Consider the following 52,513-nt stretch of genomic DNA (forward strand, 5'->3'; position numbering starts at 1 on the left):
GGGAGTGGCCCGGTGGCAGGACGTGGAGCCGACCGTAAGACCCGCCCCGGCGGGCCGGTGGCCGTGAAGCGTCAACCCGGCCCCGCTCAGGCGGATAAGACCGGGACCGTCCCACCGCAAGGCGGGACATACCGATCAGTCGCTACAGCGCACTGACAGGTAACGGCAGGATGCCTCCATGGGACAACAACATGTCGTGCTGTTTCACTCCGTCTACGGGCTGCGGCCGGCCGTGCTGACCGCCGCCGACCGGCTGCGCGCCGCCGGGCACACGGTCGTCACCCCCGACCTCTACGGCGCGCCGGCCGCGGCGACGGTGGAGGACGGCTTCGCCCTGCTTCGCAAGATCGGCCAGGAGGCCGTGCTGGACCGGGCCCGGGAGGCCCTGCGCGAGGCGCCGGCCGACGCGGTGCTGGCTGGCTTCTCGATGGGCGCGGGGGTGGCCGGCGCGATGCTCGCCGAGCGCCCCGACGCGGCGGCGTTGCTGCTGCTCTCCGGCGTCGGCGGCGAGCCGGAGTCGGTCCGGCCGGGCCTGCCGGTGCAGCTGCACCTGGGCGACCCGGACGACTACGACGCGGAGCCGGAGGTCGCGCAGTGGCGGCGGGCGATGACCGACGCCGGCGCGGAGCTGTCCGTCCACCGCTATCCCGGCGTCGGGCACCTCTACACCGACCCGCACCTGCCCGACCACGACGCGACGGCCGCCGAGCAGACCTGGGAGCGGGCCATCGCCTTCCTCGCCGACCGCTGACCGGACTCCGGCGGGGTGGGCCGCCGGCCCGCTGAGCCGCCCCGGGCCGGGCCGGAGCGGCCCGCCCAGCCGAGGCGGCCGGGCCGACGGGGCCGCTCAGCCGGGACGGCCGACGGGGTCGCCCAGCCGAGGTGGGCCGGGCCGCTCAGCCGGGCCGGGCCCTCAGCCGAGGCGGGCCAGGTCGTCGGCGGAGAGCCGGACCGCGCCGGCCGCCACGTTCTGCGCCAGGTGCTCCGGGTCGCCGGTGCCGGGGATGGCCAGCACGTGCCGCCCCCGGTGCAGCGTCCAGGCCAGGCGGACCTGGTGCGGGGTCACCCCGTGGGAGCGGGCCACCGCGCGCACCGTGTCGTCGTGCTCGCCGGTCGCGCCCGCCTCCCGCCCGGCGCCGGCGATCGCGAAGAACGGCACGAAGGCCACCCCGCGCTCGCCGCAGACCCGCAGCAGGTCGTCGGCCCACCGGTTCACGTCGAGGGCGTACGCGTTCTGCACGCAGACCACCGGCGCGACGGCCTGCGCCTCGTCCAGGTGGTCCACCCGCACGTTGGACAGGCCGAGGTGCCGGATCAGCCCGGCGTCACGCAGCTCGGCGAGGGCGGCGAAGCGCTCCGCCACCGAGTCCCGCCCCTCGCGCCGGACGATCCGCAGGTTGACCACGTCCAGGTGGTCCCGGCCGAGGCGGCGCAGGTTCTCCTCCACCTCCCGGCGCAGCTCGGCCGGGGTCAGCTCCCGGTGCCGGTTCGCCGCGTCGAACGACGGCCCGACCTTCGTGGTGATGACCAGGTCGTCCGGGTACGGCGCGAGCGCCTCCCGGATGAGTTCGGTGGCGTACCGGCGCGGGCCGGTGCCGACGCCGAGCGGCCCGCCCGGCGAGACGTAGAAGGCGGCGGTGTCGATGTGGTTGACGCCGAGCTCGACCGCCCGGCGCAGGACGCGGAGGGCGCGCGCCCGGTCCGGGTCGACGGTCAGCCGCATCGACCCGAAGCCCATCCGGTGCACGGTGCGGTCGCCGAGGGTCCAGGTGCCGGCGGCGGAGGCGGTGATCTCTTCGACAGGCATCAGGCGAAGCTAGCCAGGGGGACCCGGCCCGCGCACTCGGTCAGTCGCCCGATACCGCCCGGGGCCGGCATGGGCTTAATGTGGATCGTGGGGGAGAGAAGGCCCCTCCGTCACGCCGCCGCCGGCGCCCCGCCAGGCAGCCCCCACGCCGACCTCCCTTCGCGACGCTTCCGGAAGTCCGACCGTGCCGCCCCGGCCGACGGGGCGCGGTCGCGTTCGACGGGCGCGCCCGGGTCGGCCGTCCACCCGGAGAGGTTCACCACCCGTCCGGCCCCGGAACGTCCCGCCCGGTCCGTACCCGCGCGTGCGGGAGCCGGGCCCGACCCGGTCGGCCAGGGGGCGCCGGAGGTGGTGGCGGGGCCGGCGAGCGGCTGCCGGCCGACGGCGCGCGCACCAACCGGGCCGACGGGCACGGCGGAGGACGGGGCGGCCCCCGACGCGGTTACGGCCGCCGCGGCGAGCCGGCGGGCCGGTGCCACCGGATCCGAGGGCTGCCCGGCCCACCCGGCGATCGCGGCCCGCACCGCCCTCGGCAGCCGGGCGTACGCGACCTCGCGCAGCACCGGGTCGGCGACCGCGTACCTGCCGCTGGCGCGGCCGACCAGCAGGCCCGCGGCGGCGAGGGCGCGTAGCTCCGGCACCGCCCGGGCGGGCGACCAGCCGAGCAGGCGCCTCACCGCCGACGCGGTGACCCCCGCGCCGAGGGCCGCGACGCCGAGGGCCGCCACCGCCGTCAACGCCGCCCGCCGGACGTCGTCGAGGCGGTCCAGCCGGGCGTCCACCTCCCGGCGCACCGATTCGGGCACGGGCGGCAACGCGGTCGGCGCCATGTCGGTCGGCGCCACGTCGAGCGACGCCACGTACGCGGCGGCCCGGCCGGGGTTGCCCCCGACCAGCGGCAGCAGGCGCGCGGCCTCCGCCGCCGGCCGGTCGGCCCGGCGCAGCAGGTGACGCAGCAGCCGGCCGGTCTCCACCGGGCGCAGCGGCGGCACGTCCAGCCGGTGCCGGCGGTCCCGGGCCCCGGGCAGCACGTCCGCCCATTCGGGACGGTGCAGCACCACGACCGCCAGCGGCAGGGACCGGGCGGTGGCCGCCGCGAAGAGCCGGTGCAGGAAGCGGTTCAGCTCCCCGGTTGCCCGGTCGAGGTCGTCCACCGCCACCACCAGCGGCTCCCGGGCGGCGACCGACAGCAGCACCTCCCGCGCCACCTCGGCGCCCCGCGCGGCCTTGCGGGCGGCGTCCGGGCCCGCCAGGAGTCCTTCCAGCGCGGACACCGCCTCGGTCAGGCCGGCGGGCGGCACCAGGCCCGCGAGGGCGGCGGCGAGCCGACGGCGTACGACCGGAGGTGGGTCGTTCGCGCGGAGGCCGGCGGCCCCGCGCACCAGGTCGGCGACGGGCGCCAGGGCCTCCGGACAGGGCGGGCAGTGCGCGACGCACCAGCGCACCGGCACGTCGTCCACGGTCGGGACGGCGCGCCGCAGCTCGTGCAGCAGCCGGCTGCGCCCGCTGCCGGCGGGACCGACCAGCGACAGCCAGCGCGGGCTGCGGTCCCGCACGGCGCGGACGATCAGGTCCCGGGCGGTGGCCAGTTCCCGCCGTCGCCCGACCAGCGGGCCCTCGTGCGGGGCCGGGGCCGGCCGGGTGGCGCCGGTGGCGTGCCACACGTCCACCGGCAGCGCCTTGCCGGCGAGGGCCACCGGCGGCACGCGGCGCTGGTCGATCAGCCCCACGGTGGCCCGGTGGGTGGCCGCGCAGAGCGCCACGCCGCCCGGCGGTGCGTACTCCTGCAACCGGGCGGCGGTGCTGGTCACCGCGCCGCTGGCCGCGCCGTGCCCGCCGTCGTGTGTCGCGGCGAGGTCCACCAGCGCCTCGCCGGTGGCCACCCCGACCCGGACCCGCAGCCGCGGCGCGCCGGGCACGGGACGCCGGTCGAGGGCCCGCTGGATGTCCAGCGCCGCCCGCACCGCCCGGTACGCGTCGAACCCGTCGGACTCGCGCGCCCCGAACAGCGCCATGACCGCGTCGCCGACGTACTTCTCGACCACCCCGTGCCACCGGCGCAGCACCCCGGCGACGGTGGCGAAGTAGGCGCGCTGCAGGGCCCGTACGTCCTCGGGGTCGAGCCGGTCGACGAGCGCGGTCGACCCGACGATGTCGGCGAACAGCACGGTGACCGTGCGTCTCTCCTCCGGCACCGGCCAGCCTGCCGACGCGACACCTTGCGGACCGGCGACGATGGTGAGCATGGGCATCGCACCTGCCTTTCCCCCCGTTGCCTGCCGACGCCTCGGACACTGTCACCTGTGGGCCGACGGGGGATCTGCAGAACGACGTATGTCGGCCAGCCGCAACCTCTGGTCGCAATGTCGACGCGAGGAGTACCACAGGGGCAAAAGACCCGTAGAACGGTGCGTGGACGTGTGACTAGGCTGCGTGCCATGGCCAGCGATGTGGACGCCGCACCGCTCGTCGGCCGGGCCGACCTGGTGACGACGGTACGGTCCGCGCTGCTCGACGAGGTCGCGCAGGGGCACACCGCCGCCGTCTTCCTCACCGGCGAGAGCGGCGTGGGCAAGACCCGGCTGCTGCGCGAGGTGGGCGCCCGGCTGCGCGACGCGGGCGCCCTGGTGCTCACCGGCTCCTGTCTGGACATCGGCGACGCGTCGCCGCTGCACCCGCTGCTGCAGGCGTTGCGCCGCTTCGACGCCGAGCTGACCGGCTCCCACGCCCGGACGTCCTCGGCCGTCCGCGGCCTCCTGCAGATGTTCGCCGACGAGACCGCCGGCCCGGACGGCGCCGGGGCGCTGCTGGAGCGGGTCTCCCGGGGGCTGCACCTGATCGCCGAGGGGCGTCCGCTGGTGCTCGTGCTGGACGACCTCCAGTGGGTCGACCGCAGCACCCGCCAGTTGCTGCTCTATCTGCTCGCCGGCCTCGGCGACCTCCAGTTGTCCGTGCTCGCCGCGGTGCGGGCCGAGTCGTTGCAGGGCGCGCACCCGCTGCGCCGGGTGCTCACCGAGCTGCGTCGGCTGCGCTCGGTGCGGGTGCTCGACCTGGTCCCGTTGGACCGGGCCGGCACCGACCAGCTCGCCGCCGCCGTGGTCGGTCGACCGCTCGCCCCTGAGGCGGCGGAGCTGGTGTGGCGGCGCAGCGGCGGCAACCCGTTCGTGGTGGAGGAGCTGGCCCGCGACCTGCGCGACGGCCGGGACGGCCTCTCCGACACGCTGCGCGAGATCTTCCTGGCCCGGGTCGACGCGCTGCCCCAGCACGCGCACGCCGTGGTGCACGCGGTCGCGGCCGGCGTCGAGCCGGTGGAGCACTGGCTGCTGGCGCGGGTGACGCGGCTGCCCGAGGACGAGCTGATCGAGGCGGTCCGCGCGGCCGTCGCGCACCGGCTGCTGGTGGGCGCGGACGACGGCTACCGGCTGCGGCACCGGCTGGTCGCCGAGGTACTGGAGCACGAGCTGCTGCCCGCCGAGCGGGCCGCCCTGCACCGCCGCTACGCCGAGGCGCTCACCTCGGCTCCGGCGGAGCTGCACCAGGCCCGCCTGGCGTACCACTGGCGGCTGGCCGGTGAGCCGGCGCGGGCGCTGCCGGCGGCGACGGCGGCGGCCCGGGAGGCCGAGCGGCTGCACGGCTGGGCCGAGGCGCACCGGCACTGGTCGGTCGCGTTGCAGCTGGCCGGCTCGCCCGGCGTGGGTCCGCTGGACGTGGACCGGGTGACCCTGCTGGAGCGCGCCGCCGAGGCCGCCCACCACTGCGGCGAGCACGCCCGCGCGCTGACCCTGCTCGAGGAGTTGGCCGGCTCCGGCGCCGACCGGTCGACCTGTGCGCTGCACATCCGGCGGGCCCGCTACCTGGCCGCCGCCGGCCGGTCGGCGCTCGCCGAGGCGGAATACCGGCGGGCCCTGGAGGCCGCCGACTGCACGCCCCGGGAACGCGCCACCGCTGCCGCCCACCTGGCCGAGCTGCTGCTGCACCTCGGCCGGTACGCCGACGCCGGCCGGCGGGCCCGGGAGGCGCTGAAGCTGTCCGCCGCGGTCGAGGGCTCCACGTCGGAGGTCGTGCTGGCCAGCGCGGCCCTCGGGTTCTCCGAGGCGTACCTGGAGGACCCGGACGCCGGGCTGGCGGTGATGCGCCGGGCGCTGGAGACCGCCGAGCGCTCCGGCCGCCCCGAGGACGTGGCCTGCGCTTACCTGCACCTGGCCGAGCTGTTGACCGGGCCGCTGAACGTGCTGGAGGAGGGCGTCGTCGTCGCCCGCCGGGGTGCCGAGCGGGTGGCCGAGCTGGGCCTCGGCCGCACCTGGGAGACCCGGCTGCTGGCCATCGCCACCAACGGGCTGTTCCGCGTGGGCCAGTGGGCGGAGGCGGAGAAGGTCGTCGCGGCGGCGCTGCGGCACCGCCCCTCCGGCGCGGACGCGGTCGAGCTGCTGCTGGCCCGCTGCCGGCTGTCGGTGGGCTACGGCGACATCGCGGCCGCCGACCGCGACCTGGACGCCGTGTCCACGGTGCTCGCCGGCGGCGGGGCGCGGCACGTGATCCCGCTGCTCACGCTGCGGGCGGGGCTGGCCATGTGGCAGGGCCGGCACGACCTCGCCCGGCAGGCGGTGCAGCGCGGCCTGACCGAGAGCCGCTCCGACGACGTGGGCATCCTCGCCGCGCTGGTGTGGCACGGCCTGCGGGCCGAGGCGGAGGCGCACGCCAGCCGGACGATCGCGGTGGACGAGACCGCGGTGCGGCGGCTGCGGGAGGTGGCCGACCGGGTGGCCCGCAAGAGCGAGCACGCGGCCCGCCCGGTGCGCGACGTGGTCGACGGGTTCCTGGCGCTGTGCGCCGCCGAGGTGAGCCGCCTCGACGGCAGCGACCCGGAGCTGTGGGCCCGGTCCGTGGCGCAGTGGGACCGGCGCCACCACCCCTACCCGGCGGCCTACTCGCGGCTGCGTCAGGCCGAGGCGCTGCTGGCCCGGCGCAGCCGCAGCGCCACCGCGGGCAAGCTGCTGCGGCAGGCGTACCAGGTGGCGCAGGGGCTCGGCGCGGTGCCGCTGACCTCGGAGATCCGGACCCTCGCGGGCCGGGCCCGGGTGGCGCTGGAGGACCGGCCGGTCGCGGGCGAGCCGACCGCCGGCCCGGACGGCGACGAGTTGGCGGTGCTGACCGCGCGGGAGCGGGAGGTGCTCGCCGCCGTCGCCGAGGGGCTGACGAACCGGGAGATCGGCCAGCGGCTGTTCATCAGCGAGCGGACCATCGGCGTGCACGTCTCGCACATCTTCGACAAGCTCCAGGTCCGCACCCGGGTGCAGGCCAGCGCCATCTTCCTGCGTAACCGACCCGCCTGACGCGCGTACGGATACGTCGTTCTACTGATCCGGCCGACGGTTGTCGGCTGGCAGGCTGTGCAGCGTCGCCGACGGCACGGGGTGCCGGGAACCACTGTGGAGGAGAGATGACGGAACCGGTGTGGGGACCCGTGCATCGGGACGTCGTCGACCTGCTCGCCGACCACCCCGCCGACGTGCCGGCGGTGGTCGACCACCTCACCAAGCTCCAGGACCTGCTGGTCCGGCTGCCTCCGCTGGAGGCGAGCTGCCCGCTGGCCGACTTCAACAAGCTCTATCTGACGATCACCGAGAGCGTGCTGAACGGGCTCTACGACGACCGGTTCTCCGACCCCGTGTTCCTGTCGCGGCTCGACGTGGAGTTCGCCGCGCGCTACTTCGACGCGATGCGGCTGTGGACCGACTCCAGCCCGGGCACGCCGAAGGCCTGGACGTGCCTGTTCGAACGGATGCGCGGGCCGGACGCCCGCCCGCTGCCGTCGGCGGCCGCCGGGGTGAACGCGCACATCAACTTCGACCTGCCGTTCGCGCTGGTGACCACGTTCGACAGCCTGGAGTCGGAGCCGGTCGACGGCACCGAGCAGCATCGCGACTACCTCGAGATCAACAACATCTTCGCGGACAAGATCCCCGGCCTGCGGCGCGGCTACCTGGAGCGGTGGCAGCTGCTCATCGACATGCTCAACGGCGACATCGACGACTTGTACCAGGGGGAACTGGTCGAGTACACCCGCGACGTCGCCTGGCGCAACGCGCAGAAGATCTGGCGGTGCCGGCACGACCCGGCCGCCCACGAGTGTGAGCGCGCGCGGCTGGACGACACCGCCGCGGCGCTCGGCCGGCTGCTGCTCTCGCCCCTCGGGGCGTTCCTGCAGTAGCCGGGACGGGGGGTCCCCGCGCTCCGCACCGGCACACGGCGGAGCGCGGGGACGCGTCCGCGTCCGCGCCGCCGGTCGCCCCGCCCCGCGCGCACGGCCGGTCCGTCCCTGCCGCCCGCCCCTCACCAAAGCTGGTCGGGCCGGCAGCCCGGGGCGGCGTGCCGAACCGGGACGTCGAGATCGCGGTGCCCCGGCAGTGGCCCGTCCGGGCGTACGTGATCCGGCCGGCCCGGCCCGCCCGGGGGTGCCGGCCGGCCCGCCCGGGGTACGCCCGCTGGCCGGTGACCGACGGCCGGGGCCGGGTCCCCGGTCGGTCGGTGCGGAACGCCGTCCCACCCGCGGCGGAAGGGCGTTCCGGGTTCGCCGTTCCGGCGGGTGGCCGGCGGGGGACCGCCTACGGTCGGGTCAGGACGACCGAGGGGCGGGGACGGGGGATGGCTGACGAGCACGGGGCGGGGTCGCGGCGCACGCGCGGCCGCCACCCGCCGCGCGGCGGAACGGACGGGGAGTTGCGCGCCGCGCGCGATCCCACCCGCCCCGGCCGCCGCGCGGGTCGCCCGGTCGCCGTCCCGGAGGTCGTGGCCAGCCCCAGCCGGCCGGTGGCGCCGCCCAGTCCGCTGCGACGGTGGCTGTTGGTGCACCGGGTGCAGCCGGTGGGCCCCGAGTCGGCGGAGGGGCAGGCGCGCTCGCACGCCTGGTGGCAGGTCATGTGCCTGACCGGGGTGGACTACTTCTCCACCCTGTCGTACCTGCCGGGGATCGCGGCGGTCGCGGCCGGGGCGCTCTCCCCGCTGGCCACCCTGCTGATCGTCGCGCTGACGCTGCTCGGCATGCTGCCGATGTACCGGCGGGTGGCCCGGGAGAGCCCGCACGGGCAGGGCTCGGTGGCGATGCTGGAACGGCTGCTGCCGTTCTGGCGGGGCAAGGTCTTCGTGCTGGTCCTGCTCGGCTTCGTGGCCACCTCCTGGATCATCACGATCACCCTCTCGTCGGCCGACGCCACGGTGCACCTGCTGGAGAACCCGCTGCTGCCCGAGGGCGTCGGCGGAACGGCGGTCGCCGTCGGCGTCACCGTCGTGCTGCTGCTGGTCCTCGGCGGCGTCTTCCTGCTCGGCTTCCGGGAGGCGGTGGCGGTGGCCATCCCGCTGGTCGCCGTCTTCCTGGCGCTGAACGCGGTGGTGGTCGCGGTCTCGGTGGCCGAGATCGCGGCGGACCGGGGGACGATCGCGGGCTGGACCTCGGCGCTGAGCGCGGGCCGGGGCCCCGGCGAGGTGGCGGCCACAGCCGTGCTGGCCTTCCCGCTGCTGGTGCTCGGGCTCTCCGGTTTCGAGACCGGGGTCAGCATGATGCCGCTGGTGGCCGGGGACGGGCCGGACGGCGCGGCCCGGTTGGCCGCGCGGATCCGCAACACCCGCAGGATGCTCGCCACCGCCGCCCTCGTCATGTCGGTCTACCTGGTCTCGACCTCGCTCGTGACCACGGTCCTGATCCCTCCCGGCGAGTTCGGGCCGGGTGGGGCCGCCAACGGCCGGGCGCTGGCGTACCTCGCCCACGAGCACGTCGGCGAGGTCTTCGGCACCGTCTACGACGTCAGCAGCGCGCTCATCCTCTGGTTCGCCGGCGCCTCCGCGATGGCCGGCCTGATCAACATCGTGCCCCGTTACCTGCCCACCTACGGCATGGCGCCGGAGTGGGCCCGCGCGGTGCGGCCGGTCGTGATCGTCTACACGCTGGTCAGCATCGCGATCACCGTGGTGTTCCGGGCCGACGTCAACGACCAGGCCGGGGCGTACGCCACCGGGATCCTCGCCATGATGGTCTCCGCCGCCGTGGCGGTCACCATCTCCGCGGCCCGCCGCCGGGAGCGCGTCGCCGCCGTCGGCTTCGCCGTGCTCACCCTGGTCCTGCTGTACGCCCTGGCCGAGAACGCCATCGCCAAGCCGGACGGCATCACCATCTCGGTCCTGTTCATCGTCGGCATCGTCGCGGTCTCGCTGGTCTCGCGGGTGAGCCGGACCACCGAACTGCGTACGGAGCGGATCGAGTTCGACGAGCCGGCCCGCCGGTTCGTCGCCGACTCGCTGTCGCACGACGGCCGGCTGCACCTCATCGCCCACAAGCGGGCCCGGGGCGCGGTGAAGGAGTACACGATCAAGGAGCGGGCGCAGCGGGCGATGAACCCGGTCCCCGGCGAGGGCGACATCCTGTTCCTGGAGATCGACGTGGTCGACCCGTCCGAGTTCAGCCAGGTGCTGCGGGTCCACGGCGTGGAGGTCGGGGGCTTCCGGGTGCTGCGGGCCAGCAGCCCGGCGGCGCCGAACGCCATCGCGGCGATCCTCCTGGCGCTGCGCGACGCCACCGGCGTCCGCCCGCACGCCCACTTCGAGTGGTCCGAGGGGAACCCCCTGGCTCACCTGCTGCGCTACCTCATCCTCGGTCGAGGCGACACCCCGCCGGTGGTCCGGGAGATCCTCCGCAAGTCCGAGCCGGACCCGGCCCGTCGGCCGGGCATCCACGTCGGCGGCTGACCCCGGTACCCCGCGCCGGCCTCGGGCCGAACGGCCGTTCTCGGCCCCTTCAAGATGAACGGTACGTTTATTCATCTTCGACTGACTTGCCCGAGTTTCGCTCGTATCGTGGCCTTCGGTGGCTGTCGGGATGTCGGTCACCCCGCGCCCGGTTCGGGCCGGTCGTTGTCATGCAGCGAGAGGCAGGGGAAGCCTGATGTCGACGTATCAAGGGAACCGGCGAGCGGCGCCAACCAGGCGGCGGTCCCGGTGGTTCTTAGCCGGTGGGCTCGTGGCGGGCACCCTGGTGGCCGGGGTGGCGGGCGGCGTCGCGGTGGCCGCGGGAGCCCTGCCCGTCGCGCCGGACACGCCGTCCCTGGTGCTGCGCGGCGACGACTCCGGCGCGGAGCACCGCGACGACCGCCGCGAGCAGGGCCGCGCCGCCCTCGGCGGGCAGCCCTCCGGCGACCCCGCCGGGCAGCCCTCCGGGGGTGCCGCCGGGGAGCCCTCCGGCGACCGGTCGGGCGACTCCGCCGGGGAGCACCGGGGCGGGGAGGAGGGCCGGGACGGACACCCGGACCCGGGGCCCGGGGCCGGGCGCCGCGCGGAGGTCGCGGTGCCGTGCGACTCGACGAAGCTCATCGCCGCGCTGGTCCGGGCCAACGCCGAGGGCGGCGCCCACCTGCGGCTCGCGCCGAAGTGCACGTACGAGCTGACGCACGCCTTCCAGCAGCCCGACGACTACGACGGCGGGATCCGGGACGCCCGGGAGACGGCCGACAGCGCGGAGAACCCGGGTGACGCCGAGGCCCCGCCGCGCAACCCGCAGCACGACAGGGCGGGGCTGCCGGTCATCTACCACCCGATCACGATCCGGGGCGAGGGCGCCACGATCGAGCGGGACGTGCACGCCGAGGCGTTCCGGTTCTTCACCGTCCGCGACGGCGGGGAACTGACCCTGTCCGACGTCGTGCTGCGCAACGGCCTCTCCGCCGCCGAGGGCGGCAGCATCCACGTCGTGCACGGCGCGTCGGCCGTGGTCGAGCGCACCGCCGTCGTCGGCAGCACCTCCCTCTCCGCCGAGGGCGGCGGTGGCGGGATCTTCAACGACGGCAACATGGTGGTCGTCGACAGCACGTTCGTCGACAACCACGCCGCCGGCAAGGCGGGCAAGGGCGGGGGCCTGCTCAACGGCGGCGTGCTGACCCTGCGCACGTCGGACTTCCGGAACAACACCGCCGTGGCGTACGGCGGCGGCCTCGGCAACTACCGCGGGGCCGCCGAGGTGCAGAAGAGCACCTTCGCGCACAACAACGCGGCGCAGGGCGGCGGCATCGCCAGCTTCTCGGCCCGCACCAGGGTGGCCGACAGCAAGGTGCTCGGCAACACCGCCCAGACCGGTGGGGGCATCGCCAACTCGGACGCCCTGATCTTCCTGCGCGGCCTGGAGGTGCGCGACAACACCGCCACCGGCAACGGCGGCGGCATCTCGACCTCCCAGGGCCTGCTTCCGCTCGACGACAGCGTCGTCGCCGGCAACACCGCCCGGGGTGCCGGCGGCGGGATCTACGCCGCGAAGTCCAACCTGCTGATCCGGCACAGCGAGGTCGACCGGAACCACGCCGTCGGCGCCGCGTCGACGGGCGGCGGGGTGTTCGCGACCCAGGGTCAGGTCTCCCTCTACCGCAGCCGGGTGAGCGACAACACCGCCACGGGGAAGCCGGGCGGTCTCTTCGCCGACAAGGCCCGGGTCAGGGTCGACGACGAGACCGACATCGTCGACAACGAGCCCACCAACTGCGAGGGCAGCCGGGTGCCGGTGGCCAACTGCTTCCGCTGACCGGCCGCCCCGAGGGGCGCAGCCGGCCCCGCTCCCGACGATCGTGACGATCCTCGGCGGCGCGGGCCGGGTGCGCCCCTCGTCGCGTGCCCGCCGTCCGGACGGCGCCCCTCCGTCCGCCGCCCCGGCCGAGCCCGCCTGCGCGAACTCGGCCGCTGGCGGCCCTCCGGCGCGGGTTCGGTCCCGTCAACCTGACAGCCCATCCTCCTAGGACGCCTTAGGGGATGTGCGGCGGACGGGCGGCGTGGCTGCCCCTCGGAGTCCCGCCCGTCGCCCACCCCGGTGACGTTCCTCGGCTGGTCCGCGCACGTCGTCGCTGCCGCGCCCGCGCCGCCGGCGGTTATCACGTTGACGAGTGCTCCGCGCCGTCACTAGGGTCTGCGTCGTGTCCAGCCCCGAGGCGTCCAGACGCCAGCCACCGGTGTCCGGTGGCTGGCCTTCGTTGACGTCGCACTAGGCGCTGTCGGAACCGGACAGCGTCCCTCGGGCGTCCCCGCCACCGATCGCCGTCGTATCGGCTCTCCCAGGTGCCACCTGCGCGCGTCACCACCGTCGTGCCGCGTCCGCGCAGCCGGGAGACCCTCGCGCGGTGGTCTCCGTGCGCCCGGCTGGACGGTTGTCCCGTGCGCCGCCCGGCCGTGGTCCGCCGTGACCCACCCGCGTCCTCTTCATCCATCCACGACGCGGAATGTGGTGTGTCATGCCGTTCGCCATCTACCTGCTCGGACTGGCGGTCTTCGCCCAGGGAACGTCTGAGTTCATGCTGTCCGGCCTGGTGCCGGACATCGCCCGGGACCTGCACGTGCCCGTCCCGGCCGCCGGGGCGCTGACGTCGGCCTTCGCGGTAGGAATGATCATCGGAGCGCCGCTGACGGCGGTCCTCAGCCTGCGGTGGCCCAGACGTCGGGCGCTGCTGGTCTTCCTGGCCGCCGTCGTCGTCGTACACGTCGTCGGGGCGGTCACCGACAGCTTCGGCGTGCTGCTGGCCACCCGGGTCGTCGGAGCGCTGGCATACGCCGGGTTCCTCGCGGTGGGCCTGGCCACGGCGGCCGACCTGGCCGGACCCGGGGCCAAGGGCCGGGCCGCCTCCGTGCTGCTCGGGGGTCTCACCCTCTCCTGCGTCGCGGGGGTGCCGGCCGGGGCGTTCCTCGGCCAGCTGTGGGGATGGCGCTCGGCGTTCTGGGCGGTGGCCGTCGTCTCGCTGCCCGCCGTCGTGGCCATCCGGCGCGCGGTCCCGGCCATGCCACCGGACGCGGCCGTACCGAGCGCCCGGCACGAGCTTCGGGCGCTGCGCCGTCCCCGCCTGCTCGTGAGCCTGCTCCTGGGCGCCCTGGTGAACGGGGCGACCTTCTGCACCTTCACCTACCTGGCGCCGCTGATCACCGACGTCAGCGGTTACGACCGGAGGTGGGTGCCGGTCCTGCTGGCCCTCTTCGGCCTGGGGTCGTTCGTCGGTGTGACGGTCGGCGGTCGCGTGTCGGACTCACAGCCCATGCGGGTCCTGGTGCCCGGTGGGGTGGCCCTGCTCGTCGGCTGGCTGCTGTTCGCGGCCACCGCAGCCAGCGCGCCCGCCGCGTTCCTGCTCGTCTTCGTCCAGGGGGCGCTCTCGTTCGCGGTCGGATCCACGCTGATCACCCGGGCGTTGTACGCGGCCGTCGACGCGCCGTCCCTCGGCGGCTCCTTCGCGACCGCTGCCCTGAACGTGGGCGCGGCCGTCGGCCCCCTGCTGGGCGGGGCAGCCATCGGCGCGGGGCTCGGCTACCGGTCCCCGCTGTGGGTCAGCGCGCTGCTGGTGGCACTGGCGTTCGTCGCCGCCGTACTCACCTGGACGGTGTGGCGGGATGCCGGGACGGAGTTGCCCACGCGGATGGTCGCTTCCTAGCCCGCGTCGCGGTCTCCCGGCACCGCACGAGGCCGTCCACGGCTCCCGGCTCGCGCCACCCGCCAGGCGCGGGCCGGGAGCCGTCCTACTCGGAGGGCTGGGGCAGCTCGCAGTCGACCTTCGGGTTGGCGCCGATGTAGTTTAGCGGCCCGGCCACGATGGTCACCAGGATGGTGCCCGCCTCGGCGCAGTTGGTGTCGTCGCCGTTGTAGTAGCCGCGCTGGCCGGCGGCGACCGCGCCGATGATCAGCCAGATGACGACGATGACTCCGAGTATCGACGTGCCGCGCATCGCTGCCTCCAGAAAGGGGTGTGGTGGTTCGAGGTGTCGAACGTTGTACCCAGTCGCGTGGAACGGCTAACGACGCCGCCTGCCGCCCGGCAGGCTCCGCCGGCCTGGCGGCCCGCCCCGGCCGACCGCCAGGACCGGGGCGCGCCGGTGCGCTATCGGATCGGCGACCGACGGCCGCGCGCGGCAGCCCGGCGGGCGTACAACTGCGTCAGTAGCACCGCACAGGAGGACACCATGGACGCCCCGACCCCGCACCTGTACGTCGACCGCCCCGAGGACGTCGCCGTCGCGGCCCGCGCACTGGCCGGGGGCGCGGTGGTGGCGGTGGCGTTCGGGAACTTCTACGCGCTGGTGACCCGCCCGGACGCCGCCACCGTGCGCCGGGTCAACATCGCCAAGGGTCGGCCGGCCGACCAGGTCGGCAGCATCACCACCGTCTTCGGGCGGATCCCCGCGATGTTCGACTGGGCACGGCTGCCGCACCGGCTGCCCGCGCACCGGGTGCGGCAGCTGATGGGCGTCCTCTACGGCGCGGGCCCGTTCGGCTTCCGTGGCCCGGCCGTCGACCGGCTGCCCGCCCACCTCACCCGGCACGACCGGGGCGTACGCACCACGCAGGTGATCGCGCCGGGGCTGGCCTGCCCGTCGAACGTGTTCTTCGCGCGCGCGGTCGCCGAGACCGGGGTGGACCACCTCCACATCACCTCGGCGAACCGCTCCCGGCACCTGACCGGGGTCGCGGAGGAGCCGGCGCACTGGAAGGCCGAGGGCATCGCTGAGGACTTCGCCCACCTCGACGACCTGGTGGTGCTCGCGCACCGGGACGAGGCGGCGGCCCGGGCGGCGCACCCCGGGCACCTGCCGGCCTCGGCGACGCTGCTGTCGTTCCACGCCCCGGCAGGGGAGCCGGAGGAACCCCCGGTGCTCACCGTCGACCGGCACGGCTCGCTGCACGTCGACGACGTGCGCCGGGCCGCCGCGCCGCTCGGCCTCCAGGTGCGGCTCGGCCCCACCGCCGGTCGGCGCCTGCAGGTCCGGGGGTACGCGGAGGCGCTGGTCTGACCGGGCACCGGATCGGCCGGTGGTGTCCGGCTCCCACGAATGCCGCCCGGTGGCTGGTCGGCCTCCGCCCGAAATGCCCGACGTCGCGGCGTCCGGGTGAGCGGACGCCGCGACGTCGGTGGCATCAGGTGGATCGTGTCGTGGCGCCGTCCCGGCTCGCGGGGAAGCGCCGTCCGGCGCCGCGGTCGGTGCGGCGGCCGGGGGTCAGGCGTCGTCGCCGCCGGTCGGCAGGGCGGCGGCCGCCTCCTGCGAGGCGCCCGCGAGCACCTTCGCCTGCTGGGGCCAGGTCGCCAGGCTCGGCGCGGCCCGCAGCCCGGCTCCCCGGATCGTCTCCCGCAGCGCGGCCTCGTCCAACTCCGCGAGCTGCCCGTACGTGCGGATGCCGGCGGCCTGCAGCGCCGCCGCCATCTTCGGGCCGACACCCTGGATGCGGCGGAAGTCGTCGGCGGCGTTCGCGTCGGCCGCGGACCGCACCGGCGGGGTCGCCACCGCGCCGCGCGCGGCGGGCACGACCGCCGGCTCGGCCGCCGGCTCGGCCGGCTCGCTCGGCTCGGCCGCCGGCTCGGCCGGCTCGTCCGCCGGCTTGTTCGGCTCGGTCGGCACGTCCGCTGGCGTGGTCGCCGCCGGCGTCGCGTCCGGCCCGGCCGGGGCGGCGGGGGTCGGCTCCGCCGGGCTGGCGGCTGCGGGGACCGGCTCGGCCTCGGGCTGCGCCTGGGCGGGGACGGCGACGGCCCGGACGGGTTCCGGCTCGGCGGCCGGGACGGGCTCCGCCCCGCCGGTGCGCGCGGGCTCCGGCTCGGCGGCGGGGGCGTCGATCGGGGCGGCGGCCGGCACCGGCTCCGGTTCGCTCGCGGCGACGGGCTCCGGCTCGGTGGCGGTGGTCGGCTCCTCGGCCGGCTCGCGGTCGACGGGGCCGGTCACCCCGGCGGCGGCTGGCAACACGACCTCGGCGTCCGGCAGGTGGCCCGGGGCGGTGTCGCGCGGCGCGGCCGCCGCCACGGGGTCGGTGTCGGGCGCCGGCACCGGGTCGCCGGTGAGCGCCATGTCGGCCGGGTCGACCTCGTCGGCCCGCCCGGTGTCGGTGGCGACGACGGTGACCGGGGCGGCGCCGGCGTCGGCCGGGGCGTCGGGGGCGGGCACGGGGTCGGCGACGGCGTCCGGGGCCCGGTCGAGGGTCACCTCGGGGCGTACCTCGTCGGTGGTGGCGGCGGGCGGCGGGTCGACCACCACGGCGGTCATGCCGGCGACCGGGTCACCCTCCACCGTGGGCGAGCCGTACCCGGCTGCCGCGCCCTGCCGGCCGCGCCAGAACCAACCGGCCGCCACACCCACCAGCAGGGCCACGATCAGTATCAGCCAGTGCCCGAAAGACCACGCCACGGCAGACCTCCTATTCGTTCGCGTCGAAACTTCGAGAAAAACTCGCCGCAGCTTCGCACACGCGCCGTCCGGGCGGCAGGCAGGATCGGCCGGTCACGGCGCATGTGGGACGGGTTGCACCCGCGGTGTCCGCCGGGCGACGGACCGTTGTCGCCCGGCGCCGTCCACGCGCGGGGCGGGGTGGGCACGCGGGGACCCCGGCGCCGGGCGGGCGCCGGGGTCCGGGTCGGACGCTCAGTCCTCCTCTCCTCGGTAGGTGTAGAAGTCGTCGACGAACTTGCGCGCCAGTCGGGGCACCCGGCTGGTGACGCCGAAGTAGCCGCGTGCGCCGAGCAGCGCGAGCCGGCCGACGACGGGCTTGTACATCCGGTCGTCGCCGTTGGTGCCGCTGCGGTTGAGCGAGTCGGCGACCCGGGCGAAGCCGTACGGCACCATCGCGGCCTCGTAGTCGGCCACCGCCTGGAGCAGTGTCTTGTCGCCGGCCGCGGCCAGCCGGAGCTGCCGGCAGAGCAGGGCGGCGTCGCGCAGCGCGGTGTTGGCGCCCACGCCGCGCCCGGGGGTCATGGTGTGGATGGCGTCGCCGAGCAGGGTGACGGTGCTGCTTTTCCACGGCGGCACCGGCTCGCTGGTGGACACCCGGATCGGCAGGGCGCTGCCCGGGTCGCTGCGGGCGAGCAGTTCGCGCAGGTGGGGGTGCCAGTTGCGGGTGAGTTGGAGGGCGAGCAGGACGAGTTCCTCGCCGCGGCGCTGCATGACGTCGGGCGGGAACCGGCGGGCGGTGCTCCAGATGACCAGGTTGATGTTGTCGCGGGTGGTGTCGTAGCGCAGCCCGGGCCAGTCGCGCAGCAGCGCGGCGTCGGCGGGGTCGACACCGGGTTTCAGCGTGCCGTCGCCGTTCCACTTGAACTCCATCACGTGCAGCACGCCCATCATCCCGCCGGTGCCGAAGATCAGCGAGATGCCCTGCTCGATCCGTTGCGGCAGCAGCTGGCGGGTGTGCGGGGTCAGGGGGATGCGGGTGGCGATGTTGATCGTGCCGGCGTCGCGGGTGACGGCGTGCGGCAGGTACTGGCGGCGCACGGCGGAGTGCGTGCCGTCCGCGGCGACGAGCAGGTCGCCGGTGGCGGTGCTGCCGTCGGCGAAGTGGGCGGTGACGGTGCCGTCGTCGCCTTGCTCGTACCGGGTGAAGGTCTTGTCGAAGTGGACCGCGTCCTCCATGCCGGTGAGCAGGACCTGGCGCAGGGTCATCCGGGCCACGGACCGTTCGGTGTCCACCGGGTCGGTGTCGGGGCGCAGGGTGAACGAGGCCGTCTGGCGCATCCGCTCAGTGATGACGTTGAAGTAGCGGGGGGATCGGGCGCAGGTGGCCAGGTAGGTGTCGAACAGCCGTGGCGGCAGGCACTCCCGCAGGGCGCGGCTACCGGTGGGGCCGATGCCGACGCGGTAGCCGAGCAGTCCCTCGCCGCGGGTGCGGTACTTCTCGTAGACGGCGACGCTGATCCCGGCGCGACGCAGGCCGTGGGCCAGGCACAGCCCGCCGGTGCCGGCGCCGATGACCAGGACGTGGGGTGGTCTCGGTGACATGGGGCCGCCTCCGCTCAGCCGGCCGCGTGCGGGGACGGCGCGTCGGCGGCGTCCCAGCGGTAGAAGCAGCCGGCGATCGCGTCGCGTGGCGAGCGCCAGGTCGGCAGGTACGGCGAGGTGTGCGCGGACAGGCGCTCGTTGACCTGGCGGTACAGCGGGTGGTTGCGGGCGCCGGCCAGGGCGTCCGGGTCGACGTCCGCGGTCTCCATCAGGTGGACGCACAGGTCGTGCAGGCAGTACAGGGACCGGTGCCGGACCCCGGTCAGGGCGGGCAGTTCGGTCGCGTCGGACTCGGCGAAGATCTGCGCGACCCGACCCTCCGCGCCCGGGATGATCCTGCTGACGATCAGTAGACGGCTCATGGGACCCCTCTCGCCGGTGGCGCTCCGCGAGCACGTCGGAGACCACGGACTGTTGTGCGGCCCACCCTGCCCGGGCGGCTGTCACCTGCCCGTCACGCGCACGGCCGCGCCGGTGACGCCGGTTCAGCGGGCGCGGGGCGCGACCCGGGTGGACGGCGTGCGGCGTGGCGGCGTCGGGGTGTCCCGGGTGGCCTCGCGGATGGGCGCGAGGGTGTCGTCGAGCAGCGCGGTCATGGCTGCGGAGGGTTCGAGTCGAAGTTCCCGCAGCAGCAGGTCGCGGTAGACGTAGAAGGCGTGCACGGCCTCGAAGGCGTTGCCCTCGGCGAGGTGGATGCGCACCACCAGCCGGTGCGGGGTCTCGCGCAGCGGCTCGGCGGACATCGCCTCGAGCGCGGCCTCCAGGGCCTGCCCGTGCTGGCCCGCCGCCAGGTGTTGGCCGGCCAGTTCCTCCAGCATGTGCAGGCGCAGCTGGCGCAGCCGCTCCCGGTCGGCGAGGACCCAGTCGTCGTACCAGCCGGGGAGCAGGTCGTGCCGGCCGGCGGCGAGGGCGGCGGCGCACGGGTCGTCGCCTTCGCGTACCCGCGCGGCCGTGCCGATGAGGGCGTCGACGTCGACCCGGACGGTGGGGCCGAGGCGTACGGTGTCGCCGGCGGTGGTGAGCGGGCAGCAGGGGTCCTGGCGCAGCCGCCACAGCGCGGTCCGCAGGGACGACAGCGCGCGGTCCTCGGGGGCGTCGGGCCAGAGCAGCCCGGCGAGGTGGCTGCGGGTGGCGCCGGGGCGCAGGCCGATCAGTGCGATGACCCGTTGCAGGCCGCGCGGCACCACGACGGGGGTGTCGCCGTGCAGCAGCCGGAAGCCGCCGAGCAGGTGCAGCGATATCTGCGTGCCGGGGCGGCGCCCGGTGGTCGGCATCGACGGATCAGCGGCCACGGCGGCACCCCCTGCGGAACGCTCGTCCCGACTCCTCTGCTGTCCCGGCGCGGCTGCCCTTGACCCCACTGTCGGGTCGCTCCGCCGCGGCGCGGCGTCGCGCGCCGCGGTCGCCGGGCTGACCGTGACGAAGATTATCAATCGAGGTCACTCTCGGTCAATATCTCAGGCGAGATCCGACTGTTGGCGACGCGTCCACGAAAACGGTTCTGAACTGCGGATAGTCCACCGTGGTGGGCGGTTGTTGTACAGCGGATACACAGCCTGCGTCAACGCAGCGTCACGAAGTGGCGTCGCCGGGCGGCGGGCTGCGGTGACGCCGCCGTGACGCCCGTGGCCGCATCGTGTCGCCAGTCGTCCGGCTCGGCCGGCGCCGTCGTCACCGACGTCGGACGCCGTGGAGGGAGGTCCACCCATGGACCGTTCGCTGATCGTCGCGAAGGTGGTGCCGAGCGCCGAGGCGCGCGTCGCCGAGATCTTCGCCGAGTCCGACGCGACGGAGCTGCCGCACCTGGTCGGGGTGCGGCACCGGTCGTTGTACCGGCTGGGTGACCTCTACGTGCACCTGCTGGAGACGGACGCGCCGGCCGGGGCGGCGGTCGAGGCGGCCCGGGGGCACCCCGAGTTCGTGCGGGTGAGCGCCCGACTGCGCCCGTACGTCTCGCCGTACCTGCCGACGTGGCGGGAGCCGCGCGACGCCATGGCCCGGTGCTTCTACCGCTTCGACGCCGCGCCCGCCGGGCGGCCGTCGTGACCGCCACCGCGCCCCGGGAGGGGCAGCTCTGGTCCCGCTGTGGCGGCTGCGCCACCCTGCTGTACCGCAAGCGGCTGCGCCGCAACCTCGACGTCTGCCCCGAGTGCGGCACGCACGCCCGCCTGGACGCGCCGGAGCGGCTGCTCCAGCTCGTCGACCCGGGGTCGTTCACCGCCCTGCCGGACCGGCCGGCGGAGGTCGACCCGATCGGCTTCGTCGACCTGCTGCCGTACCCGCACCGGCTCACCGCCGCCCGGGCCGGCACCGGGCTGGCCGAGGCGGTCGTCTGCGGCACCGCCACCATCGGCCGGCATCCCTGCGCGCTCGCGGTGATGGACTTCCGCTTCCTCGGCGGCAGCCTCGGCTGCGCCGTCGGGGAGCTGATCACCCGGGCCGCCGAGCGGGCGCTGGAGGACGGCACACCGCTGATCCTGGTCACCGCCTCCGGCGGCGCGCGGATGCAGGAGGGCGTCCTGTCGCTGATGCAGATGGCCACGGTCAGCCAGGCGATCGCCGCGCTGCGGGAGGCGGGGCTGCTCACCGTCAGCGTGCTCACGGACCCGACGTACGGGGGAGTGGCGGCCTCGTTCGCCACCAACACCGACGTGGTGCTCGCCGAGAACGGGGCCCGGATGGGCTTCGCCGGTCCCCGGGTGATCCGGCAGGTCACCGGCCGGCCGCTGCCGGAGGGCTTCCAGACGGCCGACTTCCTGCTGCGGCACGGGCAGGTCGACATGGTGGTGCCCCGGCACGCCCTGCGGGGCCGGCTGGCGGCGCTGCTCGCCGCGGCCCGGGCGGGACGTCGGCCGGCGGCGCGTCCCGCCGTACCGCGGCAGGAGCCGTCGCCGGTCGTGGCGCGGCCGGCCGGCGAGGCGGGTGCCGCGACGGCGCCGGGCCCGGCCGACCCGCCGGGCGGCGACGCCTGGGAGACGGTGCGGCTGGCCCGGCACCCGGGCCGGCCGACCACACTGGACTACCTGGAGTCGGCGTTCGACGGCTTCGTCGAGCTGCACGGCGACCGGCTCGGCGCGGACTGCCCGGCGGTGGTCGGCGGACTGGCCCGGCTGGACGGCCGGCCCGTCATGGTGATCGGGCACCAGAAGGGCCACACCACCGCCGAGCTGGTCGCCCGCAACTTCGGCATGGCCAGCCCGGCCGGGCACCGCAAGGCGCTGCGGCTGATGCGGCTGGCCGCCCGCCTCGGCCTGCCGGTGGTCACCCTGGTCGACACGCCCGGGGCGGATCCCGGCGTGGGCGCCGAGGAGCAGGGGCAGGCGGCGGCCATCGCGGAGAACATCCTCGCGCTCGCCGTGCTGCCCACCCCGGTCGTCGCGGTGATCACGGGGGAGGGCGGCAGCGGCGGCGCGTTGGCCCTCGCGGTGGCCGACCGGGTGCTGATGCTCCAGCACGCCGTCTACTCGGTGATCAGCCCCGAGGGCTGCGCCGCCATCCTCTGGCCGGACCGGGGGGCCGCCCCGCAGGCGGCGCGCGCGTTGCGGTTGACCGCGCCCGACCTGTGCCGCCTGGGGGTGGTCGACGACCTCGTGCCCGAGCCGGCCCCGGCCGCGCACCACGACCCGGAGGCGACCGGGCGGGCGCTGCGGGCGGCGGTGTCGGCCGCTCTGCTGCCGCTGCTGGACGTGCCGCCCGCCACGCTGGTCCGGCGCCGGCGGCAGCGGTTCCGGCGCTTCGGCGCGGCCCGCCTCGGCGTCCGGGCGGGTGTCCGGTGAGCGCGGGCGGTGCCCCGGTCGACACCGCGCCGGCCGGCGCGGAGTCGGCGGCCGGGGTGGACGCGGTGCTGGCCGGGCTGCGGCGGCACGCCCGGGACCTGGTCGCCGAGCTGGCCGGCCCGGTCCGCCGGGTGCGGCTGCGCAGCGGCGACACGGTGCTGGAGGTGGAGTGGCACGGCGGGCCGCCCGCGGAGGCGCCGGAGGCGGTGCCCGCCGCGGCCCGGCCGGCGCCGCCGCCCGTGACCGACGGCGAGCCGGGCCGGTACGCGGTGCGCTCGCCCATCGTCGGCACGTTCTACCGGGCGCCGGAGCCGGGCGCCGCGCCCTTCGTCGCCGTCGGCGACCTGGTCCGCCCCGGCCAGGTCATCGGCATCGTCGAGGCGATGAAGCTGATGAACGAGGTGACCGCCGACCGGGGCGGCCGGGTCGCCGAGGTCCTCGCCGCCGACGGCCAGCCGGTCGAGTACGACCAGCCGCTCGTCGCGCTGGACCCGGTCTGAGGCGGCGCGTGATGTTCGAGAAGGTGCTGATCGCCAACCGGGGTGAGATCGCCCTGCGGGTGCTGCGCGCCTGCCGGGAGCTGGGGGTGCGTACCGCCGTGGTCTACTCCACGGCGGACGCCGACTCCGCCGCCGTGCGCCTCGCCGACCAGGCCGTCTGCATCGGGCCGCCGGCCAGCCGGCGCAGCTACCTCAACGCCGCCGCGATCGTGGAGGCGGCCCGGCAGGTCGGCGCGCAGGCGGTGCACCCCGGCTACGGGTTCCTCTCCGAGGACGCCGACTTCGCCGAGATCTGCGCCGACAACGGGCTGACGTTCATCGGTCCGCCGCCGGAGGTGATGGCCGCGCTGGCGGACAAGTCCTCGGCGCGGGCGCTGATGCGCCGGGCCGGGCTGCCGCTGCCGCCGGGCAGCGTCGCGCCGGTGCCCACCGCGGCCGTGGCGGCGGAGGTGGCCGCCGAAGCGGGCTACCCGGTGATCGTCAAGGCGGCGGCCGGCGGCGGCGGTCGGGGCATGACGGTGGTCGCCACCCCGGCCGAGCTGCCCCGGGCGTACGCGCGGACCAGGGCCGCCGCGCAGGCCGCGTTCGGCGACGACCGGGTGTACGTGGAGCGGTTCCTGACCGGCGCCCGGCACGTCGAGGTGCAGCTGCTGTGCGACTCCCACGGCAACGGGGTGCACCTGGGCACCCGGGACTGCTCGGTGCAGCGCCGGCACCAGAAGCTGGTGGAGGAGGCGCCCGCCCCGGCGCTGTCCGCCGGCACCCTGGAGGCCATCGCGGAGTGCGCCCTGCGCGGTGCCCTGTCCGCCGGCTTCACCGGGGCCGGCACGGTGGAGTTCCTCGTCGACCCCGACGAGCGGTTCCACTTCCTGGAGATCAACTGCCGGATCCAGGTCGAGCACCCCGTGACCGAGATGGTGACCGGGATCGACCTGGTGCACGAGCAGCTGCACATCGCCGCCGGGGTGCCGCTGCGCTGGCGGCAGGAGGACGTCCGCCCGCACGGGGTCGCCATCGAGTGCCGGGTCAACGTGGAGGACCCGGACCGCGGGTTCGCGCCGACCCCCGGCCGGCTGGACCGCTTCGTCCCGCCCGGCGGCCCGTTCACCCGGGTCGACACGCACGGCCACGCCGGCTACCTGTTCGGCCCGTACTACGACTCGCTGCTGGCCAAGGTGGCGGTGTGGGCGCCGGACCGGGAGCTGGCGCTCAACCGGCTGGAACGCGCCCTCGACGAGTTCGACATCGCCGGGCCCGGGGTCCGCACCACCATCCCGTTCGTCCGGCGGGTGCTCGACGACGCCGGGTTCCGCAAGGGCCGCTACTCCACCGGCCTGGTCGACCAGTTGCTCGCCGGCCCGTCCGACGCACACAGGAGGCTTTGATGACCGTCACCCATGGCCGTCCGCTGACCGCCGAGATCACCGACATCCTGGTAACCAACTGCGGGCTGGACGCCGACGCGGCCGCCCGCGCCCCGGCGGCGTCCCTGGAGGAACTCGGCATGGACTCGCTGGCGCTGCTCGAACTCTCCGCCGTGGTCGCCGACCGGTGGCAGGTGCGGATCCCCGAGGAGGCCGGGCAGCTCAGCATCGCGGGCGTCGCCGAGCTGGTGGCCCGCCGCGCCGACCCGCCGGGACACACCGAGAACAGCGTGCTCATCGGCGCGCCGCTGCCGCTGGTCTGGGACGTCACCAACGACGTCGCCGGCTGGCCCGAGCTGTTCACCGAGTACGCCCGGGCGGAGATCCTGGACCGCGACGGCGACACCGTGCGGTTCCGGCTCACCATGCACCCCGACGAAAACGGGGTGGCGTGGAGCTGGGTCAGCGAACGCACCGCCGACCCGGCCACCCGGCAGGTCCGCGCCCGGCGGGTGGAGACCGGGCCGTTCGAGTACATGCGCATCCACTGGAGCTACGCGGAGGAGCCCGGCGGCACCCGGATGACCTGGGTGCAGGACTTCGCGATGAAACCGACCGCGCCGGTGGACAACGCCGGCATGACCGACCGGATCAACACCAACAGCGCCGTGCAGCTCGCCGTCATCAAGGAGAAGATCGAACGCCTGGCCGCCGACGGCGGTCGGGTCCCGGCCGGCGCCGACGGGGCGACGGGAGCCGGCGATGAGTGAGGACACCCTGCGGCTGGTCGCCGCCGCCGACGTCGCGCCGGACGGCCGCCGCGGCGGCGAGCTGCGGGTGCTGCTCGGCCCGAAGACCGTCGGCAGCACCTCCGGCTTCATGGGGGTGGCGACGCTGCGCCCGGGGGAGCGGATCGCCGAGCACTACCACCCCTACAGCGAGGAGTTCCTGTACGTCGTCCGGGGCACGATCACCGCCGACCTGGACGACGAGGCGGTGCCGCTGGCCGCCGGGGAGGCGCTGTTCGTGCCGCGCAACGTCCGGCACCGGCTGCGCAACACCGGCGACGAGCCGGCCGAGGTCGTCTTCCACCTGGGACCCCTCGCCCCCCGGCCGGAACTGGGCCACGTCGACACCGAACTCGTCGAGCAGCGGGGCGGGTCGTGAGCGCGAGGAGTGAGCCGGGGTTGCGAGCCCCGCAGTCGCGAACCGAGGTGGCGTCGTGACCGGGCGCCGCACGGTCGTCACCGGCGTCGGGGTGGTCGCGCCGGGCGGCGCCACCCGGGACAGCTTCTGGAAGACCGTGACCGAGGGGCGTACGGCCACCCGACGGATCAGCTTCTTCGACCCGTCGCCGTTCCGCTCCCAGATCGCCGCCGAGTGCGAGTTCGACCCCGACGCGGCCGGCATCGCCCTCGCCGAACGGCAGCGCGCCGACCGGTACGTGCAGTTCGCGCTGGCCTGCTCCATCGAGGCGCTCGCCGACAGCGGCCTGGAACTCACCGACGCCGAGCGGGAGGTCACCGGCGTGGTGCTGGGCACCGCCGTCGGCGGCACCATGGCGCTGGAGCAGGAGTACGTGCGGGTCAGCGACTCCGGCCGGCGGTGGCTGGTCGACCACGCCCGCGGCGGGCCGTACCTGTACCCGGCGCTGGTGCCGAGCAGCCTCGCCGCCGACGTGGCCGTCCGGCACGGGCTGCACGGCCCCGCCCAGGTCGTGTCCACCGGCTGCACCTCCGGCATCGACGCCATCGGCTACGCCCACCAGCTGATCGTCGACGGGGAGGCCGACATCGTGCTGGCCGGGGCGTCGGACTCGCCGATCTCCCCGGTCACCGTCGCCTCCTTCGACGCGATCAAGGCGACCAGCCCGGACAACGACGACCCGGCGCACGCCTCCCGCCCCTTCGACGCCGACCGGCACGGCTTCGTCCTCGCCGAGGGCGCGGCGGTGCTGGTGCTGGAGGAGTGGGAGCACGCCCGCCGCCGGGGCGCGCACGTCTACTGCGAGCTGGCCGGGTACGCCAGCCGCGCCAACGGCTTCCACATGACCGGGTTGCGTCCGGACGGGGTGGAGATGGGTCTGGCGATCACCGACGCGCTGCGCCAGGGCCGGCTGTCCCCGCAGGACGTCTCCTACATCAGCGCGCACGGCTCCGGCACCCGGCAGAACGACCGGCACGAGACGGCGGCGTTCAAGCGGGCGCTCGGCGAGGCCGCGTACGGGGTGCCGATCAGTTCGATCAAGTCGATGGTCGGGCACTCGCTCGGCGCGATCGGCTCGATCGAGATGGCCGCCTGCGCCCTGGCCATCGAGTACGGCGTGGTGCCGCCCACCGCCAACTGGGCCACCCGGGACCCGGAGTGCGACCTGGACTACGTGCCCAACGTGGCCCGGGAGACCCCGGTGGACGTGGCCCTGTCGGTGGGCAGCGGCTTCGGCGGCTTCCAGTCCGCGATGGTGTTCCGGCGGCTGGCGGCGGCGGCGTGAGCGCCCGGGCCGTGGTCACCGGCATCGGGGTGGTGGCCCCCAGCGGCGTCGGCGCCGACGCCCACTGGCGCACGGTCGCGGCGGGGACCCGGTGCACCGGCCCGATCACCCTGTTCGACCCGGCGGACTACCCGACCCGGGTCGCGGGTGAGGTGCCCGGCTTCGACGCGGCGGCGTACGCCGACACCCGGCAGCTCGTGCAGACCGACCGCTGGACGCATCTGGGCTTCGCCGCGACCAGGCTGGCGTTGGCCGACGCCGGGCTGCCCGAGCGGGCCCCCGAGCCCTACGGCTGGGCGGTGACGCTGGCCAGCTCGTCCGGGGGGAACCTGTTCGGGCAGCGGGAACTGCAACGGCTGTGGGGCGGCGCCACCCGCACGGTGGGGGCGTACCAGTCGATCGCCTGGTTCTACGCCGCCAGCGTCGGGCAGCTCTCCATCCACCACCAGTTCAAGGGGCCGTGCGGGGTGCTGGTCGCCGAGTCCGCCGGTGGGCTGGACAGCCTCGCCCACGCGGTGCGCACGGTGCGCCGGGGCACGCCGGTGGTGATCGCCGGGGCGACCGAGTGCCCGCTGAGCCCGTACGCGCTGACCTGTCAGCTCCGCTCCGGGCTGCTCAGCGACGTCGCCGACCCGGAGGTGGCGTACCGGCCGTTCGACCGGTCGGCCGGCGGCTACGTGCCGGCGGAGGGTGGGGCGGTCTTCGTGGTGGAGGAGTTGGGGCATGCGCTGGCCCGGGGCGCCCGGGTCTACGGCGAGGTGACCGGTTGGGGCGCCACCCACGACGCCGCGCACACCGGCCCGGACACCGGCGGCGACTCCGCCCGGTACGCCCGGGCGATGCGGCTGGCCCTGGACCGCTCCGGGGTCACCGCGGACGAGGTGGACGTGGTGGTCCCCGACGCCCTCGGGGTGCCCCGCTTCGACCGCGCCGAGGCCGAGGCGCTGCGCGCGGTCTTCGGCGACCGGCCCCCGCCGGTGAGCACGCACAAGGCGCTGACCGGCCGCGCCCACCAGGGCGGCTCCGCGTTGGACGTGGCCACCGCGCTGCTCGCGTTCCGTCACGACACGCTGCCCGCCTCCGCCGGCCCCCGCGAGCCGGCGCCGGGCTGCGAACTGGACTTCCTGCGGGCGCCCCGGCAGCCGCACAGCCGGCTGGCGCTGGTCTGCGCCCGGGGTTTCGACGGTTTCAACAGCGCGTTGGTGCTGCGCGGAGCGCCACCGGCACCGAGGGGAGCAGCGGAATGAGCGGGGCACGGGCTCGGGTCGTCTTTCTCGTGCGGGTGGCCGAGGAGCGGACGGCGGACTTCCTGCGGGCGTACGAGGCGGTGCGGCACCTGGTCGCCGACGGTGTGCCGGGGCACCTGGTCGACCAGGTGTGCCGGTCGGCGGCGGACCCGGAGCAGTGGCTGATCACCAGTGAGTGGGAGTCCCTGGCCGACTTCGAGGCGTGGGAACGCAGTCCCGGGCACCGGGATCTGGTGCGGCCGATGCGGGAGTGTTTCACCGACGCCCGCTCGCTGCGTTTCGTCGTCCACGCGCAGACTCCCGAGGTGGCGCGCGTCTGACCGCCCGGCGGCACGCCGTGCCCGGCACGGCGTGCCGTGGCGCACCTGGCCGCCTCCGGGATGCTCTCCCTCGCGGTGCGGGACATCCCGGTCGGCGTCGCGTACCGCCCTGTGGTCCGGGCTCGGCACGGCTGCGGTCGTGGCGATCGACGCGGTGTCCCTCGGCGACCCGTTGAGCGTGACCAGGATGGTCGGCGTCGGCCTGGTCGTCGCCGGGGTGGTCGTGCTCAACCTCGGCGGCGCGCACCACGGCGACGCGCGACGGAACCGGAGGGAGCGCGCCGCGCACGCCTGCCGGCCGGACGGGTCCTCGGCCGCCTGCGCGTAGGCGGGCACCCCGGCCGTCACCCGGGTGCCGTCGCCAGGTGAGGCCCCACTCGACCTGTGGGCCTGCATGCCGCGGGGACGGGCCGGTGTGCCGGCGCCGACCTGCGGACGCAGCTCACCCATAGTGAGCGGCGCGCTGCCGTACGCGCCCGATACTGCCTGTCCGATCGAGGGTCTGCAATCCGGCCAGCCGCTTTTTTTGATCTAGCCATTTGCATCTAGTAATGGTTCTCGCGGCTGTCGTAGTGTTCCGGCAGCACCCCGAAAGATGCACCCTATGGGCGTACTCGCCCTATTTCAGGCTGGGCGGTGGACGGCGGTGAGCATGGATCGTCCGACGGAAAATCCTGCGGCAGGGACCCCGGAATGGGTCGACGACGTGTTGCTCGCAGGGCCTGCGAACGACATTTGTCTACGACTTCCGGAACCGGTCGAGCGGGGCACGTTGCGGCGATTGGTCGGCGATGCGCAGACCCGTCTCGCCGCCGCCGGACTGCGCCCCGGCGGGGCCGCCGCGCTCCGCCTGCCGCCGTCACTGGCGTACGTGGTGAACCTGCTGGCCACCTGGCGCACCGGGGCGCAGGCCGTCCTGCTCGACCACCGCCTCACCGACCACGAGGTGGACCGGGCGCTGGAGCGGCTCACCCCGCAGGTGGTCGTGGCCCCGGTGCGCGGCGGCGGCGGGGCGCTGCGCATCTTCGTCGACGTCACCGAGGGCGTCACCCCGTACGCCGACCGCCCCGCGGTCAGCGGGCACGCGGTGATCCAGCTCAGCTCAGGCTCCACCGGACCGTCCAAGGTGATCGGTCGCACCGCCGAGGACCTCGTCGCCGAGGTGCACCGCTACATCCGCATCGACGGGGTGGCGCTGCCCGGCGAACGGATCATCCTGCTGCCCTCGATGGTGCACGTGCTCGGCCTGGTCGGTGGCCTGCTCTACGGCCTGCACGCCGGCGTCGAGCTGGTGCCGCCGGAGCGGCTCAGCGGCGACGCCGTGCTGGCCGCGATCGCCGCCGGCGACTCACCGGCCACCGTGCTCGGCGTGCCGTTCCACATCGGACTGCTCGCCTCCACCCGGCCCGCCGGGCCGCTGCCGCAGTTCAAGCGGATGACCACCGGCGGCGAGCTGGTCCCGGCCGCCGTCGCCCGCGCCTTCACCGACCGCCACGGCGTGCCGCTGGGCAACATGTACGGGATGACCGAGGTCGGCGTCATCGGCACCGACCTGTACGGGCGGCACCGCCCGTCGATCGCCCCCGCCCCCGGCATCGAGGTCCGCGAGGTCGACGGGGAGCTCCAGGTCAGCTGCCCCGCGTCGCCGTACGTCGGGCTGAGCGACCCGACCCGCTGGGCCGACGGCTGGCTGCACACCCGCGACGCCGGCACGGTCGACCCCGACACCGGGCTGGTCACCGTGCGCGGGCGGCTCGACTCGCAGGTCTCCGTCGGCGGCCTGAAGGTCGACCTCACCGAGGTGGAGACGACCGTCGCCGGGCTGCCCGGCGTCGCCGCCGTCGTGGTCGTCTGGGACAACGGCGTCACCGCGTACGTGCAGCCGGACGGGCCGCTGTCGGAGGAGGTGCTGGACAAGCTGCTCGCCGAGCGGCTGGCCGGCTACAAGCGGCCGCGCACCCTGCACCTGCTGGATCAGCTGCCCCGCACCACGACCGGCAAGCTGGTCCGCTCGGTCGACGCGCTCCGGGCGGCGGCGACGTGACCGGTCCGCCGCGCCGCCCCGACCGTCCCGTCCCCGTCCATCCGGACCTCCAGCACCTCGACCGGCGGCGCGTCGGCGCCGACCACCGCGACCGCCACGACGAGGCCCCCGCCGACCGGCGGGTGCCCGACGCGCAGGCCCGCCCCACCGGGCACCGGCCGCAGCTCGCCGCCGCCCACCGGCCGTGCGGTGCCCGCGCGCCGGGGTACGCCGGCAGCGGCGGGCACCGGCATCCGCCGGCGCAGGCCACCGTCGCGCAGCCCCACCCCGAGCGCCTTGCCCACCGCCTCCTTCGCGGTCCACAGCCGCAGGAAGTCCGCCGCCCGGCCGCCGGCGGGCCGCCCGGCCAGCCAGGCCGCCTCGGCCGGGGCGTACCACCGCCGGCCCAGCGCCAGGGCGGGCAGCGGCCGGGACCGCTCCACGTCGACCCCGACCGGGCCGGCCAGGCGGGCGGCGACCACCACCACCCGGTCGGCGCGGCTCACGCTGACCCACACCTCGGAGTCCACATCGGACGTGCCGACGAGCGGTCGCCCGCCCGGACCGTGACCCACCACGATCTGCGCCTCCGCGCGGCCGAGCAGCGTGGCACCCGCCCGCCGCAGCAGCCGCCCGGCCGGGATCGGCCGACCGCCGTCCCCTCGGCCGACCCACACGTACACGGTGTCCCGACCGGGCACCGGTAACTGGCTCACGGAGAGAGGTTAACCATGCGAGCCGAGATCCGCGCCTTCGTCGTCGAGCAGCTCGAGGACATGAACTACGACGTCGAGGGCATCGACGACGAGACCACCCTCGGACCGTCCGGGGTGGACCTGGAGTCGTTGGCCCTCGCCGACCTGGCCGTGCGGGTGGAGGACCGCTACGGCCTGAAGTTCGCCGACGACGAGTCGGAGAAGCTGGCCCTGATGACGGTCGGCGAGTTCACCACGATGGTCGCCGACCGGGTCGCCGGGGCGACGAGCGACAACTCCTGATGGCCGGTCAGCCCGACCTGGGGCGAGCCGACCTGGTGACCATGCTCGCCGAACTCACCGAGAAGCCGGCCGCCGAGGTCGGCGACCGGATCGGCTCGATGGAACTGGCCTGGCTGGTGCACCTCGTCGAGCAGCGCTACGACCGGCGGCTCGACCTCACCGACGACCAGCTCGCCGGCATCCGTACCGTCGACGACGCCCTGGCGGTCTTCCGGACCTCCCTGACCGCCCCCGCCGATGGCTGAGCGGGCCGCCGTCCAGCTCACCGGCGTCCACGCGACCAGCGCGCTCGGCAGGGGCCCCGACGCGCAGCTCGCCGGCGTCCTGGCCGGGGCGCCCGCGTTCCGGCCGGTGGACCGCTTCGACACGGCGTCGCGCCGGGTCGACGCCGCCGCCACCCTGCCCGACGTCGGCGACCTGGCCGACGAGTTGGCCGAGGCGGTCGACGCCGCCTGCCGGGCCGCCGGGCTCGACGCCGGCCGCCGGGCCGGCACGGCGCTGCTGCTGGCCGTGCACGGCGGCGCGGGCGTGCCGGCGCTGACCACCGGCCTGGCCGCGCGGACCGGGCTCACCGGCCCGACCCGGGCGTACACCACCGCCTGCGTCTCGGCCAGCAGCGCGGTGGCCGACGCCGCGGCCCTGATCCGGCGGGGCGACGTCGAGCGGGCGGTGGTCGCGGCCGGCTACCTGGTCGAGTCGGACCAGTACGCGCTCTTCGACGCCGGCCGCGCCCTCGCCACCGACGGCGCGGTGCGCCCGTTCAGCGCCGGCCGCAGCGGGCTGCTGCTCGGCGACGGGATCGCCGCGGTGGTGCTGGAGTCGACGGCCGTCGCCCGGGCGCCGGTGGCCGACCTGCTCGGGTGGGGCCGGGCCGGGGACGCGTTCCACCCCTGCCAGCCGGAGCCGGGCGGGCGCGGCCTGGCCCGCGCGGTCGCCGCGGCGCTGCGCCGGGCCGGGCTGGCGGCGGAGGCGATCGGGTACGTCAACGCCAACGCCACCGGCACCGGCTACAGCGACGCCTCCGAGGCGGCGGCGCTGCGCGCGGCGCTCGGCGCGGCGGCGGCGCGGACCCCGGTCAGCTCCACCAAGGCGCTGCACGGGCACGCCCTGGAGGCCTCCGGCCTGCTGGAACTGGTGGTCACCGTGCTCGCCCTGCGGCACGGGAAGCTGCCCGTCAACGCCGGCTGGCTCGGCCCCGACCCGGCCTGCCCGGTCGACGTCATCCGCGACGCGCCCCGGCCGGCCGCCACCGGGTACGCGCTGAGCCTCAACGCCGCCTTCGGCGGCGCGAACACCGCCCTGCTGGTGGGCGCCGCATGAACGCCGGGAGCGGGCCCGCCGGCACCGACGGCACGCGCCCGGATGGCAGCCAGGCAGTCACCGCCGGTCGCCTCACCGTGCTGGCCGAGGCGGCCTGGCCCGAGCCGGGCGACGGCGCGCCGCCGCCGGTGCCCGGGTTCGTGCACTCCAGCTTCCCGCCCCTGGTCGCGGCGGTCGCCGAGCGTTGCCTGAGCCGGGCGTACGACGGGCGACCCGCGCCCGACGGGGAGCGGACCGCGATCGTGCTGGCCAGCGCGGCGGGGGACCGGGCCAGCGCGGCGCACGTGCGCGCCACGGTCGCCGCCGGCAGCCGGCCCGGGCCGCTGTTCTTCTTCCAGTCGGTGCCCAACAGTGTGGCCGGGAACGTGGCCGCCCGCTGGGGGCTGGGCGGCCCCGTGGTCTGCCTCGCGCCGACCGGGGACCCGCGCGACGAGGGGGTCGCCGAGGTCGACCTGCTGCTGCACGACGGCGACGCCGACCGGGCGTTGCTGGTCCTGATCGAACAGGCGCCGGACGACGGCGGTGCGCGGGGCCCGGGCCGGGAGCCCGGCACCCGGGCCGTCGCGGTGCTGCTGGGGGGAGGAGACACACCGTGAGGACCAGGGGACTACGCGGGACGCTGGCCGCCGACGAGGAGATCGGCGCCGGCAACGTGCTGGCCCGCGTGCTGGCGCACGGCGCCGACCCGCAGGGGCCGGGGCTCACCTTCGACACCGCCGTGGACGGCCAGCCGGCCGAGCGGCCGCTCACGCTGGGCCGGCTCGACGAGCGGGTCGCCGCCCGCGCCGCGTGGCTGCACGAGCGGGGGATCACACCGCGCGACCCGGTCGCCGTCTGGGCCACCACCGCCGCCGACATGGTGCTCAGCTACCTCGCGCTGACCCGGCTCGGCGCGATCCCGGCGCTGATGAACGGCAGGCTGCGCCCGGAGATCGCCGCCGAGTACGTCCGCCGGCTGCGCGGCGTCGGGGTGCTCGCCGACGACGCGCACACCGCGCTGCTGGCCGGGCACGACCTCGGCGTGCCGGTGATCGGCACCCCCGCCGAGGCGGGCACGGGCGACCCGGCCGCCGCGCCGGCGCACTACCGGCACCACGCCGACGACCCGGTCGTCATCACCCACACCTCCGGCACCACCGGGGTGCCGAAGGCGGTCCTGCACTCGCACGCGAGCCTCTTCGCCGCCACCCGGCACCTGCTCGCCATGCCGCAGGCGCAGGGCACCAACCGCATCCTCAACGCGCTGCCCGCCCCGCACACCGCCACCGTGCTCATGGTCAACCAGGCCCTCGGCAACCGGGCGGAGATGTTCCTGCTGTCCGACCAGGGCGGCGAGCGGGTGCTGGACGCGATCCAGCGCTGGCGCCCCGACGGGGTGTTCGGCTTCTCCGTGACCTGGGCGGAGCTGGCCCGATTCGACCTGTCCGCGTACGACCTGGACTCGGTGTCGCTGTGGTTCAACACCGGCGACTGCTCGCACGAGCCGCACGTGCGCCGGCTGGTCGCGGTCGGCTCCCGGAACGTGGTGACCCGCGACGGGATCACCCGGGTGCCCGGCTCGGTCTTCATCGACGGGCTCGGCTCCAGCGAGATGGGCCACTCGATGTTCCACATCACCCACCGCACCGACACCGACCGCTACGGCCGCTGCATCGGCCGCCCCTACCGGTTTGCCCGGGTCGCCGTGCTCGACGCCGCGGGCGAGCCGGTGCCGACCGGCGAGGTGGGCTGGCTCGGCATCGACTCGCCGTCGCTGTTCCGCGGCTACTGGAACGACTCGGCCACCACCCACCGGTTCCGCCGGCGCGGCTGGTACCTCACCGGCGACCTGGTGTACGCCGACGCGCAGGGCCGCTACTACCACATGGACCGGGCCGTCGACTCCGTCGACGCGGGCGACGGCCGGCGGTTGTACACCGCCTTGTCCGAGGAGCGGATCCTCGCCGCCTGCCCCGACGTCACCGACTGCACCGTGGTGATCGTCGCCGAGGCCGGCCGGGTCGTCACCGACGTGCTGCTGGAACTCGCCGCCGGCGCCGACGACGCCGAGGACCGCACCGAGCGGGTCCGGGCGGCGCTCGGGCCGGACGTCGGCGCGACCCTGCGCCGGGTGGTGCCGGTCCGGCCCGCCGACATCCCGGTCACCGTCACCGGCAAGGTGCGCAAGGTGGCCCTGCGGGAGCGCTATCTCACCGAGACGCCGGCATGACCGCCGTCATCACCGGGATGGGGCTGTTCACCCCCGTCGGCCGGGGCGTCGCGGCGACGTTCGACGCGCTCCGCACCGGGCGGTCCGGGCTGACCCGGCCGCCGGCCGGACACCCCGCCGCCGGGTCGCTGGAGGTCGCCGGCCTGCTTCCGGAGATCGACCCGCGCAGCGTCGCCTCCGGGCCGGAGACCAGGGTGCTGGACCGGATCGTGGTGCTCGCCCTGCTCGCCGCCGCCGACGCGCTCGCCGACGCCGGCATCGAGGTGGGCCGGGACGTGGACCCGGGCCGGATCGGGGTGATCGTCGGCGGCGTCGGCGGGATGTCCACCCTGGAGGCGCAGGTGCTGGCCCGGGCCGAGCGGGGCCGCGCCGCCGTCAGCCCGTACCTGCTCACCGGAATCCTGCCGAACATGCCGGCGGCGCGGATCGCCATCGCGTACGGCATCCGCGGCTACTCCTCCTCGGTCGGCACCGCCTGCGCCTCCGGCGCCCAGTCGGTCGCCGACGCGGTCCGGCTGATCCGCGCCGGGGAGGCCGACGTGGTGCTCTGCGGGGCCAGCGAGGCGCCGCTGTTCCCGACCTTCGCCGACACCTTCGGCAACGCCCGGGCGCTGGCCCGGGGTTGGGACGACCCGACGGCGGCGAGCCGGCCGTTCGACGCCCGCCGCAACGGGTTCGTCCTCGCCGAGGGCGCGGCCCTGCTGGTGCTGGAACGCGCCGAGCACGCCGCCGCCCGGGGCGTCACCGGCTACGCCGAGGTCGCCGGGTACGGGGTGACCACCGACGCGTACCACCCGACCGCCCCGCGGCCCGACGGCGCCGGCGCGGCGGAGTGCATGCGCCGCGCGCTGACCAGCGGCGGCGTGCCCGCGGCGCGGGTCGGTTACGTCAACGCGCACGGCACCGGCACGAAGCTGGGCGACATCGCCGAGACCACGGCGCTGGCCGAGGTGTTCGGCGACGGCGGCGTGCCGGTCAGTTCCACCAAGGCGCTCACCGGCCACCTGCTCGGCGCCTCCGGGGTGCTGGAGACGGCGGCCACCGCGCTGGCGCTCGGCCGGGGCCTGCTCCCGCCGACGCACAACCTCGACGACCCGGACCCGGCCTGCCCGGCGGACCACATCCGCAAGGAGCCGCGGGCGACGGACACCGGGTACGCGCTGACCAACTCCTTCGGCTTCGGCGGCCAGAACGTGAGCCTGCTGCTCGCGCGGGCCGCCCGGCCGAGGGCCTGAGACAGGCTCCACCCCCGGGCGGGGCGCGCCCGGGCGGCAGACCACGGGGGACCCGTGGAAAGGGCTGAGGACATGGACATCCGTGGGATAGACCACATCGAACTCTACGTGGGGGACGCCCGGCAGGCGGCCTTCTACTTCGGCCGGGCGGTCGGCTTCCACCTCTGCGGCCAGGGCGGTCCCGAGACCGGGCTGGCCGACCAGCGGTCGCTGCTGCTGTGCCACGCCGACATCCGGATGGTGCTGACCTCCGGGCTCACCGCCGAGCACCCGGCGTCCCGGTACGTGCAGCGGCACGGCGACGGCATCGCCGTGGTCGCGCTGGAGGTCGACGACGCCGCCGGCGCGTACGCCGAGCTGGTGGGCCGCGGGGCGGCGGGGGTGACGCCGCCGATCACCTGGACCGGGCCGGCCGCCGAGGTGGTGACCGCCGAGGTGGGCGGCTTCGGCGACGTGCTGCACCGCCTGGTGTCGCGGCGCGGCGACCGGACCGAGTTCCTGCCCGGGGCGGTCGAGTTGACGCCCCCGGCCGGCGGCAGCGACGACAAGCTGCTCGCCGAGATCGACCACCTGGCGGTCTGCGTGCCGCCGGGTCAGCTCGACGAGACCGTCCGGCACTACCGGGAGGTGTTCGGGTTCGCGGAGGTCTTCGCCGAGCACATCGAGGTCGCCGGGCAGGCGATGAACTCCAAGGTGGTGCAGAGCCCGTCGGGGCGGGTCACCCTGGTGCTGCTGGAGCCGGACCGCAGCCGCCGGCCGGGGCAGATCGACGCCTTCCTCGACCAGCACGCCGGCGCCGGGGTGCAGCACCTCGGGCTGCGCACCGACGACATCGTCACCGCCGTCGGCACCCTCGCCGACCGGGGGGTGCGCTTCGCCGGCACCCCCGGCAGCTACTACGACACCCTCGAGGCGCGGGTCGGCCGGGTGGACGTGCCGCTGGACCGGCTGCGCGACCTCGGTGTGCTGGTCGACCGCGATCACGGCGGGCAGCTGCTGCAGATCTTCACCGAGTCCATGCACGTGCGCCGCACGCTCTTCCTGGAGCTGATCGAGCGGCGCGGGGCGCGGACGTTCGGCAGCGGCAACATCAAGGCGCTCTACGAGGCCAAGGAACGGGAACTGGCCGCGGCGGGGGCGACCCCTGCCGTCGCGGCCGCGACACCGCAGGAGGTGCGGGCGTGACCACGACCGAGTTCGAGCCGACACTCACCGCCGAGGAGGAGGCGCTGCTCCCGTCCGACGAGGACGTCGCCTTCTACGCCGAGCACGGCTGGTACCTGTCGAAGAAGCTGTTCACCGACGACGAGGTGGACGCGCTCGCGGCGGCCGCCGACCGCTACTACGACGGCGAGCGGGACCGCCGCCTGCCGGTGCGCCCGCCGAAGCTCGCCTACTGGGAGCCGTCGAAGGGCGCGGTGCAGCGGCACAACGACTACGTCCACCACGAGCACGACGGGCTGGGGGCGATCCTGCGCAAGCCGCTGATCGGCGCGGTCGCCGCCCGGCTGGCGCGGGCCACCGAGATCCGCGTCTTCCAGTCCACGCTGATCTACAAGCCGCCGATCTCCGGCGAGCCGTCCAACATCGTGCCCTGGCACTTCGACAAGCACTACTGGGCGTCCTCGTCGTCGGAGAACATGCTCACCGCGTTCATCCCGTTCCACGACTGCGGGGAGGAGATGGGCACCATCACCATGGTCGACGGTTCGCACCGCTGGCAGGAGATCGGCGCGGACGACACGGTGGTGCGCCACTTCGCCGACCGCGACCGCGACCAGCTGGAGGAGATGCTCGCCGAGAACGCGGCCCACAACGGCGCCCAGATCCGCAAGGTGCCGATGGTGATCCCCAAGGGACACGTGAGCTTCCACCACTGCCGCACCTACCACGGCAGCGGCGCCAACGTCAGCGGCCGCCCGCGCCGGGCGATCTCGCTGCACCTGCAGGACGGCGACAACGCCTGGCGGGAGTACGCGCTCTCCGACGGCACGCTCGCCGCGTACAACCACGACGTGCTGGTCCGCCGCACCCCCGACGGGCGGCCGGACTACGCGGACCCCGAATACTGCCCGGTCATCTGGCGCCACCGCGCCCAGCAGGGAGGCTGACATGTCACGAGCTGCACATGCGGTCAAGGAGGGGCGCGAGCGGTGACCGACGCCGACCCGGTCCGGCTCTACCGGACGGTACGGCTGATCCGCCGGTTCGAGGAGCGGGCCGTCGAGCTGGTCCGCTCCGGGCACGTCGTCGGCGGCATCCACCCGTACCTCGGGCAGGAGGGGATCGCCGCCGGGGTGTGCGCCGCCCTGGGTGCCGACGACGTCGTCGCCGGCACCCACCGGGGGCACGGGCACGTGCTCGCCAAGGGCGCCGACCCGGCCCGGATGCTCGCCGAGCTGTGCGGCCGGGTCACCGGCCTCAACGCCGGCCGGGGCGGCTCGATGCACGCCGCCGACTTCGGCGTCGGCGTGCTCGGCGCCAACGCCATCGTCGGCGCGTCCGGGGCGATCATCACCGGCGCCGTGTGGGCGCGCCGACGGCGCGGCGACGACGTCGTCGGGGTGAGCTTCTTCGGCGACGGCGCGGTCAACGAGGGGATGCTGCTGGAGGCGTTCAACCTGGCCGCGCTGTGGCGGGTGCCGGTGCTGTTCGTCTGCGAGAACAACGGCTACGCCACCACCATGCCCGTCGCGGGCGCGGTCGCCGGCAGCATCCCCGGCCGCGCCGCCGCGTTCGGCATCCCGGCCGCCGTCGTGGACGGCCAGGACCCCGAGGCGGTACGCGACGCCGCGGCGGCCGCCGTCGACCGGATGCGCGCCGGCGGCGGCCCCGAGCTGATCGAGGCCCGGACCTACCGGTTCGACGCCCACCACACCTTCGAGCACGCGGTACGCCTCGACTACCGCCCGCCCGACGAGGTGGCCCGGGGCCGGTCCCGGGACCCGGTGGACATCCAGGGCGGGCGGCTGCCCGCCGACGCGCGGGCCGAGGTCGACGCCGAGGTCGAAGCCACGCTGGACGCGGCCGTCGAGTTCGCCCTCGCCGGCCCCGAGCCGGACCCGGCCGACGCCCTGGCGCACCTGTACGCCAGCGGGCTGACCGCCCGCACCGGAGGTGGGTAGATGCCCAGACTGTCCTACCGCAAGGCGCTCACCCGGGCGCTCGCCGACGAGTTGGCCCGCGACGAGTCGGTGTTCCTGCTCGGCGAGGACATCCGGGTGGGTGCCTCGAACGTCACGGCCGGGCTGTTCAAGCGGTTCGGCCCCGAACGGGTGCTCGACACCCCGCTGTCGGAGCAGGCGTTCACCAGCTTCGCCACGGGCGCGGCACTGGCCGGGATGCGGCCGGTGGTCGAGTTCCAGATCCCGTCGCTGCTGTTCCTGGTCTTCGAGCAGATCGTCAACCACGCGCACAAGTTCCCGCTGATGACCGGCGGGCAGTGCGCCGCACCGGTCACCTACCTGGTGCCCGGCTCCGGTTCCCGGACGGGCTGGGCGGGGCAGCACTCCGACCACCCGTACAGCCTCTTCACCCACGTCGGGGTGACCACGGTGGTGCCGGCCACCCCGGCCGACGCGTACGGGCTGCTGGTGTCGGCGGTGCGGTGCGACGACCCGGTGGTGGTCTTCGCCCCGGCCGGGGCGCTCGACGTCCGCGACGACGTGGACCTCGCCGCGCTGGCTCCGGTGCCGCTGGGCCGGGGCCGGGTGCGCCGCTTCGGTGACGACGTGACCGTGGTCGCGGTCGGGCACCTGGTGCACGACGCCCTCGCGGTCGCCGAGGAGTTGGCCGACCAGGTGTCGGTGGAGGTGTTCGACCCCCGCACCCTGTACCCGTTCGACTGGGACGGGCTCGTCGAGTCGGTGTCACGCACCGGGCGGCTGGTGGTGGTGGACGACTCCAACCGTTCCTGCGGCATCGCCGGGGAGATCATCGCGACCATGGTCGAGCGGGTGCGACTGGTTGCGCCGCCGCGCCGGGTCACCCGCCCCGACGGCGCGGTGCTGCCGTTCGCCCCGGCGCTCGACCGGGCCGTGCAACCCAGCCGTGAGCAACTCCTGGCCGCCATCCAGCACGTGATGAAGGACGGAATATGACCGACGCCGACTACCGCTGGCCCTCCGCCGCGCAGGCGTGGCTCGACCTGCCCGCGCCGATCCGCGCCGAGATGGTGGCCGCCGGGGCGGAGTCCTGGCGGGACATCTTCGACGGCCGGGCCACGTACAACAAGCAGTGGCGGCTGGCCCGGCCGCCGGTGATGGACGAGACCTCGCTCGGCGTGCTCAACGCCGTCTCCGACCGCCTCGCCCAGCTCGTCTTCGAGGCGTGCCGGCGGCGGGCCGGCACGGCGGGTGAGCTGCGCCGGCTGCTGAACGTGCCCGACGGCGAGACCCGGCTGCTCGACGACGACGAGCCGCTGACCGAGGCGCTGCTGGACGCGTTCCGGCCGGACGTGCTGCTCTCCGACGGGGTGCCCCGGTTCGTGGAGTACAACATCGACAGCAGCCTCGGCGGGGCGTTCGACGCGGACACCACCGTGCGTCGCTTCGTCGACGTCTACCGGCGGCGCGGCCTCACCGACCGCATCCGGCTGGCGGCGGCGCCCTCGGCCGTGGACCAGCGGTTCGCCGCGATCCGCGCCGGGCTCGGCCTGCCCGAGGGCGCCCGGGTCGCCATGCTGATCGACTTCGACGCCGAGTACCCGGGCCTGGACGACCCGCAGCGGTTCTTCCGGCTGCTGTCGCCGGTGGTCGAGCGGGCCGCCGCGTCCGGCATGGACCTGGTCATCGCGCCGGTCTCCCAGGTGACCCTCGACGACGGGAAACGGCTCGTCGCCGACGGCGGCCCGGTCGACGGGGTGTTCCGCCTCTTCGTGCCCAACCGGGTCACCCCCAGCGCCGGGGTGGACGCCCTGGAGGCGGGGCTGGCGGCCGGGACGGTGCCGATGTGGGTGTCGGCGGCGGCCTGGCTGATCGCCAACAAGCGGGCCTTCGCCTGGCTCTGGGAGGACGCCGACGCGCTGGCGCCGCCGGACCGGGACCTGGTCCAGCGGTACGTGCCGCGGACCTGGTCGCTGACCGCCGACCTGCTCGACCGGGCGGTGGCCGACCGGCCCGGCCTGGTGGCGAAGCCGGCCGACGGCTCCGCCGGGGTGGACGTGCTGATCGGCCGGGAGACCGACGCCGACGCGTGGCGGGACGGGCTGACCCGGGCCGTCGAGCGGGGCGGCTTCATCCTCCAGGAGTACGTGAAGGCCGATGACGTCCCGCTGGACTTCGTGCACATCGAGACCGGCGAGACCGTCAGCGCCGAGGTGCCGTACAGCATCGCCCCGTACCTGTTCGGTCGCCGGGCCGCCGGCGCCTGCATCCGCACCGGCTTCCCCGGCTGCGACGGGGTGCTGAACCTGGCCCGCGGCGTCCTCCTCTCCGGCCTCCTGGTGGTCGACTGACCCGACCGCTGCCGGTGGGACGTCGAGCACAACATCACCCGGACACTGGCCCAGCTCGCCTGAGCCGTCGTGGCCGCCCGGGTTACGGGCCCGCCACTGGTAGCTACTCTCTCGGCATGTCCGTCGACCTGGAGGCCACCCTGCCGCGGCCACTCGCACTCGCCACTGTGATGGACGCGGCGCAGGGCACGCTCGCCGAGCTTCTCGGGCTGGACGCGGCACCGCGGCTGCACCTCATCGCTGACCGGCGTTACGAGCAGGGGCGACGCCTCTCCGCGGGCCGGCAGGTGGATCGGGCGGAACTGCGGTCCACCGTCATCGGTGAATCCGTTGACCACGAGGTCGACGCGATGCCGCACTCGGTCCACTACGAGGTCGACGTCGCCGGCGGAAACGACACGGTGTGGATGATGATCATCCACCACCTGTCTGAGGCCGGCGGCGGAGTCGAAGCCGTCCTCAGCCCCAACCGCACCTGCGTCGGTGTCGTCACGGCGACAGCCCTGGCGCTGGCCGTCGCCAGCAGCGCCGGCGGGGAGTTCGTCGACGAACAGATCGGCATGCTGCGGCCCCGCTCGTCCGATCCTGCCCACGTCATCGCCGCGACCCGCCTACCCCCTGGCAGCGACGACTTCGTCAGCGCCTGCGAACGGTACCTCCGTCAGTTCTCCCACCTGAACGGCTGGCCCGGGAGCCTGTCGATGCCCTGACCGGTCGTCAGCCTCGATGCGAGATCGAGGCCCGGCGGGCGTGGTCAGCGACGGAGGGTGGTGGAGGGCGACTCCCCGAAGCGGGACCGGTACTCGCCGGCGAAGCGACTCAGGTGGGCGAATCCGTGGTCGAGGGCGACGGTCGTCACGGACGTCCCGGGGGCGGCCGCGCGCAGCGCGGCGTGGACCGCGTCGAGCCGGCGGGCGCGCAGGTACGCCATCGGGGTGGTCTGTAGCTCGCGGCGGAAGCAGTCCTGCAGCGTCCGTACGCTCACCCGGAGTGCCTCCGCGACGTCGCCGACCGTCAGTGCCTCGCCGTGGTGCTCCGTCATCAGTGCGCAGGCGCGTCGGACGAGGCGCCCGGGTGCCGGGTGCCTCGCCGGCTCGGCGAGCAGGTCGCTGTAGGTGTGGCGGTGGGTCAGCAACAACTTGCCGATGAGCGCCTGCTCGAAGCGGCCGACGACCTGCGGGTGGTCGAGGAGGGAGGCGCCCTTCGGCTGGGACAGCTCCTCGGCGAGGAAGTCCACCCCGCGGGCCCAGGCCACCGCCGCGGGCGTGCTCATGGTCATGCCGACGTCGAAGTGGACCTGACCGTCCACGGGTCGGCCCAGCAGTCGGGCGAGTTCCCGATCGACCGTCTGCCGGTCGGCGTAGAAGATCCGGTGCGGAGACGCCTCGGACCAGTGCATGTCCGAGGCGTCGTGGGGAGAGAGGACGGAGGCGATGTCGGGCGTCGAGGTCACGGTACGTCCGGCGTGACGGACCTCCGCCTTGCCGCCGCGGGGAATCTGCACGAGGTAGAAGGTCTCCAGCGCGGCCGGCTGGATCCGCACCGCCTGCGCGTAGTCGAGGTCGACGACGCCCACGCCGCCCGACCGGCGGGCCGTCATTCGCAGGCGGACGCTGCGGACGCCCGGCTGGGGCGTGAGTCGGTGCGGACAGAAGACGCGACCGACCTCCGTGCGGGCGCGCTCGATGTCGTCCGTCCTGACCGTCGTGGCAGCCATCTGGCACCTCCTGAAGGGGCCGGGGCGGCTGGGCATCGCTGGTGACACGTGCGGAACCGTCGGTTCGCCCGGACCGGCGGCCCTGTGCCGAGACGCCCTGCTGTGCCGAGACTAGGGCCGAGGACAGGCTGATCAGCAGAGGCGTGCTCCAAACCCGACACCACGGTCGCCGGGAAGGTATCTGCCCCGGTTGCGCGAAGCGGATGCCGTGCGCGTCCAGCGGATAGCCGCCCTGCCGCCGTGCTCGTTAGCGTGCGATCGCCGCCGGCGCCCCGCTGTCGCGGCTCCCGTCAACGGGTCGCAGGGTCTTTGGAGGTTCGCCATGAGGATCGCCGTCGTCGGTGCTGGATTCGCCGGTCTGAGCGCAGCGAAGGTGCTGCGGCAGAGTGGCTTCGAGGTCTCAGTGTTCGAGAAGGCGCCCGACGTCGGAGGCGTCTGGAGCAGCACCCGGAGATACCCCGGTCTCCGCACCCAGAACAACAAGGGCACCTACCACCTCTCCGACCTGCCGATGCCCGCTCACTACCCGCAGTGGCCGTCGGGCGAGCAGGTCCAGCAGTACGTCGAGAGCTACGTGGACCGGTTCGGACTCCGCCCCGTCCTGCGCCTCTCCACGGAGGTCGTCGCCGCGAAACTCGTGGACGACGAGACCGCGTGGCTGATCGCGTCACGACCGACGAGTGGGCGGGACCCCGCGACCTGGGAGCGGTACGACCACCTCGTCGTCGCCAACGGCATCTTCTCCGAGCCGCTCATCCCGCCCTTCGAGGGCCGTGCGGACTTCGTCGCCGCGGGGGGACGTGTTCTGGCCTGCGGGGAGTTCCACGATCTCGAGGCGGCACGGGGAAAGAACGTCCTCGTCGTCGGGTACGGCAAGTCGTCCTGCGACGTGGCGGTCCCGCTGAGCGACGTCGCTGCGCGGACCCACGTCGTCGCCCGTCAGCTGCTGTGGAAGATGCCCAAGAAGCTCGGCGGAGCGGTCAACTACAAGTACCTTCTGCTCACCCGGATGGGTGAGGCGCTGTTCCGGTACATCCGCGTGCAGGGCCTCGAGCGGTTCCTGCACGGCCCGGGCAACGGTCTGCGTCGCGGCATGCTCGACAGCGTGGGGTCGGTCGCGACCCGGCAGCTCAAGCTGCGCGAGCTGGGTCTCGTGCCGAACGGGACCTTCGAGGACATCGCGCGGAGCACCGTCAGCCTCGCTACGGACGGCTTCTTCGAGCGGGTCGCCGACGGTCGGATCAGCGTCCACCGCGATCGTCAGATCAGCGAACTCCTGGTCGACGGGGGGCGGCCGGCCGCCCGGCTCGCGGACGGCACGGTGCTCCCCGCCGACCTGGTCATCTGCGGCACCGGGTTCCGGCAGCGCGTGCCCTTCTTCGACGCCGCTCTGCACGCCCGGCTCGAAGACGACGAGGGCAACTTCATGCTCCACCGCCAGATCCTGCCGGTCGACGTCCCGCACCTGACCTTCGCCGGCTACAACTCCTCGTTCTTCAGCCCGCTGAGCGCCGAGATGGCAGCGGTCTGGACGGCCGCGCATCTGCGGGGCGGCATCCCGCTGCCGTCCAGGGAGCGGATGCGGGAGCAGGTGCGTACGCGGCTGGCCTGGATGGCGGCGCGGACCAACGGGCAGCACGCCCGCGGTACGAGCATCATCCCGTTCTCGATGCACAACATCGACGAGGTGCTCGACGATCTCGGGCTCAACCTCGGCCCGCTGGCCCGCGCCCGCCAGTGGCTGCTGCCCGTCGACCCGCGCGCCTACCGGAGGGTCACGCCCCGCATGATCCGGCGCACCGCCGCGACGGCGACCCGGGAGTCAGCCAGCCAGCCCGCCTGACAAGGGGAAGGAACAGCAGCCGCGGTGATCTCCACCGAGCTGCCCCGTCAGCCCGGGCGTCGGGCGGTCGTGAGGTGGGCGCCGAGGCGGCGGACTGTCTCGGCCGCGGCGATGGCGTCGCTGCGGGCGCTGCCGTGCCGGCCGTCGCTGCTGTAGATCGACGGATCGGCGGTGAGCGGGTGGTCGGTGAGCCGCACGTGCAGGGTGCCGAGCCGCTCCGCGAGCGCGCCGGTGTGCGCGGAGAGCCGCCGCATCCGCTCGGCCAGGCCGGCCCGGTGCCGCTCGGGCACCGCCGGGCTGTGCGAGACGTCGAACATGCCGACGGTGATCACGTCGACCCCCGCCGCCCGCAACGCCTCGATCATCGCGGTCAGCTCCGCGTCGACGGCGTCCGCGTCGTACGCCGGGTGGAAGGCGTCGTTGCCGCCGCACACCACCAGCGCCAGGTCGGGGCGGAACGCCAGTGCCGGGGCGAGCTGGGTGGCGCGCACCTCGTGCGCCCGCAGCCCGCGCAGCCCGAGGTTCAGGTACGCCAGCTCCGGCCGGACGGCCCGCAGCTCGGCGGCGACGCGGTCCGCCCACTGCACCTCGGGATAGCCGTCGACGGGCTCGCAGAGCCCCTCGGCCACGCTGTCGCCGAGCACCGCGAAGCGCCGCCACGGGTGGTCGCGCAGCAGGGCGACGCTCTCCCCGTCGCGGAGGCACCACGGGTCCGTCGATTCGGTCAGCGTCGATGGCATGAGCGCACGCTAGTCGACCGGGTCGCCGCCGGCCAGCGCCCGACACACCACCAGGCGCCCCGGTCGACGCCCCGGCGCACCGCGGGCGAACAACCGGCGAACAAACCTCGTGCCGCCCCCTTTACGTTGCCGTTGATCGATGTGAATATGTGCACATCGATCGGCAGCGAGCCGGTCCAGCCCTCCCCGGGAGGTACGCGTGAGACTCACTCGACGTGGCGTGATGTCCGCCGTCGCCGTCGCCTGCCTCGGCGCCACCATGACCGTGTCGCCGGCCCACGCCGCGCCCGCCGTCCTGACCGCCGACGGAGCGTCCAGCCTCGCCGCCGGCCTCGGCCCCGACCGCACCGCCGGCTCCTACGTGGACGCCGCCTCCGGGCGTACGGTCGTCGCCGTCACCGACGAGGCCGCCGCCGCCACGGTCCGCGCCGCCGGCGGCGTCGCCCGCCTGGTCACCCACAGCACCCGCGCCCTGGAAGCCGCGCAGACCCGGGTGGACCTGGGCGTCACCGGCACCGCCCTCTGGGTCGACCCGGTCAGCAACCAGGTGGTCGTCGGCGTGGACAGCACGGTCGGCGCCGCCCAGCTGGCCCGCATCCGCGCCGCGGTGGCCGCCGCCGGCGGCACGGCCCGCCTCACCCCGCTCGCCGGCACGCTCAGCATGCGGATCTCCGGCGGCGACGCCATCTACGGCGGTGGCTACCGCTGCTCGCTCGGCTTCAACGTGCGCAGCGGCAGCACCTACTACTTCCTCACCGCCGGGCACTGCACGGACGCGGTCTCCGCCTGGTACGCCAACTCGGCCCAGAGCACCAAGCTCGGCGACCGCACCGGCAGCAGCTTCCCGGGCAACGACTACGGCATCGTCCGCTACACCAACACCTCGATCGCGATCGACGGCTCGGTGGGCTCGCAGGACATCACCGCCGCCGGGAACGCGTCCGTCGGCCAGCAGGTGACCCGGCGGGGCAGCACCACCGGCACCCACAGCGGCACGGTCACCGGCCTCAACGCCACCGTCCGGTACGCCGAGGGCACCGTGCGGGGCATGATCGCCACCAACGTCTGCGCCGAGCCCGGCGACAGCGGCGGCCCGCTCTACTCCGGCAGCATCGCGCTCGGCCTGACCTCGGGCGGCAGCGGTAACTGCCGCACCGGCGGCACCACCTTCTTCCAGCCCGTCACCGAGGCGCTCAGCAAGTACGGCGTCTCCGTGTTCTGACCCGACCGACCGTGGCGCCCCGGCGGATCCCGCCGGGGCGCCACGTCGCGTCGGGCATCATGGCGGCATGGTGCAGGTGGCGGTGTGCGGGCCGGCGACCGCGTCGGGCGCCGAGCTGGCGTACGCCCGCCGGGTGGGCGAGCTGCTCGCCGAGCGCGGCGCCACCGTGCTCTGCGGGGGCGGTGGCGGGGTGATGTCCGCCGTCGCCGCCGGCGCCCGTTCCCGAGCCGGCCTGGTCGTCGGCGTACGCCCCGACGACGGCACCGCGCCCGGCCCCGTGGCGGACGTGTCGGCCACGGTCGTCACCAACATGGGCCAGGCGCGCAACGCGGTCCTGGTGTGGAGCGCCGACGCGGTGATCGCGGTCGGCGGCTCGTGGGGGACGCTCTCCGAGGTGGCGCTGGGCATGCGGCGCGGCGGCATCCCGGTGGTGGTGCTCGGCGGCTGGCGGGTTCTCGACGCCGACGGTGCGCCCGTCGACGGCCCGCTGCACGTGTCCACCCCGGAGGAGGCGGTCTCGGCGGCGCTGCCGCGTTGACGTCGCCCCGCCCGCCGGCGGGCCGGCGCCCGGGGCGGGTCAGCCGCGCGGCGCGGCCCGGTACGCCGCCGCGAGCCGCTTCGGCGCACGGTCCTGCCACGCTTCGACGACCAGCTCGGTCAGCTCGTCGGGGTCGATCCGGTCGAGCCGGACCAGGACGACCGGGTAGCCGTCGAAGTGCGGGGTGGCGAAGTAGACGCCGGGGTCGTCGGCGAGCAGCGCCTCCTTCGCCCCCAGGTCCGGCACCCGCACGCCGAGCACCGGGCCGTCGGGCGCCGCCGCCCCGAGGGCGTCGAGGTCGGCGCGGCGCAGCGGGCGCTCCCAGACGAACGCCCGGTCCCGGACCTTCCACGCCGGCGCCCCCTGGTAGGAGGGGTGCTCGCTCGTCTCCGGCAGCCCCAGCGCGATCCGGCGTACGTCCGCCCACGTGGCCATGTCCCGACCCTACGCCTGACCGACGGCGCGCGGTTCCCGCTCGGCCGGCGCGGGGGCGGACCGCGGGCGGAGGCCGGGCAGCAGCGGCAGCAGGGTGACCACCAGGCAGAACGCGGTCATCACCAACAGGGCGGGGCGGAGGCCGAGCGCGGTCACCGACCACCCGCCCAGCAGCGCGCCCAGCGGCAGGCCCGCGAACGCCAGCGACCCCGCCAGCCCGATCACCCGGGTCTGCAACTCGGGCGGCACCCGCTCGTAGATCGCCACGCCGAGCAGCGGGTTCACCGCCGCGATGCCGATGCCGGACGCGAACGTCACCGCCAGCACCACCGCCAGCTCCTCGCTCAGCGCCAGGACCAGCAGCCGCGGGGCGCCGCTGACCGCCGCCCCGACCACGAAGGCCAGGTACCGGGGCAGCCGGGGGCCGAACGCGGTGAACAGCAGGTTCCCCAGCAGGGCGCCCGCCGAGAACGCGCCCAGCACCAGGCCCAGCCCGACCGGGCTGCGCAGCACGTCGGCCACCCAGAGCGGGATGTAGACGGCGATGCTGGCGTTGACCACCATGTTCAGCGCCGAGATCACCAGCAGCATGGTCAGCAGCATCCGGTCGCGGCCGAGGTAGCGGAACCCGCCCGCCAGCGCGCGCAGGTAGCCCTCCGGCCGTGCTGGCGCCGTCGGGGGCGCCGGCGGCCGGACGAGGAGCCCGACCAGCAGCGCGCAGACGGCGAAGCTGGCGGCGTCGATGAGGATCGCCTGGGTCACGCCGAACCACCAGATGAGCAGCCCGCCCAGCCCCGCGCCGAGCAGGGTGACCACCCGACCGAGCCCGTCGTAGACGGAGGTCAGCCGGATCAGTTGCACCCCGGCGGCCTCGGCGGCCGGGCGGAACATGACGTGCTTGACCCGGTCGCCGACGCCCCGCAGCGTGCCCACGAGGGCGACCAGCGCGACCAGCGCACCGAAGCCCAGCCACGGGGTGAGGGCCACCGCGACCATCAGCCCCGCGCTGCCCACGTCGGCCAGGATCGAGGTGCGGCGCAGCCCGATCCGGTCCGCCCAGGGGGTGCCCAGCGCGCCGGAGAGCAGGTAGGGCAGCGTCTCGGCGGCGGCCACCGCGCCCATCTTCGCGGGGCTGCCGGTGGTCTCCAGCACCAGCCACGGGATCGCCACCACGGAGACCCGGCTGCCCAGGTTCGAGATCAGGTCGGCGGCGACCAGGGTGGTCAGTTCCCGCCGGGACGTCACGCCACGCTGCCGATCGACGCCTCCGGGTGCTCCACCGCGCTCGGGTGGGCCTCGGCGTACCGGGCCCGCAGCGCGCGCTTGTCCACCTTGTTCGAGCGGTTGAGCGGCAGCCGGTCGACGAACTCGACCCCGCCCGGCGCCCAGGTGTCGCTGAGCGCGGCGGTGACCAGGTCGATCAGCTCCCGAGCGGTCACCGTCGCGTCGGGCGCCGGCACCACGTAGGCGTACGGCAGCTCACCGGCGACCTCGTCGGGCACGCCGATCACCGCGGCCGCGCGGACCTGCGGGTGCCCGGCCAGGGCGTCCTCGATCGGGCGGGAGTAGATCGGCCAGCTGCGCCGCCGGGTGAGGATCCGGTCCTGCAACCGGTCGACGAGGTAGAGGTAGCCGTCGGCGTCGACGTGCCCGATGTCGCGGGTGCGGACCCAGCCGTCGACCAGCGTCTCGGCGGTCAGCTCGGGCTGGCCGTGGTAGCCGGCGAAGCGCAGGTCGGTGTGCACCCACACCTCGCCGTTCTCGCCGGGCGGCAGCACGGTGCCGTCCTCGGCGCGGATCTCGACGCGCACGTCCCCGTACGGCCGGCCGCAGGAGCGCAGCCGCTCCGGGTGCTCCGGGTCGTCGGTCAGCCCCGGCAGGGCGGTGATCACCACCGCCTCGCTGAGGCCGTACACGATGCGCAGCACCGGGCCGAAGCGGGCGATGGCCTGGCGCAGGCGGGCGGGCGCGGCGGGCCCGGCGCCCACGTTGAACATGAACATGGCGGAGAAGTCCGCGCCGTCCAGCGCCGGATGGTCGAGCACCTCGTAGAGCATCGGCGGGGTGACGAAGGTGGAGTTGATCCGCTCCCGCCCGACGGTCTCGATGAACCGCGCCGGGTCCCAGCCGTCGCCGGGGAACAGCACCCCGCCGGTGAACAGGTTGAACAGCGTGGTGATCTGGCCGCTGGCCAGCCACATCGGCGAGTGCGACAGGTGCCGCAGCAGCGGGTACCCGGCCGCGCGGAAGTCGGCGGCCAGGGCGAGGATCTGCGCGTAGAAGCTCTCCCGGTGGTGCACCAGCTTGGGCGTGCCGGTGGTGCCGCTGGTCTGGAGGAAGGACTCCGGCGCCGGGACCCGCGCCGGCAGGTCGTCCCCCGGCGCGGGATGCGCACCGTCGGTGAGGTCCGGGCCCGCGCCGCCCGGGCCGAGGCAGAGGACCGGCACGCCGGGCAGCCCGGCGGCCAGTTCCGGGCCGAGGCTCGCGGGGTCGCGGGCGTCGTAGACGAAGGCGTCGGGGCGGGCCAGCCGGACGAACTCGGCCACCTCGCGGCGGGAGGTGACCGGCGCGATCCACATCGTCCGGCAGCCCAGCAGGTGCAGGGCGAGTTGCACCAGCGGCCCCTCCACCGGGTTGCCGAGCGCGACCAGCACCCCGTCGCCCGGCCGTACGCCGTGCCCGCGCAGCGTCGCGGCCAGCCGGCGCACCTCGGCGGCGACGTCGGCGTAGCTGAGCCGGTGCCCGCCGCCGACCAGCGCCTCCCGGTCACCGAAGTCGGCGAACAGCTCCAGCGCCCGGTGTACGTAGCCGTCCCGTCGCTCCGGTCCGTCTGTCATCCCGCAGCCCCCATTGGCGAAGTGGAGTGGCCGTCCGCCGGTCAGCCCGGGGACGGCGCGGCGGGTGGGTGCGCGCCTCGGCGACCGCACCGCCGCCGTCCGTGAGCGTAGGCACCACCGCCTGTCACGGGACAGAGACCGAACGGCGTTCCGGCCGAACCGGAGGACATTTGATCACGTCGATCAGGTTGATTGACGCCCGTAAAACGGGGCGGCTAGGTTTCTGGACCATCGTCCAGGCGGTGCCGTCAGCGGACGGCCCTGGGCTGCCAACGATGGAGGTTCAATGTCGACCCCGAAGAGATGGCCTGTCATCGCGTCCGCGGCCACCCTGTTGATCGCGGGCACCCCGGCGGTGGTGGCCAGCGCCGGCCCGCCCGACGCCGAGGCGGCCCGCCACCAGCGGACGGTCTGGGCGGGCAGCTGGGCGGCCGCGGTCACCCGGGGCAACGCGACCGGCCTGACCAACAACGGCCTCAACAACCAGAGCGTCCGGATGGTCGTGCACACCACCGTGGGCGGACCGCGGTTCCGGGTGCGACTGAGCAACATGTACGGCGAGCAGGCCGTCAAGGTCGGCCGCGCCACCGTGGCGAAGCCGAACACCGCGACCCCCGACGACCTGTCCGACATCGACACCTCGACCCTGCGGGAGCTGACCTTCGACGGGGCCGCCTCCGCCACCATGAACCGCGGCGCCGAGCTGCTCAGCGACCCGGTCGCCCTGCCCGTCGGCGACCAGCAGGACCTGGTGGTGACCCTGCACTTCCCGACCCCGACCGGCCCGGTGACCTTCCACGGCCAGTCCCGGCAGACCAACTTCATCGGCGCCACGGACCTCACCTCCGCCGCCGACGGCGCCGGGTTCACCATCCGGCCGAACTGCTGCTGGTTCTTCCTGTCCGGCATCGACGTGCAGCGCAAGCACAGCCCCGGCTCGGTGGTGGTCTTCGGCGACTCGATCGCCGACGGCAACGGCAGCACCGTCAACGCCAACAAACGCTGGCCGGACCTGCTCGCCGACCGGCTCGTCGACGCCCGCCCCGACGTACGCACCCCGGGCGTGCTCAACCTGAGCCTGGCCGGCAACCGGCTCAACCACGAGGGCACCGAGCCCGGCGCGGGCGGCTTCCCCGGCTACCACGAGCTGGGCCCCAACGCCCTGGCCCGGCTCGACGAGGACGTCTTCGCACAGACCGACGCCCGGACCGTCGTCACCCACCTGGGCATCAACGACATCTGGATGTCGGGCGACTCCGCCGAGAGCATCATCGCCTCGCTGCGGCAGGTCAACCAGCAGGTGAAGGCGCGCGGCCTGCGCAGCCTGGTGTCGACGCTCACCCCGTACGAGGGGCACGGCAACCCGGGAGTGTGGACGCCCGAGAAGGAGGCCACCCGGCAGGCGGTGAACGCGTGGCTGCGCGGCAGCGACGAGTTCGACGGGCTGCTCGACTTCGACCGGGTGCTGCGCGATCCCGCCCAGCCCAGCCGGCTGCTGCCCGCGTACGACTCGGGTGACCACATCCACCCGAACGACGCCGGCAACCAGGCGATGGCCGACGCCGTGCCGCTGCGACTGCTCGGCCTGTGACATCCCGGCGCGGGGGGGGGGGGGCCCCCCCCCCCCCCCCCCCCCCCGCGGGCGGGGGGGGGGGGGGGCGGGGCGCCGTCACGCAGG

47 protein-coding genes are annotated in these 52,513 nt (G+C 75.2%); 34 read left to right on the top strand and 13 right to left on the bottom strand.

Going from position 1 to position 52,513, the window contains the following annotated elements; all coding sequences use genetic code 11:
• Positions 1-178 precede the first annotated feature (178 nt).
• The gene (locus tag AB0G14_RS25100) at positions 179-751 is read left to right on the top strand and encodes a dienelactone hydrolase family protein (protein ID WP_357701300.1); all 573 of its coding nucleotides are present in this window, start codon (positions 179-181) and stop codon (positions 749-751) included.
• Between the two features lie 162 nt (positions 752-913).
• Here the strand turns inward: AB0G14_RS25100 and AB0G14_RS25105 are convergent, their stop codons facing one another.
• Together AB0G14_RS25105 and AB0G14_RS25110 are read right to left on the bottom strand one after the other, a co-directional pair.
• Complete coding sequence (locus AB0G14_RS25105; protein ID WP_357701302.1) at positions 914-1,807, bottom strand: aldo/keto reductase; 894 nt, start codon at positions 1,805-1,807, stop codon at positions 914-916.
• Between the two features lie 110 nt (positions 1,808-1,917).
• Positions 1,918-4,059 (bottom strand): adenylate/guanylate cyclase domain-containing protein, encoded by a 2,142-nt coding sequence (locus tag AB0G14_RS25110; RefSeq protein WP_357701304.1) that lies wholly within the window; start codon positions 4,057-4,059, stop codon positions 1,918-1,920.
• Positions 4,060-4,245: 186 nt separating this feature from the next.
• On the opposite strand from AB0G14_RS25110, the gene AB0G14_RS25115 reads away from it, so the two are divergent.
• The 5 genes from AB0G14_RS25115 (at position 4,246) to AB0G14_RS25135 (ending at position 14,247) form a co-directional block, all read left to right on the top strand.
• Positions 4,246-7,140, top strand: coding sequence for an AAA family ATPase (locus tag AB0G14_RS25115; RefSeq protein WP_357701306.1), 2,895 nt, complete (start codon positions 4,246-4,248; stop codon positions 7,138-7,140).
• 107 nt (positions 7,141-7,247) lie between these two features.
• Complete coding sequence (locus tag AB0G14_RS25120) at positions 7,248-8,018, top strand: DUF5995 family protein (protein WP_357701308.1); 771 nt, start codon at positions 7,248-7,250, stop codon at positions 8,016-8,018.
• 434 nt (positions 8,019-8,452) lie between these two features.
• Positions 8,453-10,546, top strand: coding sequence for an amino acid transporter (locus tag AB0G14_RS25125; RefSeq protein ID WP_357701310.1), 2,094 nt, complete (start codon positions 8,453-8,455; stop codon positions 10,544-10,546).
• Between the two features lie 196 nt (positions 10,547-10,742).
• Positions 10,743-12,365, top strand: a complete 1,623-nt coding sequence (locus tag AB0G14_RS25130; RefSeq protein ID WP_357701312.1) for a right-handed parallel beta-helix repeat-containing protein — start codon at positions 10,743-10,745, stop codon at positions 12,363-12,365.
• Positions 12,366-13,065: 700 nt separating this feature from the next.
• The gene (locus AB0G14_RS25135; protein ID WP_357701314.1) at positions 13,066-14,247 is read left to right on the top strand and encodes a Cmx/CmrA family chloramphenicol efflux MFS transporter; all 1,182 of its coding nucleotides are present in this window, start codon (positions 13,066-13,068) and stop codon (positions 14,245-14,247) included.
• Between the two features lie 85 nt (positions 14,248-14,332).
• On the opposite strand, the gene AB0G14_RS25140 is transcribed toward AB0G14_RS25135, so the two are convergent.
• Positions 14,333-14,539 carry a hypothetical protein gene (locus AB0G14_RS25140; RefSeq protein WP_350707466.1) on the bottom strand — a complete coding sequence of 69 codons (207 nt, stop codon included), beginning with the start codon at positions 14,537-14,539 and terminating at the stop codon, positions 14,333-14,335.
• A 234-nt stretch (positions 14,540-14,773) separates the two neighbouring features.
• Between AB0G14_RS25140 and AB0G14_RS25145 the strand changes: the two genes are divergently transcribed.
• Complete coding sequence (locus tag AB0G14_RS25145) at positions 14,774-15,601, top strand: hypothetical protein (RefSeq protein WP_357701317.1); 828 nt, start codon at positions 14,774-14,776, stop codon at positions 15,599-15,601.
• 204 nt (positions 15,602-15,805) lie between these two features.
• On the opposite strand, the gene AB0G14_RS25150 is transcribed toward AB0G14_RS25145, so the two are convergent.
• The 4 genes from AB0G14_RS25150 to AB0G14_RS25165 form a co-directional block, all read right to left on the bottom strand.
• Positions 15,806-16,981, bottom strand: a complete 1,176-nt coding sequence (locus tag AB0G14_RS25150; protein ID WP_357701319.1) for a hypothetical protein — start codon at positions 16,979-16,981, stop codon at positions 15,806-15,808.
• A gap of 234 nt (positions 16,982-17,215) precedes the next feature.
• Positions 17,216-18,565 (bottom strand): NAD(P)/FAD-dependent oxidoreductase, encoded by a 1,350-nt coding sequence (locus tag AB0G14_RS25155; protein WP_357701321.1) that lies wholly within the window; start codon positions 18,563-18,565, stop codon positions 17,216-17,218.
• A 14-nt stretch (positions 18,566-18,579) separates the two neighbouring features.
• Positions 18,580-18,927 (bottom strand): TcmI family type II polyketide cyclase, encoded by a 348-nt coding sequence (locus AB0G14_RS25160; protein WP_357701323.1) that lies wholly within the window; start codon positions 18,925-18,927, stop codon positions 18,580-18,582.
• Between the two features lie 123 nt (positions 18,928-19,050).
• Positions 19,051-19,857 carry a BTAD domain-containing putative transcriptional regulator gene (locus tag AB0G14_RS25165; protein WP_357701325.1) on the bottom strand — a complete coding sequence of 269 codons (807 nt, stop codon included), beginning with the start codon at positions 19,855-19,857 and terminating at the stop codon, positions 19,051-19,053.
• Between the two features lie 415 nt (positions 19,858-20,272).
• On the opposite strand from AB0G14_RS25165, the gene AB0G14_RS25170 reads away from it, so the two are divergent.
• The 11 genes from AB0G14_RS25170 (at position 20,273) to AB0G14_RS25220 (ending at position 30,307) form a co-directional block, all read left to right on the top strand.
• The gene (locus tag AB0G14_RS25170) at positions 20,273-20,611 is read left to right on the top strand and encodes a TcmI family type II polyketide cyclase (RefSeq protein ID WP_350707477.1); all 339 of its coding nucleotides are present in this window, start codon (positions 20,273-20,275) and stop codon (positions 20,609-20,611) included.
• Positions 20,608-22,341 (top strand): acetyl-CoA carboxylase carboxyltransferase subunit alpha, encoded by a 1,734-nt coding sequence (locus tag AB0G14_RS25175; RefSeq protein ID WP_357701327.1) that lies wholly within the window; start codon positions 20,608-20,610, stop codon positions 22,339-22,341. The genes AB0G14_RS25170 and AB0G14_RS25175 overlap by 4 nt, the downstream gene beginning before the upstream one ends.
• Entirely contained in the window at positions 22,338-22,841 is a 504-nt protein-coding gene (gene accB / locus AB0G14_RS25180) for an acetyl-CoA carboxylase biotin carboxyl carrier protein (RefSeq protein ID WP_357701329.1), read from the top strand. Before AB0G14_RS25175 ends, accB begins: the two co-directional genes overlap by 4 nt.
• An 11-nt stretch (positions 22,842-22,852) precedes the next feature.
• Positions 22,853-24,226, top strand: coding sequence for an acetyl-CoA carboxylase biotin carboxylase subunit (locus AB0G14_RS25185; protein ID WP_357701331.1), 1,374 nt, complete (start codon positions 22,853-22,855; stop codon positions 24,224-24,226).
• A complete protein-coding gene (locus tag AB0G14_RS25190) occupies positions 24,226-24,975 on the top strand; it encodes an SRPBCC family protein (RefSeq protein WP_357701333.1) in 750 nt (249 codons plus the stop codon). Before AB0G14_RS25185 ends, AB0G14_RS25190 begins: the two co-directional genes overlap by 1 nt.
• A complete protein-coding gene (locus AB0G14_RS25195) occupies positions 24,968-25,372 on the top strand; it encodes a cupin domain-containing protein (RefSeq protein WP_357701335.1) in 405 nt (134 codons plus the stop codon). Before AB0G14_RS25190 ends, AB0G14_RS25195 begins: the two co-directional genes overlap by 8 nt.
• A 55-nt stretch (positions 25,373-25,427) precedes the next feature.
• Complete coding sequence (locus tag AB0G14_RS25200) at positions 25,428-26,696, top strand: beta-ketoacyl-[acyl-carrier-protein] synthase family protein (protein ID WP_357701337.1); 1,269 nt, start codon at positions 25,428-25,430, stop codon at positions 26,694-26,696.
• Positions 26,693-27,943: a beta-ketoacyl synthase N-terminal-like domain-containing protein gene (locus AB0G14_RS25205; RefSeq protein WP_357701339.1), complete on the top strand. Its 1,251-nt coding sequence runs from the start codon at positions 26,693-26,695 to the stop codon at positions 27,941-27,943. The genes AB0G14_RS25200 and AB0G14_RS25205 overlap by 4 nt, the downstream gene beginning before the upstream one ends.
• The gene (locus AB0G14_RS25210) at positions 27,940-28,263 is read left to right on the top strand and encodes an antibiotic biosynthesis monooxygenase family protein (protein ID WP_357459925.1); all 324 of its coding nucleotides are present in this window, start codon (positions 27,940-27,942) and stop codon (positions 28,261-28,263) included. The genes AB0G14_RS25205 and AB0G14_RS25210 overlap by 4 nt, the downstream gene beginning before the upstream one ends.
• A 139-nt stretch (positions 28,264-28,402) precedes the next feature.
• On the top strand, positions 28,403-28,591 hold the full coding sequence (locus AB0G14_RS25215; RefSeq protein ID WP_357701342.1) for a hypothetical protein: 189 nt from the start codon (positions 28,403-28,405) through the stop codon (positions 28,589-28,591).
• A gap of 324 nt (positions 28,592-28,915) precedes the next feature.
• The gene (locus tag AB0G14_RS25220; RefSeq protein WP_357701382.1) at positions 28,916-30,307 is read left to right on the top strand and encodes a class I adenylate-forming enzyme family protein; all 1,392 of its coding nucleotides are present in this window, start codon (positions 28,916-28,918) and stop codon (positions 30,305-30,307) included.
• On the opposite strand, the gene AB0G14_RS25225 is transcribed toward AB0G14_RS25220, so the two are convergent.
• A complete protein-coding gene (locus AB0G14_RS25225) occupies positions 30,238-31,002 on the bottom strand; it encodes a 4'-phosphopantetheinyl transferase superfamily protein (RefSeq protein WP_357701344.1) in 765 nt (254 codons plus the stop codon). The genes AB0G14_RS25220 and AB0G14_RS25225 overlap by 70 nt on opposite strands.
• A 15-nt stretch (positions 31,003-31,017) precedes the next feature.
• On the opposite strand from AB0G14_RS25225, the gene AB0G14_RS25230 reads away from it, so the two are divergent.
• The 12 genes from AB0G14_RS25230 (at position 31,018) to AB0G14_RS25285 (ending at position 42,213) form a co-directional block, all read left to right on the top strand.
• Positions 31,018-31,284, top strand: coding sequence for an acyl carrier protein (locus AB0G14_RS25230; protein ID WP_350685991.1), 267 nt, complete (start codon positions 31,018-31,020; stop codon positions 31,282-31,284).
• Positions 31,284-31,529, top strand: a complete 246-nt coding sequence (locus tag AB0G14_RS25235; RefSeq protein ID WP_350685990.1) for an acyl carrier protein — start codon at positions 31,284-31,286, stop codon at positions 31,527-31,529. Before AB0G14_RS25230 ends, AB0G14_RS25235 begins: the two co-directional genes overlap by 1 nt.
• A complete protein-coding gene (locus AB0G14_RS25240) occupies positions 31,522-32,604 on the top strand; it encodes a beta-ketoacyl synthase N-terminal-like domain-containing protein (RefSeq protein ID WP_357701347.1) in 1,083 nt (360 codons plus the stop codon). The genes AB0G14_RS25235 and AB0G14_RS25240 overlap by 8 nt, the downstream gene beginning before the upstream one ends.
• The gene (locus AB0G14_RS25245) at positions 32,601-33,200 is read left to right on the top strand and encodes a beta-ketoacyl synthase chain length factor (protein WP_357701349.1); all 600 of its coding nucleotides are present in this window, start codon (positions 32,601-32,603) and stop codon (positions 33,198-33,200) included. The genes AB0G14_RS25240 and AB0G14_RS25245 overlap by 4 nt, the downstream gene beginning before the upstream one ends.
• Entirely contained in the window at positions 33,197-34,813 is a 1,617-nt protein-coding gene (locus tag AB0G14_RS25250; RefSeq protein ID WP_357701350.1) for a class I adenylate-forming enzyme family protein, read from the top strand. Before AB0G14_RS25245 ends, AB0G14_RS25250 begins: the two co-directional genes overlap by 4 nt.
• On the top strand, positions 34,810-36,048 hold the full coding sequence (locus AB0G14_RS25255) for a beta-ketoacyl-[acyl-carrier-protein] synthase family protein (protein WP_357701352.1): 1,239 nt from the start codon (positions 34,810-34,812) through the stop codon (positions 36,046-36,048). The genes AB0G14_RS25250 and AB0G14_RS25255 overlap by 4 nt, the downstream gene beginning before the upstream one ends.
• 72 nt (positions 36,049-36,120) lie before the next feature.
• Positions 36,121-37,233 (top strand): 4-hydroxyphenylpyruvate dioxygenase, encoded by a 1,113-nt coding sequence (gene hppD / locus AB0G14_RS25260; RefSeq protein WP_357701354.1) that lies wholly within the window; start codon positions 36,121-36,123, stop codon positions 37,231-37,233.
• Positions 37,230-38,159: a phytanoyl-CoA dioxygenase family protein gene (locus AB0G14_RS25265; RefSeq protein WP_357701356.1), complete on the top strand. Its 930-nt coding sequence runs from the start codon at positions 37,230-37,232 to the stop codon at positions 38,157-38,159. The genes hppD and AB0G14_RS25265 overlap by 4 nt, the downstream gene beginning before the upstream one ends.
• 42 nt (positions 38,160-38,201) lie before the next feature.
• Positions 38,202-39,173 carry a thiamine pyrophosphate-dependent dehydrogenase E1 component subunit alpha gene (locus AB0G14_RS25270; RefSeq protein ID WP_357701358.1) on the top strand — a complete coding sequence of 324 codons (972 nt, stop codon included), beginning with the start codon at positions 38,202-38,204 and terminating at the stop codon, positions 39,171-39,173.
• Positions 39,174-40,148, top strand: a complete 975-nt coding sequence (locus AB0G14_RS25275) for a transketolase C-terminal domain-containing protein (RefSeq protein ID WP_357701360.1) — start codon at positions 39,174-39,176, stop codon at positions 40,146-40,148.
• Entirely contained in the window at positions 40,145-41,503 is a 1,359-nt protein-coding gene (locus AB0G14_RS25280) for a hypothetical protein (protein ID WP_357701362.1), read from the top strand. Before AB0G14_RS25275 ends, AB0G14_RS25280 begins: the two co-directional genes overlap by 4 nt.
• 116 nt (positions 41,504-41,619) lie before the next feature.
• A complete protein-coding gene (locus tag AB0G14_RS25285) occupies positions 41,620-42,213 on the top strand; it encodes a hypothetical protein (RefSeq protein WP_357701364.1) in 594 nt (197 codons plus the stop codon).
• Between the two features lie 44 nt (positions 42,214-42,257).
• Here the strand turns inward: AB0G14_RS25285 and AB0G14_RS25290 are convergent, their stop codons facing one another.
• Entirely contained in the window at positions 42,258-43,220 is a 963-nt protein-coding gene (locus tag AB0G14_RS25290) for an AraC family transcriptional regulator (protein ID WP_357701366.1), read from the bottom strand.
• Positions 43,221-43,542: 322 nt separating this feature from the next.
• Between AB0G14_RS25290 and AB0G14_RS25295 the strand changes: the two genes are divergently transcribed.
• On the top strand, positions 43,543-45,063 hold the full coding sequence (locus tag AB0G14_RS25295) for an NAD(P)/FAD-dependent oxidoreductase (protein ID WP_357701368.1): 1,521 nt from the start codon (positions 43,543-43,545) through the stop codon (positions 45,061-45,063).
• A 47-nt stretch (positions 45,064-45,110) separates the two neighbouring features.
• Here AB0G14_RS25295 and AB0G14_RS25300 read toward each other — a convergent pair whose 3' ends face one another.
• Positions 45,111-45,803 (bottom strand): SGNH/GDSL hydrolase family protein, encoded by a 693-nt coding sequence (locus AB0G14_RS25300; protein WP_357701370.1) that lies wholly within the window; start codon positions 45,801-45,803, stop codon positions 45,111-45,113.
• 199 nt (positions 45,804-46,002) lie between these two features.
• On the opposite strand from AB0G14_RS25300, the gene AB0G14_RS25305 reads away from it, so the two are divergent.
• Entirely contained in the window at positions 46,003-47,025 is a 1,023-nt protein-coding gene (locus AB0G14_RS25305) for a S1 family peptidase (protein ID WP_357701372.1), read from the top strand.
• 67 nt (positions 47,026-47,092) lie between these two features.
• Entirely contained in the window at positions 47,093-47,563 is a 471-nt protein-coding gene (locus AB0G14_RS25310; protein ID WP_357701374.1) for a dethiobiotin synthetase, read from the top strand.
• 39 nt (positions 47,564-47,602) lie between these two features.
• Here AB0G14_RS25310 and AB0G14_RS25315 read toward each other — a convergent pair whose 3' ends face one another.
• Genes AB0G14_RS25315 through AB0G14_RS25325 form a run of 3 tightly spaced genes read right to left on the bottom strand, consistent with a single transcriptional unit; the run spans position 47,603 to position 50,835 of the window.
• On the bottom strand, positions 47,603-47,998 hold the full coding sequence (locus AB0G14_RS25315) for an MmcQ/YjbR family DNA-binding protein (RefSeq protein WP_357701376.1): 396 nt from the start codon (positions 47,996-47,998) through the stop codon (positions 47,603-47,605).
• A 9-nt stretch (positions 47,999-48,007) separates the two neighbouring features.
• Positions 48,008-49,243 (bottom strand): MFS transporter, encoded by a 1,236-nt coding sequence (locus AB0G14_RS25320; RefSeq protein WP_357701378.1) that lies wholly within the window; start codon positions 49,241-49,243, stop codon positions 48,008-48,010.
• Positions 49,240-50,835: an AMP-binding protein gene (locus tag AB0G14_RS25325; protein WP_357701380.1), complete on the bottom strand. Its 1,596-nt coding sequence runs from the start codon at positions 50,833-50,835 to the stop codon at positions 49,240-49,242. Before AB0G14_RS25325 ends, AB0G14_RS25320 begins: the two co-directional genes overlap by 4 nt.
• A gap of 313 nt (positions 50,836-51,148) precedes the next feature.
• Here AB0G14_RS25325 and AB0G14_RS25330 point away from each other — a divergent pair, with 313 nt between their 5' ends.
• Complete coding sequence (locus tag AB0G14_RS25330; protein ID WP_357701384.1) at positions 51,149-52,426, top strand: SGNH/GDSL hydrolase family protein; 1,278 nt, start codon at positions 51,149-51,151, stop codon at positions 52,424-52,426.
• Positions 52,427-52,513: the final 87 nt, after the last annotated feature.

Source organism: Micromonospora sp. NPDC023814 (assembly GCF_040639595.1).
GTDB lineage: Bacteria > Actinomycetota > Actinomycetes > Mycobacteriales > Micromonosporaceae > Micromonospora.

Coding starts and splice junctions, on each gene's coding strand:
- AB0G14_RS25195 (WP_357701335.1), top strand. CDS start 24,968: ATGAGTGAGGACACCCTGCGGCTGGTCGCCGCCGCCGACGTCGCGCCG.
- AB0G14_RS25255 (WP_357701352.1), top strand. CDS start 34,810: ATGACCGCCGTCATCACCGGGATGGGGCTGTTCACCCCCGTCGGCCGG.
- AB0G14_RS25125 (WP_357701310.1), top strand. CDS start 8,453: ATGGCTGACGAGCACGGGGCGGGGTCGCGGCGCACGCGCGGCCGCCAC.
- AB0G14_RS25190 (WP_357701333.1), top strand. CDS start 24,226: ATGACCGTCACCCATGGCCGTCCGCTGACCGCCGAGATCACCGACATC.
- AB0G14_RS25120 (WP_357701308.1), top strand. CDS start 7,248: ATGACGGAACCGGTGTGGGGACCCGTGCATCGGGACGTCGTCGACCTG.
- AB0G14_RS25170 (WP_350707477.1), top strand. CDS start 20,273: ATGGACCGTTCGCTGATCGTCGCGAAGGTGGTGCCGAGCGCCGAGGCG.
- AB0G14_RS25300 (WP_357701370.1), bottom strand. CDS start 45,803: ATGCCATCGACGCTGACCGAATCGACGGACCCGTGGTGCCTCCGCGAC.
- AB0G14_RS25140 (WP_350707466.1), bottom strand. CDS start 14,539: ATGCGCGGCACGTCGATACTCGGAGTCATCGTCGTCATCTGGCTGATC.
- AB0G14_RS25325 (WP_357701380.1), bottom strand. CDS start 50,835: ATGACAGACGGACCGGAGCGACGGGACGGCTACGTACACCGGGCGCTG.
- AB0G14_RS25230 (WP_350685991.1), top strand. CDS start 31,018: ATGCGAGCCGAGATCCGCGCCTTCGTCGTCGAGCAGCTCGAGGACATG.
- AB0G14_RS25285 (WP_357701364.1), top strand. CDS start 41,620: ATGTCCGTCGACCTGGAGGCCACCCTGCCGCGGCCACTCGCACTCGCC.
- AB0G14_RS25135 (WP_357701314.1), top strand. CDS start 13,066: ATGCCGTTCGCCATCTACCTGCTCGGACTGGCGGTCTTCGCCCAGGGA.
- AB0G14_RS25240 (WP_357701347.1), top strand. CDS start 31,522: ATGGCTGAGCGGGCCGCCGTCCAGCTCACCGGCGTCCACGCGACCAGC.
- AB0G14_RS25105 (WP_357701302.1), bottom strand. CDS start 1,807: ATGCCTGTCGAAGAGATCACCGCCTCCGCCGCCGGCACCTGGACCCTC.
- AB0G14_RS25115 (WP_357701306.1), top strand. CDS start 4,246: ATGGCCAGCGATGTGGACGCCGCACCGCTCGTCGGCCGGGCCGACCTG.
- AB0G14_RS25245 (WP_357701349.1), top strand. CDS start 32,601: ATGAACGCCGGGAGCGGGCCCGCCGGCACCGACGGCACGCGCCCGGAT.
- AB0G14_RS25295 (WP_357701368.1), top strand. CDS start 43,543: ATGAGGATCGCCGTCGTCGGTGCTGGATTCGCCGGTCTGAGCGCAGCG.
- AB0G14_RS25100 (WP_357701300.1), top strand. CDS start 179: ATGGGACAACAACATGTCGTGCTGTTTCACTCCGTCTACGGGCTGCGG.
- AB0G14_RS25130 (WP_357701312.1), top strand. CDS start 10,743: ATGTCGACGTATCAAGGGAACCGGCGAGCGGCGCCAACCAGGCGGCGG.
- hppD (WP_357701354.1), top strand. CDS start 36,121: ATGGACATCCGTGGGATAGACCACATCGAACTCTACGTGGGGGACGCC.
- AB0G14_RS25235 (WP_350685990.1), top strand. CDS start 31,284: ATGGCCGGTCAGCCCGACCTGGGGCGAGCCGACCTGGTGACCATGCTC.
- AB0G14_RS25315 (WP_357701376.1), bottom strand. CDS start 47,998: ATGGCCACGTGGGCGGACGTACGCCGGATCGCGCTGGGGCTGCCGGAG.
- AB0G14_RS25275 (WP_357701360.1), top strand. CDS start 39,174: ATGCCCAGACTGTCCTACCGCAAGGCGCTCACCCGGGCGCTCGCCGAC.
- AB0G14_RS25160 (WP_357701323.1), bottom strand. CDS start 18,927: ATGAGCCGTCTACTGATCGTCAGCAGGATCATCCCGGGCGCGGAGGGT.
- AB0G14_RS25280 (WP_357701362.1), top strand. CDS start 40,145: ATGACCGACGCCGACTACCGCTGGCCCTCCGCCGCGCAGGCGTGGCTC.
- AB0G14_RS25220 (WP_357701382.1), top strand. CDS start 28,916: ATGGATCGTCCGACGGAAAATCCTGCGGCAGGGACCCCGGAATGGGTC.
- AB0G14_RS25145 (WP_357701317.1), top strand. CDS start 14,774: ATGGACGCCCCGACCCCGCACCTGTACGTCGACCGCCCCGAGGACGTC.
- AB0G14_RS25210 (WP_357459925.1), top strand. CDS start 27,940: ATGAGCGGGGCACGGGCTCGGGTCGTCTTTCTCGTGCGGGTGGCCGAG.
- AB0G14_RS25155 (WP_357701321.1), bottom strand. CDS start 18,565: ATGTCACCGAGACCACCCCACGTCCTGGTCATCGGCGCCGGCACCGGC.
- AB0G14_RS25290 (WP_357701366.1), bottom strand. CDS start 43,220: ATGGCTGCCACGACGGTCAGGACGGACGACATCGAGCGCGCCCGCACG.
- AB0G14_RS25185 (WP_357701331.1), top strand. CDS start 22,853: ATGTTCGAGAAGGTGCTGATCGCCAACCGGGGTGAGATCGCCCTGCGG.
- AB0G14_RS25310 (WP_357701374.1), top strand. CDS start 47,093: ATGGTGCAGGTGGCGGTGTGCGGGCCGGCGACCGCGTCGGGCGCCGAG.
- AB0G14_RS25110 (WP_357701304.1), bottom strand. CDS start 4,059: ATGCCCATGCTCACCATCGTCGCCGGTCCGCAAGGTGTCGCGTCGGCA.